The sequence below is a fragment of the Sphingomonas sp. NBWT7 genome (assembly GCF_014217605.1).
Taxonomy (GTDB): Bacteria; Pseudomonadota; Alphaproteobacteria; order Sphingomonadales; family Sphingomonadaceae; genus Sphingomonas.
On the sequence record NZ_CP043639.1, the window covers coordinates 2,910,001 to 2,966,573 of the forward strand.

At 67.5% G+C, this 56,573-nt stretch carries 50 protein-coding genes, 1 tRNA gene and 2 rRNA genes (2 of these 53 only partly in view); 30 read left to right on the forward strand and 23 right to left on the reverse strand.

The window, feature by feature from the left end:
* The 3 genes from F1C10_RS14110 to F1C10_RS14120 all read left to right on the forward strand — a co-directional run.
* Window positions 1–1,147: ribosomal RNA gene (locus F1C10_RS14110) — 23S ribosomal RNA — on the forward strand (it extends 1,631 nt beyond the left edge of the window).
* A gap of 196 nt (window positions 1,148–1,343) precedes the next feature.
* Window positions 1,344–1,458 (forward strand): 5S ribosomal RNA (gene rrf / locus F1C10_RS14115).
* A 114-nt stretch (window positions 1,459–1,572) separates the two neighbouring features.
* Window positions 1,573–1,649 (forward strand) — tRNA-Met (locus F1C10_RS14120).
* A gap of 302 nt (window positions 1,650–1,951) precedes the next feature.
* On the opposite strand, the gene F1C10_RS14125 is transcribed toward F1C10_RS14120, so the two are convergent.
* From F1C10_RS14125 to F1C10_RS14135, 3 genes are all read right to left on the reverse strand, one after another.
* On the reverse strand, window positions 1,952–3,127 hold the full coding sequence (locus F1C10_RS14125; protein ID WP_258042939.1) for a metallophosphoesterase: 1,176 nt from the start codon (window positions 3,125–3,127) through the stop codon (window positions 1,952–1,954).
* 461 nt (window positions 3,128–3,588) lie between these two features.
* Window positions 3,589–4,893, reverse strand: coding sequence for a nicotinate phosphoribosyltransferase (gene pncB / locus F1C10_RS14130; protein ID WP_185207109.1), 1,305 nt, complete (start codon window positions 4,891–4,893; stop codon window positions 3,589–3,591).
* Window positions 4,894–4,986: 93 nt separating this feature from the next.
* Window positions 4,987–5,760 carry an SDR family oxidoreductase gene (locus F1C10_RS14135; RefSeq protein ID WP_185207111.1) on the reverse strand — a complete coding sequence of 258 codons (774 nt, stop codon included), beginning with the start codon at window positions 5,758–5,760 and terminating at the stop codon, window positions 4,987–4,989.
* 139 nt (window positions 5,761–5,899) lie between these two features.
* Between F1C10_RS14135 and F1C10_RS14140 the strand changes: the two genes are divergently transcribed.
* Window positions 5,900–6,691, forward strand: coding sequence for a cyclase family protein (locus F1C10_RS14140; protein ID WP_185207113.1), 792 nt, complete (start codon window positions 5,900–5,902; stop codon window positions 6,689–6,691).
* A 24-nt stretch (window positions 6,692–6,715) separates the two neighbouring features.
* On the opposite strand, the gene uraH is transcribed toward F1C10_RS14140, so the two are convergent.
* Window positions 6,716–7,120 carry a hydroxyisourate hydrolase gene (uraH, locus tag F1C10_RS14145; protein WP_185207115.1) on the reverse strand — a complete coding sequence of 135 codons (405 nt, stop codon included), beginning with the start codon at window positions 7,118–7,120 and terminating at the stop codon, window positions 6,716–6,718.
* Between the two features lie 169 nt (window positions 7,121–7,289).
* On the opposite strand from uraH, the gene F1C10_RS14150 reads away from it, so the two are divergent.
* Both F1C10_RS14150 and F1C10_RS14155 read left to right on the forward strand, forming a co-directional pair.
* Complete coding sequence (locus F1C10_RS14150; protein ID WP_185207117.1) at window positions 7,290–7,808, forward strand: CinA family protein; 519 nt, start codon at window positions 7,290–7,292, stop codon at window positions 7,806–7,808.
* A gap of 165 nt (window positions 7,809–7,973) precedes the next feature.
* Window positions 7,974–9,194: an NAD(P)/FAD-dependent oxidoreductase gene (locus F1C10_RS14155; RefSeq protein ID WP_185207119.1), complete on the forward strand. Its 1,221-nt coding sequence runs from the start codon at window positions 7,974–7,976 to the stop codon at window positions 9,192–9,194.
* 52 nt (window positions 9,195–9,246) lie between these two features.
* Here F1C10_RS14155 and F1C10_RS14160 read toward each other — a convergent pair whose 3' ends face one another.
* Window positions 9,247–11,550, reverse strand: a complete 2,304-nt coding sequence (locus tag F1C10_RS14160) for a bifunctional diguanylate cyclase/phosphodiesterase (RefSeq protein WP_185207121.1) — start codon at window positions 11,548–11,550, stop codon at window positions 9,247–9,249.
* Window positions 11,550–13,196 (reverse strand): ShlB/FhaC/HecB family hemolysin secretion/activation protein, encoded by a 1,647-nt coding sequence (locus tag F1C10_RS14165; protein WP_258042940.1) that lies wholly within the window; start codon window positions 13,194–13,196, stop codon window positions 11,550–11,552. The genes F1C10_RS14160 and F1C10_RS14165 overlap by 1 nt, the downstream gene beginning before the upstream one ends.
* 174 nt (window positions 13,197–13,370) lie before the next feature.
* Between F1C10_RS14165 and F1C10_RS14170 the strand changes: the two genes are divergently transcribed.
* Window positions 13,371–15,536 (forward strand): FecR family protein, encoded by a 2,166-nt coding sequence (locus F1C10_RS14170; RefSeq protein WP_185207123.1) that lies wholly within the window; start codon window positions 13,371–13,373, stop codon window positions 15,534–15,536.
* Between the two features lie 196 nt (window positions 15,537–15,732).
* Here F1C10_RS14170 and F1C10_RS14175 read toward each other — a convergent pair whose 3' ends face one another.
* The 7 genes from F1C10_RS14175 to F1C10_RS14205 all read right to left on the reverse strand — a co-directional run bounded on the left by F1C10_RS14175 (window position 15,733) and on the right by F1C10_RS14205 (window position 22,927).
* On the reverse strand, window positions 15,733–17,544 hold the full coding sequence (locus tag F1C10_RS14175; RefSeq protein ID WP_185207125.1) for an NAD(P)/FAD-dependent oxidoreductase: 1,812 nt from the start codon (window positions 17,542–17,544) through the stop codon (window positions 15,733–15,735).
* A 40-nt stretch (window positions 17,545–17,584) separates the two neighbouring features.
* Entirely contained in the window at window positions 17,585–18,526 is a 942-nt protein-coding gene (locus F1C10_RS14180) for an SDR family oxidoreductase (RefSeq protein ID WP_185207127.1), read from the reverse strand.
* 207 nt (window positions 18,527–18,733) lie between these two features.
* A complete protein-coding gene (locus F1C10_RS14185) occupies window positions 18,734–19,348 on the reverse strand; it encodes a glutathione S-transferase family protein (RefSeq protein ID WP_185207129.1) in 615 nt (204 codons plus the stop codon).
* Window positions 19,345–20,217 (reverse strand): glutathione-dependent disulfide-bond oxidoreductase, encoded by an 873-nt coding sequence (gene yghU / locus F1C10_RS14190; RefSeq protein WP_185207132.1) that lies wholly within the window; start codon window positions 20,215–20,217, stop codon window positions 19,345–19,347. Before yghU ends, F1C10_RS14185 begins: the two co-directional genes overlap by 4 nt.
* Before the next feature lie 250 nt (window positions 20,218–20,467).
* Window positions 20,468–21,781 carry a pilus assembly protein TadG-related protein gene (locus F1C10_RS14195; RefSeq protein WP_185207134.1) on the reverse strand — a complete coding sequence of 438 codons (1,314 nt, stop codon included), beginning with the start codon at window positions 21,779–21,781 and terminating at the stop codon, window positions 20,468–20,470.
* Window position 21,782: 1 nt separating this feature from the next.
* Window positions 21,783–22,322, reverse strand: a complete 540-nt coding sequence (locus F1C10_RS14200) for a TadE/TadG family type IV pilus assembly protein (protein WP_185207136.1) — start codon at window positions 22,320–22,322, stop codon at window positions 21,783–21,785.
* The gene (locus tag F1C10_RS14205) at window positions 22,319–22,927 is read right to left on the reverse strand and encodes a TadE/TadG family type IV pilus assembly protein (protein ID WP_185207138.1); all 609 of its coding nucleotides are present in this window, start codon (window positions 22,925–22,927) and stop codon (window positions 22,319–22,321) included. Before F1C10_RS14205 ends, F1C10_RS14200 begins: the two co-directional genes overlap by 4 nt.
* A 352-nt stretch (window positions 22,928–23,279) precedes the next feature.
* Here F1C10_RS14205 and F1C10_RS14210 point away from each other — a divergent pair, with 352 nt between their 5' ends.
* The 6 genes from F1C10_RS14210 (at window position 23,280) to F1C10_RS14235 (ending at window position 31,181) form a co-directional block, all read left to right on the forward strand.
* Window positions 23,280–24,920, forward strand: a complete 1,641-nt coding sequence (locus F1C10_RS14210) for a histidine kinase famiy protein (protein WP_185207140.1) — start codon at window positions 23,280–23,282, stop codon at window positions 24,918–24,920.
* A 59-nt stretch (window positions 24,921–24,979) separates the two neighbouring features.
* The gene (locus tag F1C10_RS14215; protein WP_185207141.1) at window positions 24,980–26,470 is read left to right on the forward strand and encodes a PAS domain-containing protein; all 1,491 of its coding nucleotides are present in this window, start codon (window positions 24,980–24,982) and stop codon (window positions 26,468–26,470) included.
* Between the two features lie 192 nt (window positions 26,471–26,662).
* Window positions 26,663–28,315 (forward strand): MFS transporter, encoded by a 1,653-nt coding sequence (locus tag F1C10_RS14220; protein WP_185207143.1) that lies wholly within the window; start codon window positions 26,663–26,665, stop codon window positions 28,313–28,315.
* Window positions 28,312–29,466: an HlyD family secretion protein gene (locus tag F1C10_RS14225; protein WP_185207145.1), complete on the forward strand. Its 1,155-nt coding sequence runs from the start codon at window positions 28,312–28,314 to the stop codon at window positions 29,464–29,466. Before F1C10_RS14220 ends, F1C10_RS14225 begins: the two co-directional genes overlap by 4 nt.
* Before the next feature lie 26 nt (window positions 29,467–29,492).
* Entirely contained in the window at window positions 29,493–30,851 is a 1,359-nt protein-coding gene (locus F1C10_RS14230) for an efflux transporter outer membrane subunit (RefSeq protein ID WP_185210269.1), read from the forward strand.
* A 126-nt stretch (window positions 30,852–30,977) separates the two neighbouring features.
* Window positions 30,978–31,181, forward strand: coding sequence for a DUF5818 domain-containing protein (locus F1C10_RS14235; protein ID WP_185207147.1), 204 nt, complete (start codon window positions 30,978–30,980; stop codon window positions 31,179–31,181).
* Between the two features lie 5 nt (window positions 31,182–31,186).
* On the opposite strand, the gene F1C10_RS14240 is transcribed toward F1C10_RS14235, so the two are convergent.
* Both F1C10_RS14240 and F1C10_RS14245 read right to left on the reverse strand, forming a co-directional pair.
* A complete protein-coding gene (locus F1C10_RS14240; protein ID WP_185207149.1) occupies window positions 31,187–31,831 on the reverse strand; it encodes an NAD(P)H-binding protein in 645 nt (214 codons plus the stop codon).
* Between the two features lie 240 nt (window positions 31,832–32,071).
* The gene (locus tag F1C10_RS14245; RefSeq protein WP_185207151.1) at window positions 32,072–33,859 is read right to left on the reverse strand and encodes a YbhB/YbcL family Raf kinase inhibitor-like protein; all 1,788 of its coding nucleotides are present in this window, start codon (window positions 33,857–33,859) and stop codon (window positions 32,072–32,074) included.
* Window positions 33,860–34,126: 267 nt separating this feature from the next.
* Here F1C10_RS14245 and F1C10_RS14250 point away from each other — a divergent pair, with 267 nt between their 5' ends.
* The 13 genes from F1C10_RS14250 to F1C10_RS14310 all read left to right on the forward strand — a co-directional run bounded on the left by F1C10_RS14250 (window position 34,127) and on the right by F1C10_RS14310 (window position 46,937).
* Entirely contained in the window at window positions 34,127–34,948 is an 822-nt protein-coding gene (locus F1C10_RS14250) for an SDR family NAD(P)-dependent oxidoreductase (RefSeq protein ID WP_258042942.1), read from the forward strand.
* Window positions 34,949–35,425: 477 nt separating this feature from the next.
* Window positions 35,426–35,893, forward strand: a complete 468-nt coding sequence (locus tag F1C10_RS14255; RefSeq protein ID WP_185207154.1) for a sterol desaturase family protein — start codon at window positions 35,426–35,428, stop codon at window positions 35,891–35,893.
* Window positions 35,890–36,630, forward strand: a complete 741-nt coding sequence (locus tag F1C10_RS14260) for a fatty acid desaturase (RefSeq protein ID WP_185207156.1) — start codon at window positions 35,890–35,892, stop codon at window positions 36,628–36,630. Before F1C10_RS14255 ends, F1C10_RS14260 begins: the two co-directional genes overlap by 4 nt.
* A 167-nt stretch (window positions 36,631–36,797) precedes the next feature.
* Window positions 36,798–37,580: a Crp/Fnr family transcriptional regulator gene (locus tag F1C10_RS14265; RefSeq protein ID WP_185207158.1), complete on the forward strand. Its 783-nt coding sequence runs from the start codon at window positions 36,798–36,800 to the stop codon at window positions 37,578–37,580.
* Window positions 37,581–37,687: 107 nt separating this feature from the next.
* The gene (locus F1C10_RS14270; protein ID WP_185207160.1) at window positions 37,688–38,866 is read left to right on the forward strand and encodes an inositol-3-phosphate synthase; all 1,179 of its coding nucleotides are present in this window, start codon (window positions 37,688–37,690) and stop codon (window positions 38,864–38,866) included.
* Complete coding sequence (locus F1C10_RS14275) at window positions 38,863–39,804, forward strand: HD domain-containing protein (RefSeq protein ID WP_258042943.1); 942 nt, start codon at window positions 38,863–38,865, stop codon at window positions 39,802–39,804. Before F1C10_RS14270 ends, F1C10_RS14275 begins: the two co-directional genes overlap by 4 nt.
* Before the next feature lie 2 nt (window positions 39,805–39,806).
* Entirely contained in the window at window positions 39,807–40,934 is a 1,128-nt protein-coding gene (locus tag F1C10_RS14280; protein WP_185207162.1) for a bifunctional 2-polyprenyl-6-hydroxyphenol methylase/3-demethylubiquinol 3-O-methyltransferase UbiG, read from the forward strand.
* Entirely contained in the window at window positions 40,934–41,926 is a 993-nt protein-coding gene (locus F1C10_RS14285; RefSeq protein WP_185210271.1) for a Gfo/Idh/MocA family protein, read from the forward strand. Before F1C10_RS14280 ends, F1C10_RS14285 begins: the two co-directional genes overlap by 1 nt.
* The gene (locus tag F1C10_RS14290; RefSeq protein WP_185207163.1) at window positions 41,917–42,732 is read left to right on the forward strand and encodes a hypothetical protein; all 816 of its coding nucleotides are present in this window, start codon (window positions 41,917–41,919) and stop codon (window positions 42,730–42,732) included. The genes F1C10_RS14285 and F1C10_RS14290 overlap by 10 nt, the downstream gene beginning before the upstream one ends.
* A complete protein-coding gene (locus F1C10_RS14295) occupies window positions 42,729–44,219 on the forward strand; it encodes a YcaO-like family protein (RefSeq protein ID WP_185207165.1) in 1,491 nt (496 codons plus the stop codon). The genes F1C10_RS14290 and F1C10_RS14295 overlap by 4 nt, the downstream gene beginning before the upstream one ends.
* Window positions 44,216–45,046 carry a sugar phosphate isomerase/epimerase gene (locus F1C10_RS14300; RefSeq protein ID WP_185207167.1) on the forward strand — a complete coding sequence of 277 codons (831 nt, stop codon included), beginning with the start codon at window positions 44,216–44,218 and terminating at the stop codon, window positions 45,044–45,046. Before F1C10_RS14295 ends, F1C10_RS14300 begins: the two co-directional genes overlap by 4 nt.
* The gene (locus tag F1C10_RS14305) at window positions 45,043–46,251 is read left to right on the forward strand and encodes a glycosyltransferase family 4 protein (protein ID WP_185207169.1); all 1,209 of its coding nucleotides are present in this window, start codon (window positions 45,043–45,045) and stop codon (window positions 46,249–46,251) included. Before F1C10_RS14300 ends, F1C10_RS14305 begins: the two co-directional genes overlap by 4 nt.
* Window positions 46,248–46,937, forward strand: coding sequence for a PIG-L deacetylase family protein (locus F1C10_RS14310; protein ID WP_185207171.1), 690 nt, complete (start codon window positions 46,248–46,250; stop codon window positions 46,935–46,937). The genes F1C10_RS14305 and F1C10_RS14310 overlap by 4 nt, the downstream gene beginning before the upstream one ends.
* Before the next feature lie 55 nt (window positions 46,938–46,992).
* Here F1C10_RS14310 and F1C10_RS16865 read toward each other — a convergent pair whose 3' ends face one another.
* The 4 genes from F1C10_RS16865 to F1C10_RS14325 all read right to left on the reverse strand — a co-directional run bounded on the left by F1C10_RS16865 (window position 46,993) and on the right by F1C10_RS14325 (window position 49,769).
* Window positions 46,993–47,292 carry a hypothetical protein gene (locus F1C10_RS16865; protein ID WP_308458061.1) on the reverse strand — a complete coding sequence of 100 codons (300 nt, stop codon included), beginning with the start codon at window positions 47,290–47,292 and terminating at the stop codon, window positions 46,993–46,995.
* A 39-nt stretch (window positions 47,293–47,331) separates the two neighbouring features.
* Entirely contained in the window at window positions 47,332–47,502 is a 171-nt protein-coding gene (locus tag F1C10_RS16870) for a gluconokinase (protein ID WP_308458062.1), read from the reverse strand.
* A gap of 12 nt (window positions 47,503–47,514) precedes the next feature.
* Complete coding sequence (locus F1C10_RS14320) at window positions 47,515–48,870, reverse strand: dihydrolipoyl dehydrogenase (protein ID WP_219729759.1); 1,356 nt, start codon at window positions 48,868–48,870, stop codon at window positions 47,515–47,517.
* 95 nt (window positions 48,871–48,965) lie between these two features.
* Complete coding sequence (locus F1C10_RS14325) at window positions 48,966–49,769, reverse strand: SDR family NAD(P)-dependent oxidoreductase (RefSeq protein ID WP_185207175.1); 804 nt, start codon at window positions 49,767–49,769, stop codon at window positions 48,966–48,968.
* A gap of 96 nt (window positions 49,770–49,865) precedes the next feature.
* Here F1C10_RS14325 and F1C10_RS14330 point away from each other — a divergent pair, with 96 nt between their 5' ends.
* Genes F1C10_RS14330 through F1C10_RS14340 form a run of 3 tightly spaced genes read left to right on the forward strand, consistent with a single transcriptional unit; the run spans window position 49,866 to window position 53,624 of the window.
* Window positions 49,866–51,713: a glycoside hydrolase family 15 protein gene (locus tag F1C10_RS14330; RefSeq protein ID WP_185207176.1), complete on the forward strand. Its 1,848-nt coding sequence runs from the start codon at window positions 49,866–49,868 to the stop codon at window positions 51,711–51,713.
* Entirely contained in the window at window positions 51,710–52,840 is a 1,131-nt protein-coding gene (locus F1C10_RS14335; protein WP_185207178.1) for a Gfo/Idh/MocA family protein, read from the forward strand. Before F1C10_RS14330 ends, F1C10_RS14335 begins: the two co-directional genes overlap by 4 nt.
* Before the next feature lie 7 nt (window positions 52,841–52,847).
* A complete protein-coding gene (locus tag F1C10_RS14340; protein WP_185207180.1) occupies window positions 52,848–53,624 on the forward strand; it encodes an alpha/beta fold hydrolase in 777 nt (258 codons plus the stop codon).
* Between the two features lie 292 nt (window positions 53,625–53,916).
* Here F1C10_RS14340 and F1C10_RS14345 read toward each other — a convergent pair whose 3' ends face one another.
* The 3 genes from F1C10_RS14345 to F1C10_RS16925 form a co-directional block, all read right to left on the reverse strand.
* Window positions 53,917–55,839 (reverse strand): BCCT family transporter, encoded by a 1,923-nt coding sequence (locus tag F1C10_RS14345; protein ID WP_185207182.1) that lies wholly within the window; start codon window positions 55,837–55,839, stop codon window positions 53,917–53,919.
* A gap of 9 nt (window positions 55,840–55,848) precedes the next feature.
* Window positions 55,849–56,100 (reverse strand): hypothetical protein, encoded by a 252-nt coding sequence (locus tag F1C10_RS14350; RefSeq protein ID WP_185207184.1) that lies wholly within the window; start codon window positions 56,098–56,100, stop codon window positions 55,849–55,851.
* Window positions 56,101–56,202: 102 nt separating this feature from the next.
* Window positions 56,203–56,340, reverse strand: a complete 138-nt coding sequence (locus F1C10_RS16925; RefSeq protein WP_374939385.1) for a diguanylate cyclase domain-containing protein — start codon at window positions 56,338–56,340, stop codon at window positions 56,203–56,205.
* On the opposite strand from F1C10_RS16925, the gene F1C10_RS16755 reads away from it, so the two are divergent.
* On the forward strand, window positions 56,275–56,421 hold the full coding sequence (locus F1C10_RS16755) for a hypothetical protein (RefSeq protein WP_258042944.1): 147 nt from the start codon (window positions 56,275–56,277) through the stop codon (window positions 56,419–56,421). The genes F1C10_RS16925 and F1C10_RS16755 overlap by 66 nt on opposite strands.
* A gap of 81 nt (window positions 56,422–56,502) precedes the next feature.
* Here the strand turns inward: F1C10_RS16755 and F1C10_RS14360 are convergent, their stop codons facing one another.
* On the reverse strand, window positions 56,503–56,573 hold the final stretch of the coding sequence (locus F1C10_RS14360) for an SDR family NAD(P)-dependent oxidoreductase (protein ID WP_185207188.1). Its footprint extends 820 nt past the window's final position; 71 of the gene's 891 nt are visible here — the last part of the coding sequence; its start codon lies off the right edge, out of view; the stop codon is at window positions 56,503–56,505.

Sequence of the window (56,573 nt, forward strand, 5' to 3'; positions counted from 1 at the left end):
AGGCGCAAGCTCTTGTTGGGGGCACAGGCCAGGGGGTAGCGACTGTTTAGCAAAAACACAGGGCTCTGCTAAGTCGGCTTCAAGACGACGTATAGGGCCTGACGCCTGCCCGGTGCCTGAAGGTTAAGAGGAGGAGTGCAAGCTCTGAATTGAAGCCCAGGTAAACGGCGGCCGTAACTATAACGGTCCTAAGGTAGCGAAATTCCTTGTCGGGTAAGTTCCGACCTGCACGAATGGCGTAACGACTTCCCCACTGTCTCCAGGACATGCTCAGCGAAATTGAATTCTCCGTGAAGATGCGGAGTACCCGCGGTTAGACGGAAAGACCCCGTGCACCTTTACTGCAGCTTCAGAGTGGCATTAGGAAAGAACTGTGTAGCATAGGTGGGAGGCTTTGAAGCATTGGCGCCAGCTGATGTGGAGCCATAGGTGAAATACCACCCTGTTGTTTTCTGATGTCTAACCTCGAACCATTAGCTGGTTCAGGGACCCTCTGTGGCGGGTAGTTTGACTGGGGCGGTCGCCTCCTAAAGAGTAACGGAGGCGCGCGAAGGTTGGCTCAGGCCGGTTGGAAACCGGCTGTTAGAGTGCAATGGCATAAGCCAGCCTGACTGCGAGACTGACAAGTCGAGCAGAGACGAAAGTCGGTCATAGTGATCCGGTGGTCCCTCGTGGAAGGGCCATCGCTCAACGGATAAAAGGTACGCCGGGGATAACAGGCTGATAACCCCCAAGAGCTCATATCGACGGGGTTGTTTGGCACCTCGATGTCGGCTCATCACATCCTGGGGCTGGAGCAGGTCCCAAGGGTTTGGCTGTTCGCCAATTAAAGTGGTACGTGAGCTGGGTTCAGAACGTCGCGAGACAGTTTGGTCCCTATCTGCCGTGGGCGTCGAAATTTGAGAGGAGTTGACCCTAGTACGAGAGGACCGGGTTGAACGTACCTCTGGTGTACCTGTCGTCGTGCCAACGGCGCAGCAGGGTAGCTATGTACGGACGGGATAACCGCTGAAAGCATCTAAGCGGGAAGCCTCCCTCGAGATAAGATTTCACAGGACGGTGAGAGACCATCACCTTGATAGATCGGATGTGGAAGTGCGGTAACGCATGGAGCTAACCGATACTAATCGTCCTATTCGCGCTTGAGAGTCCCACCATCAACGACAGCCCTGGCTGTCCAAGACGGTCGGATGATGAAAGCTCGACGCCAGAAACAACAAGCTCTTCAATGTGCACGCATCGATTTTAAACCTAACTCGTAACCCCGTCCGAATGGCATCCGCCATCTCGCCGGGGTCCCCGCGAACCATCATCTCGCGGGGCTGCCGCCGCCGGCTTCATTGCCTGGTGACCATAGCGTCGGTGTCCCACCCGATCCCATCCCGAACTCGGCCGTGAAACCCGACTGCGCCAATGGTACTATCGCTTAAGCGATGGAAGAGTAGGTCGTCGCCAGGCATTGCAGCCGGCGCGCATACGAGAAGAACCCATTCGCAAACTCGTCCCCAAAGGACACCGTCGCCTCCGCCACAAAGCGGAGGCGCTCGTGTCTCAAGGACAAAACTTCAGTGTCGCGGGGTGGAGCAGCCCGGTAGCTCGTCAGGCTCATAACCTGAAGGTCACAGGTTCAAATCCTGTCCCCGCAACCAAAATAAAATAGAACACGATGCGCCGCCCCGAGGGGCGGCGTTATCGTTTGTAGCAAGGCGACCAGACTTTGGCTCCCTGCGGCCTGAACCCTGGTGCCCGGGCCTAGTGTCCAACCGTCTTCACGTGCTTCATGCATGCGTCAGGAAACATTTGGCTGCTTTACCAAGCACGGACGTAGCGGGACGTGTACGCGGCCATGCGACGTATCGACCCACTTCCTTGCGAGCCTGTGATCCTTGACGCCAACGCGCCTATCAGACGCCATTCTAGGTTGCGTTAGTTGAGAGAATGACGCCGCGGCTCAACGTTGTTCGATAGTGGCCGCACGCAGGGTGATACGCGTCATTTCCGATGGGCGACCGAGCCGAAGCGCGAAGCCTGGCCAGAGGCCGGTGCCATTGCTGACGTACAACGTCATTGCTCCAACCGTGTAGCGTCCCGATACGAAGCCGCCATTGGCAGGCCCGAGTGCGCCGGCGAGGCCGGCAATCATGCCACCGTGAGTGTGGCCCGAGAGCTGTAGCGAAATCCCAGCCGCTGCCGCCGTGCGCGCATCGCGCGGCTGATGGTCGAGCAGGATCACGCGTGCGGCGGCGGGGGCGCCGGCCAGCGCCGCCTTTAGATCGGGCGGCGGTTGGCCCACCGATGCCGCGGAAAGATCGGTCACCCCGGCGATGACGATCGCATCATTCCCGCGCTCCAGTGTTACATGCGCGTTAGGTAGCATTCGTACACCCAGAGTGGCGAGATGCCGCATCCAGCCCGCATAGTCGAAAAAATATTCGTGGTTACCCGGCACGGCAACGACGCCATCGGGCGCGCGCAAGCCGGCTAGCGGTGCGACATCGCGGCGGCGCATCGGTACCGACCCATCGATGAAGTCGCCGGTGACAACGATCAGGTCGACGTTGCTGGCGTTGGCGTGCGCTACCACCGCACGAGCCCATCGTTCGGTGAACAGACGGCTGATGTGAAGATCAGTCAGCTGCAGCAAGCGATAACCATCGAAGCGACGCGGCAAGCCGGCGATCGTAACGTCGATATCGCGGATTGGCGGAACCCTGATCGCGTTCGCTACGCCGATGGCCGCCAGGATCGCGGCGAATGCTGCCGCCGTATAGCGGATGCCGTCCGGCACTCCCACCATCCGTAGATGAAGGAGCGACACCAGCAGTACGGTGACGTCGACCAGAAGCTGTAGCAAGGCCAGCAACAGCAAGGCACCGAATGCCCAGTTGAATAGAATGACGAGGGGGCGGGGAAATTCGGGCGCGAAGACGGAGCCAGACGATAGACGGCTCCAATAGTGGAATTGCGATGCGCCCAGGAAGACGATCGCCAGTACCGCCTTGACCCACAACGGGAGGGCCAGGGGTGAGAGCCAGCGAGCGAAAACGTACAGGCACGGTACGGCAAAGATCAGGTGGAAGATCGTCCTTCTCCTCGTCAAATCGTGCAAGCTGCGATTGCCGGCCACGGGGGGCAATTGATCGTGACGTCGCGCCGCATCCTAGCGCGCATCAGCGCTGGATGGGAGCGACGGTTGGTAAAGATGCGTTGATCCCGCCGCTTTTGCGAGAGCGCTCGAGGAACGACGACGCGTGTCTGATTAGGAGTTGCGGGAAGGCGGCTATGGCTGGGATCGGCGAGGTCACAACGTAGGGCGCGAGGTTGCAATCCAATGCGTCGGTAGGAGATCGACGGGGCGTCGCTCGCCGTTATGGCGCGAGCCGCCGTGTCGTCGAGATGAGGCGTATGTCGTGAGCGGGAGACAAGGATTAGGTCTCGGTTGACCGATCGCGCGCCGCGCATCGTAGGGTGCCGATCATGGACGAGATGCCGGATCCTATCCTCGCCTTGTACGCCTGTGGGCGCCGCGACTGTCGATCCGCGAGGTCGAGACTGTATCGCCGGCTTTCCGATGCCGGCGCCCAAACATTAGACGGTAAGTGGTGATATCATCTGGCCCATACTGCCGAAGATGCGGCGGTAGCGCGCAATTTCATGTGGGTCTCCCGTTGCCTTGGCGGGATTGTCCGATAGCTTGACGGCGGGGCGGCCGTTCGCGCTCACGACCTTGGCGACGAGCGAGATCGCGTCGAGCCCGCTCGTGCCGTCGGGCGCGCAGCCGCGGAAATCGTTGGTGAGATTGGTGCCCCAGCCGAAGCTCATCCGCACGCGGCCGTTGAAGTGGCGGTAGGTCTCCTCGATCGACTCGACGTCCATGCCATCGGAAAAGATCAGCAGCTTCTTTGCCGGATCGCGGCCGTGCGCGCGCCACCAAGCGATGATCTGCTCGCCCGCGTCGATCGGCGGCAGGCTGTCGGGGCGGAAGCCGGTCCAGTCGGCGACCCATGGGGGCGCCCCCGCGAGGAAGGCGGCGGTGCCGAACGCGTCAGGCAGCACGATCAAGAGGTTGCCGCCGTAATGCGCGCGCCACGCGTCGAGCACGCGATAGGGCGCGCTGACGACATCGGCGTCGCTGTCCGCCAGCGCGGCGAGCACCATCGGCAGTTCGTGCGCGTTGGTGCCGATCGCCTCTAGATCGTTGTCCATTGCGAGGAGCACGTTCGACGTGCCGATGAAGCGCGGCCCGAGCCCCTCCTTCAGCGCCTCGACGCACCAGCGCTGCCACAGGAAACTGTGCCGGCGACGGGTGCCGAAATCGGACAGCATCAGATCGGGCAGGGTGCGCAGCCGCTCGACCTTTGCCCACAGCTTCGCCTTGGCGCGGGCGTAGAGCACGTCGAGCGCGAACCGCCCCATGTCGCGCATCGCGGCGCGCGAGCGAAGCTCGTTGACGATCGTGAGCGCCGGAATCTCCCACATCGTCGTGTGCGTCCACGGCCCTTCGAAGCGCAGCTCGAACTGACCGTCGTCTCGGCGCAGCGAATAGGGTGGCAACTGGAAGTCGGCGAGCCACGCGAGGAAATCCGGCGCGAACATCCGCTGCTGGCCGTAGAAGCTGTTGCCCGCCAGCCAGATCAGCTCCTTCTTGGTGAAGCGCACGGTGCGCGCGTGATCGAGCTGCGCGCGCAGCTCGCCCTCGTCGATATCGTCGGCGAGGCGGACCGATGTGGTGCGGTTGATCAGCGCAAAGGTCGCCTGCACGTCCGGGTACAGGTGCCGGATCATCTGCAGCATCAGCAGCTTGTAGAAATCGGTGTCGAGCAGGCTGCGGACGATCGGATCGAGCCGGAAACCGTGATCGTAGGTGCGGCTCGCGATATCGGTGACGGCCATCGATGTTCGTCCGGCGGAAGGGGCGGCAATGGGTGGCGGAGTACGACCGCGGCGACACGGCCGGTGCCGCGACGAGGTGCGTCGATAGCGCCGCTATTCGCCGCCGGCGGCGCGCTGCTGGGCGGCGCGCTCGATCAGCGTCTTCAGCGTCTCGTCGAAACGCCCCTCGCGTTCGGCCTGGCGCAGGAACTGTACCTCATCGACCAGGATCTCGCGCGGGGTCGGCTGCTGCGCGAATTGCGTCGCGACCGCATCGGCGAACGCGTCGAGCGGCATGTAGCCCGGCCGGTTGGCCTGCCCCGGCGTGAGATCGGTCTGGACGCCCGGCGGGGCGAGCTCGATCACCTCCACCTTGCCGGCGAGCTGCGTGCGTAGCGAGACGGTGTACGAATGCATCGCCGCCTTGCTGGCCGAATAGGTCGGCGCGGCGACGAGCGGCACGTAGGCGAGCCCCGACGTGACGGTGACGATCGCGGCGTCCGGCTGGCGAACCAGGTGATCGATCAGCGCGTCGGTCAGCCGGATCGGGCCCATGACGTTGATCGCCAGAGTCGCCGCGGCATCGGCGAGATCGCGCGGGGCGGTGAGATCCTCGAATTTCATGATCCCGGCGTTGTTGAACAGGACGTTGAGCGACGGAAAATCGGTGACGATCGATGTGGCGAACGTCGCCACCGCCGCGGCATCCTCGACGTCGAGCGTGCGCGTGTGGATCCGCTCGCGTCCCGCCGCGGCGCGATCGAGCGCCTCCTGGCGGCGACCGACGACGATCACCGTGTCGCCGCGATCGTGGAAGCGGTGCGCCAGCGCTTCGCCGATCCCGCTGCCGCCGCCCGTCATCAGGATGGTATTGCCGCTCGTCTTCATGCTGATTGCTCCGCGGGGGGATGGTGATGCCTGCGATAATGATCAGGCGGGGCGATCGTTCATTGCCAGAAGGCAGGAGCGGCTTGTGGGCGCGGGACGGAGGCAATAGCGTCGCGGGGCTGCACGAGGAGAGAAAGTGATGGCGCGGCGCCTGCTCGATCTGTCGATCACGCTCGACAACGATACAGTCGCCGATCCGCCGGGAACGCAGCCGCGGATCAGCTACAGCGCGCATCACGATACCGTCGCGCAGGTTGCGGCTTCGTTTCCTGGTCTGGCCGCGGCCGATCTGCCCGACGGGCAGGGCTGGGCCGTGGAGCGCGCCGATCTCTCGACGCACAACGGCACGCACATGGATGCGCCGTACCATTATCACGCGACGCAGGATGCGGCGCTTCCGGGCGGCGCCCGGCGGGCGATGACGATCGACGAGATCCCGCTCGACTGGTGCTGGCGGCCGGGCGTGAAGCTGAACTTTCGCCATTTGCCCGACGGCCATGTCGTCGGCAGCGCAGAGATCGCCAACGAACTGGAGCGGATCGGCCATAAGCTGCAGCCGCTCGACATCGTGCTGGTCAATACCGCGGCGGGGGCGGCGTTCGGGCAGCCCGATTATGTCAGCCGCGGCTGCGGCATGGGACGCGAGGCGACGCTGTTCCTCGCCGGGCAGGGCGTCCGCGTCGTCGGCACCGACGGCTGGTCGTGGGACGCGCCATTCGTCCACACGGCGCGGCGCTGGCAGGAGACCGGCGACGCGTCGATCATTTGGGAAGGGCACAAGGCGGGGCGCGAGATCGGCTATTGCCAGCTCGAGAAGCTCGCCAACCTGGACCAGCTGCCGCCTACCGGGTTCGAGGTGATGTGCTTCCCGGTCAAGATCAAGGCGGCGAGTGCCGGCTGGAGCCGCGTCGTCGCGGTGCTGCCCGACTGAGCGCTCGCGGCGTGCCGGATCGGCTCAGTTTCCGCGATAGGTCGAGTAGCCGTAGGGGCTGACGACGACGGGGACGTGATAGTGGCCGCCAGCGTCGGTAATGCGAAAGGTGACGGTAATTTCCGGGAAGAACGGCGTGGCGGCGCGATCGGGATAGGCCGCCATGTCGAAATCGAGCCGGTAGTCCCCGGGCGCGAAGGACGTGGGATCGCCGAAGCTGCGCACCCGGCCGTTCTGGTCGGTGCGGCTGCTGGCGATCTTCTTCCAATCACCCGTCGGCGTGCGCTTCGACAGGACGACGGGAACGTCGCGGCCGCCGACGCCCCGGGCGAGGTCGAGCACATGGGTCGAGATCTCCGCGGCGGATGCCGGCGTCGCGGCGAGGGCAAGGGGGGCAAGTAGGGAGATCGGGGTGATCCGGTGGTTCATGGCGCAGTCTCTTGAAAGGTCGATCGGACGATTGGGCGGCAACCCTGGCCGAACCAGATCGGCGGCGATCAGGCAATACCGGCGTGCCTCACGAATACCGTCGAGCCGAGCAATGAGCGTGCCCTGTGCGCGGTTGCAGACCCGAACGCGCGGGTGCAAGGGTCGCACCATGCTCGACACGCTCGCCCCGATCGCGGCCGAGGCCGGCGCGCTGCTGATCGCCCGCCGCCAGACGATCGCGGTGGCCGACGGCGCCACCGGCGGCCTGATCCTCGCAGGGTTATTGACCGTGCCCGGCGCGACGCGTTTCTGCCGCGGCGGCGGCGTGGTCTACTCGCTACGCGGCCGCGACGTGCTGCTCGGGCTGCCGCGCGACGCTTATGCCGGCATGGAATCGGTGACCGAGGCGTATGCGATGCTTCAGGCAGAGGCGATCCGCGTGCGGTTCGGCGCCGACTGGGCCGTGGCGGAGAGTGGCGCCGCCGGGCCCGACCGGCATCCGCGCGGCGCGCCGATCGGGCGCAGCTGCATCGCCGTCGCCGGGCCGGCCGGTGGCGTCGCGACGACCTTCGAGAGCGGGATCGAGGACCGGATCGCGAACATGGCGGCGTTCGCGCAGGCGGCGCTGCGCTTCGTCGTCGACGTGCTCGACGCCGCGCCTACGCCGGACGGTGACGAGCGAGACTGAGGCGATCGGCTAACGGTCGATCCAATCCGAAGCAGGTCGCGGGACGCGACTCGCCGTCATCCAAAGGTCGACACCGCTTCCGTCGGCCCGCGAAGCCGCAACCCCGCGTGGGACGGGTGGCGCCGCGGCTACCGTCGGCTATAGCCGGCGCGATCGGAGGGCGGGATGCAGGATTACGACGTGGTGATCGTCGGGGCGGGCCATGGCGGCGCGCAGGCGGCGATCGCGCTCCGCCAGGTGAAGTTCGACGGCACGATCGCGGTGATCGGCGACGAGCCCGACCTGCCGTACGAGCGCCCGCCGCTGTCGAAGGAATATCTTGCTGGCGACAAGCCGTTCGACCGCATCCTGATCCGCCCGGCGAGCTTCTGGCAGGAGCGCGGTGTCGAGATGTTGCTCGGCCGTGAAGTGACGGCAGTCGATCCGGCGGCGCATCGCGTCACGACGGCGGGCGGCGAGACATTCGGCTATCGTCATTTGATCTGGGCTACAGGCGGCGCGCCGCGCCGGCTGACGTGCGCTGGCCACGATCTTGCCGGCGTGCACACGGTGCGCACCCGCGCCGATGCCGACCGGATGATGTGGGAACTCGCCCGCGTCGAGCGCGCGGTGGTGATCGGTGGCGGCTATATCGGGCTCGAAGCCGCCGCCGTTCTTGCCAAGTCCGGCAAGCAGGTGGTGCTGCTCGAGGCGCTGTCGCGCGTGCTGGCGCGCGTCGCGGGCGAGCCGCTGAGCCGCTTCTACGAGGCCGAACACCGTGCGCACGGCGTCGACGTGCGGCTCGCCGTGGCGGTCGACTGCATTCTCGGGGAGGGCGGCCGGGCAAGCGGCGTGCGGCTCGCCGACGGGGAGATCGTCCCGGCGGAGATGGTGATCGTCGGGATCGGCATCGTTCCCGCCGTCTCGCCGCTGCTCGCCGCCGGAGCCGCGGGCGGCAATGGGGTCGCGGTCGATGCGCAGTGTCGCACCAGCCTTTCCGACGTGTCCGCGATCGGCGACTGCGCGCTGCACGCCAACGCCTTCGCGGACGACGCGGCGATCCGGCTCGAATCGGTGCAGAACGCCAACGATCAGGCGAATGTCGTCGCCAAAACGATCGCCGGGCAGGACGCCGCCTATCACGCGGTGCCGTGGTTCTGGTCCAACCAATATGATCTGAAACTGCAGACCGTCGGCCTGTCAGCGGGATATGATACGGCAGTCATGCGCGGCGATCCGGCGACGCGCAGCTTCTCGCTGGTCTATCTGAAGCACGGCCGCGTCGTCGCGCTCGACTGCGTCAACGCGGTCAAGGACTATGTCCAGGGGCGCAAGCTGGTCGAGACCGGCGCCGTCGTCGCGCCCGAGCGGCTGGCCGATGCATCGGTGCCGTTAAAGGAAATGTAGGCGGCGGATAGCGGTGAGCGGCGACGACCGCCGCATGCGTTCGCGTCGGCCGCTATGCCGTTCGGCCCGCGACCGCCGCCGGCGTCTCGCCGTTCCATGTGGCGAGCGATGCGAGAAAGGTGTCGGCCGGTACGGGACGGCTGACGTGATAGCCCTGAACGTAGTCGCATCCCAGCGCGCGCAGGAATTCGAGCGTGGCGGCGTCCTCGACGCCTTCCGCGACGACCGTCAGCTGCATCTGGTGCGCCAGATCCAGCGTCGATTTGACGAGCAGCGCGTCCTGCGGCCGGGTGCGCGCATGCTGGACGAAGCTGCGATCGATCTTGAGTTCGTTGAGCGGCAGATTGCGCAGGTAGGTGAGCGTCGAGCGACCGGTGCCGTAATCGTCCATCGACACCGCGATCCCGCGCGCGCGATAGGCGTTGAGTGTCGCGATTGCGCTGTCGGGATCGGACATCGCCGCGCTCTCCGTCACCTCGAAGATCAACGCGGTGGGCGGCACGGAAGCGGCATCAAGCATCCGATCGACCTGCGCGTTGAACGCAGGGTTCGACAGCAGCTTGGCCGAGATGTTGATCGCGGCGGTGAGATTATGGCCATCGCGCTGCCAGCAGGCGACATCGGCAAGCACCGTCTTGAGGACGTGCAGCGTCAGCGGCACGATCCGGTCCGCCTGTTCAGCCAGCGGAATGAAGACATCGGGCGCGATGAAGCCGCGCGTCGGGTGATACCAGCGGACAAGCGCCTCGGCGCTGCGCACCCGCCCGCTCGAAAGGTGCAGCTTCGGCTGATAGTGGACCGATACGTGGCCGGCGGCGATCGCATCGTCGAGTTCGCCCATCAGCGATACCGACCGTTCGAGTGCGTCGCGGCTGGTGATCCCGCCGTGCCAGAATTCGCCCGCCGCCGCGGCCTCGTCCGCCGCGACGGCGGCGGTCGAGAAGCATTCGGCGACCGACGCGCCGATCGCGGTGCCGATCACCGCCGCGACATCGATCTTGCGCCCGGCGACCTCGACCGGCTCGAGCAGAATCGCGCGCAGCCCGGCGACGAGATCCTCCTCTGCCTGTTCGGTCGACAGCGCGAAGGCGAGCCGATCGCTGCGCACGCGGTAGATCAGCCCGTCGGCGGAGGCGAGGCGCAGACGCTCGGTGATCCGCACGATCGCCTGCGCGAGATCGACGGGTGACAGGACCGCCGCGAGGCCGTTGTAATTGATCAGCTGGACAACGCCGATCGCGCCGGTCGGCGGCGCGGCAAGCTCGAGCAAGGCACGCTCGTTGGGCAGCGCCGTGGCGCTGTCGGTCAGCTGCTCCTCGCGGAAACGATGGCTGACGATCTGCGCCAGCGACAGCATCAGCACGACCGTGAGCATTCCGATCCCGATGCCGAGCGGATAGTGGACGAGGAAGCGGTGCTGCGCGATCATCACCGCCGCCGCCAGCAGCGCCGTCGCGCCGGCAAATGCGGCGATCGCGATCGAGGCCCGCCGCGCGCGGGCGATCGGCAGTGCAAGAATGAGCGCGAGCATCAGGACGGCGACGGGGCCGCCGCGCACCGGCACACCCGCAAGCAGCGTTTCCGCGGCGAGCGCCTGGACCACCACACCCGGCAGGACGCCGGCATAGGTTGCCGCGTAGCGATCGCCCATCTCGATCGCCGTCGCACCGATCAGCACGTTGCGATCGCGGATCAGGGCGGGGTTGAAGCGGCCGCTCGCGAGCGCGGCGAAGCTCAGCCGCGGCACGCTGGCGGGGCGGATCGAGAAGTCGATCGGAAAGGTCGCGTCGGCGGTGCCGGATCGACTGGCGATATAGGCTGAAAGCGTCGGGCGCGGCGTCGCTGCCGTCGTCGTCGCGAGCGGCATGTCGCGGACCAGGCCGTCGACATCGGGCTGAATGCTGACGGAGGCGAGCGCGGCGTGGGCGCGGAAGGCGGCAATCGGCAGCGAGTCGATGAAGCGCGTGCCGCCGGTCTGCGCTTGCTGACTAAACGTCGGCAGCGCGACGAGGCCGCCCGAACGGGCTAGCGCGCGCGCGAGCATCGCGTCGTCTTGCGGATCGGAGCGGGCCGAAAGATCGACGTCGAACACGATCGATGCAGCGCCGGCACGGCGCAGCTGATCGATCGCGCGCGCATAATGGCGCCGTGGCCACGGCCAGCGACCGATCGCCGCCATGCTTGCCGCGTCGAGCTCGACCACCACGACCTTCCCGCTCGCATCATGCTCGTTCGCGGCGAAGCGCAGCGGTTCCAGCCCGCGCTCGAAACGGCCGCCGACCTGGCCCGTCATCATCAGCGCGCCGGCGAGCACCGCCGCGAGCATGATGAGCCAGATCCGCAGCCGTGTTCGCATCAGAACGCGCGTGCGAGCCGCAGCGATACGCGCGGATTGCGGTTGCCCGTGTCGAAGCGATCGGCGTTGAGCGGCAGCGCGACCTCGACCAGCCAGTCGAAGCGGCCGGTGCCGACGCGCGCGCCTGCACCCGTAGAGGCGAGCGAGCCGCCGCCGAAGCCCTGGCGCAGATTGTCGACCATCCCGCCATCGACGAAGCCGTAGAGCTGCGCGCGATCGATGACGTTACCGATCAGCCGCCCGGCGTCGTAGCGTAGCTCGAGCGAGCCGAGGACGCCCTGGTCTCCGGTCCGCTCGGCATAATCATAGGCGCGCGCGAACGCCGGGCCGCCGACGCCGAGCTCGACGGCTGCCAGCAGCGGACGCGAGGCGATCTGCCCGGCGGTGGCGACGTTGACGCTGACGCGCGGGGCGAGTGGGCGGACCCAATCGAGTGCGTAGGTGGCGCTGGCAAAGCTCGCGTCCCCATCGAGGCGCGAAGCGAGCGGCGCGCCCTCGCGCGTCGTTCCGTCGAACGGCAGGCCGGCGGTGGCGGTGAGCTCCGCACGCAGTACGCCGCCGCCGACCAGGGAGGTTCCGTTGAACGTGCCGGTGAGCGTCGACAGCCGGTCGCGGCGCAGCGTTTGCCCGGCGATCATCTGGTCGCTCCCCAGCGCGCGCAGCTCGAGCCCAGCCCACCAGCTCTGCTTGCGCGTGCGGACGAGCGGTTGTTGCACGGCGATGGCGGCGTCCGCGCTGCGACCGACGACGTCGAGCGCGGCGAGCGCGCCGCCGGGTTCCGACCGGGCGAGTGATCCGGCGATCGAGACGATCATGCCGGACGCCGTCAGCGGCGCGGTGTAGCGCGCGCGCAGGAAGGCGAACTCCGACAACTGCAGCGGCGTCTGCGAGGCGATCACGGCGAACTCGTCGCCGTCCTGCGCGATGCCGCGCAGGCTGGCGAGCAGCGTGGAGCGGATCGGACCGACTTCCTTGCTGCCGCGATTGTCGATCTGGACATAGGCGCTCGCCGGATCGGCATCGATCGTGACGAGCAGGATGCCGAAGCCGTCCTGTCGGACGAAGCGGGTATCGACGACACGCACGCCGGGTAGATCGCCGACGAGCAGCAGCGCGCGTTCCAGATCACGCTGGCGCACGCCCTGGCCGCGGCGCAGCGCGCGGGCGAGAATGCGATCCGCCGCCGCGTTGCTCTTGCCGATGACGCGCACGGCGTCGATGCGGCCGAGGTCGATCGTCACGCGCAGGACGCCATCGGTCAGCGGTTGCGCGGGGATCGTGGCGGTGGCGAAGGGATAACCACGCGCGCGGGCGACCGCGGCGAGGCTGTCCGCCGCCTGTGCGAGGCCATCGCGCCCGAGCTTCTGCCCGGTGATCGCGGCGATGGCGGCGGCAAAGGCGTCGAGCGGGATCGGGGCCTGGCCGGTTACCGTCACCGCGCGGATCACGCCGGTGATCGGCGGTACGGCGGCCTGATCGACCGGCGGCGCGGCCGGCGCTTGCGACGGCGCGGGTGCCGGCGTCGCGACTTGCGGCAGTGTTCGCTGAATGACGGTCGGATCGGCGCGATCGAGCACGACCTGCGCCGCGGCGCCTGTCGGCAGTGCTACCGACACGACCATCGCCAACAGTTTCGGCGAACCCATTCGAAACGCTCCTCGGTACCAGCGCCGAGCGATCGCAGCGAAAGATTGGAAAAGCGTTAGCGCGGGTCGCGAAGGTGAATGCGGGATTCACCATGCGCACCAAGCCGACCGAAACCTATCCGCGGCATGCCAGCATGGAGAGTGGCGCATTCGGCGCTCCGGGGAGCTGAAGTGATGCGCAGGTTTGTCCTGGCAATATTGTGCGCGACCACGTCGTCCGTCGCGATCGCCGGCCCGGCCGGGTGGACGGTGAGCGAGGCATCGGGCCCGGTTACGATCGCGCGCAGCGGGATCAGCAAGGTCGCGACGCGCGGCGGCAGTGTTAGCGCCGGCGACATCGTGACGACCGGACGCGGGGGCCGCGCGGTGCTGGTGCGGGGTAGCGAGTTCATGATGGTCGCGCCCGCCTCGCAGCTGCGCCTGCCGAGCGAGCCGCAAGCATCGGGCGTGACGAAGCTGTTCCAGGATTTCGGCAACGTCGTCTTCATGATCAAGAAGAAGATGACGCCGCATTTCGAGGTGCAGACGCCATATCTCGCCGCGGTGGTGAAGGGCACGACCTTCTCGGTCGGGGTCGCGGCGGGCGGCACGTCGGTGCAGGTGCTGGAGGGCGCCGTCGACGTGGCGACGATCGACGGGCGGGCGCACGACATGTTGACGCCCGGCGCAATCGCGATGGTTTCGGCCACCAACCGCCTCCGCATGACGATCGAGGATGCGGGGCGCGTGCGCGTGATCGAATCGCCGGCAGCGGCGGAGGTACAGCCGGCGCCGGATGGGGCGGCGACACCGGCCGTCGGCGAGGCGGCCACGGCGGCGCCTGCGGTGGCAACGAGTGATGCTGCCGCCGGTGACGCGCCACCGACGCTCGTCGCGGCGAGCGCGAGCAGCGCGGTGGTGGCGGTCGCGGCTGATGCAGTGGTGGTGCCTGCGGTTGTCTCGGCGCCGATAGTGCCGGCGCTGGCGGAAGCGGTCTATTCGGCGCCGACCTCGCTTGCCGCGACGACGGGCGGGCTCGTGACGGGGTCGATCGGCGGCGACATCACCGTTGCCGCGGCGGCAACCAAGCAGGCGGTCGAGGCGACCGTGACGACGACCAAGGTCGTCGAATCGGCGGCGACCATCATCGCGGCGCAGGCCGTATCAACCGGCGCGAGCGAGGCGGCGCAGAAAGCGGAGGCCAACGCCGGCGCGGCGGCCAAGGCGAAGGCCGAGAGCGAGCGGGTGGCTCAAGTCGCGGCGGCCGAGGCGACGGCCGCGAGCGAGAAAGCTGCAGCCGCGCAGGTTGCGCAGGAGCAGAGCGCGGCGACGAAGCTCGCTGCAGACACGGCGGCGGCGGATGCCGCGCGCGCGGCGGCGGCGGCGAACCAGCAGGCGGCCGCGGCCGACGCCGAGCGTCAGGCCCGCGTTGCTGCAGAAACACAGGCACGCCAGGAGGCTGCGGCAGCGGCGACGGCGGCGGCCGAGGCGAAGCGCGCAGGCGACGCGGCGGCGGCGGCGGAGACGGCACGTGCCGCGGCGGCGAGTGCGGCGGCTGCCGACAGTGTAGCCGCCGCTGAGCGGGCCGCGCGTGAAGCGGAAACGGTCGAGGCCGACCTCGTTCGGCAGCGGGCGCACAAGACCGCGATCGACCAAATCGCGCAGGATGCCGCAGCCGCAGCAGCAAAGGCGGCAGCCGAAGCCGAGCGTACGAACGATCCCGCGACGCGCGCCGCCGCCGACAAGGCAGCGCGCGATGCGGCGAAGGCAGCCGAGGACGCTGCACGGCAAGCGGAGCGGGCCGACAAGGCAGCGCGCGACAAGGGCGCGAAAGATGCGGAGAAGGCGGCTGCGGAAGCGGCAGCGCGCGCGGCCAAGGATGCCGAAAAAGCCGCACGCGATGGGGCCGACAAGGCGGCTGCGGATGCGGCGAGGGAGGCGGACAAGGCCGCGAAGGACGCCGAGAAGGCTGCCGAGAGGGCCGCCAAGGCAGCCGAAGATGCCGCGCGGGCAGACGTCGACAAGTCGGCGAAGGAAGCCGAGAAGGCGGCTCGCGACGCGGCATCGGAGAAGGCGACGAAGGAGGCCGAGAAGGCCGCGAAGGAGACCGACAAGGCAGCGCAGGACAAGGCTGCGCGAGACGCGGAGAAGGCCGTCAAGGATGCCGAGAAGGCGGCGGCGAAAGCAGCCGACGATGCCGCGAAGGAGGCCGAGCGCGTTGCCAGGGATGCGCAGAAGGCCGCCGAGGAAGCGGCAAAGGCCTCGAGCAAGGATGCCGAAAAGGCCGCCAAGGACGCCGGCAAACAGGCCGAGGAAGCGGCCAAGAAGCTCGAGGACGCGCTGAAGGACAAAAAGAAGTGAGAGGCGCCGGCGCGGTGCGTCGGCACCCGCCGCGTGTCATCGCGATCAGGCTCGATCGCTTAGACTGACCCGCACGAACGGTCGGGCGTTGCCCGGCGTGCATCGCCCTGGCTGTCGCCGACAATCGATCGCCCCGCCGCGCCGCCGATCGTGGTAGCGGCGGCGGAACGGGGGATCGGCTATTGCCGCGCTGTCGTCATGGCCTGAGCGACAGGCCGCGCAGCGCGCCCTCGCCGCGCCAGTCGGCGAGCAGCGCGTTGAAGGCGTTGATGCCGGGGGCGTAGGTCTGCCCGGCCTGTCCGCCGCTGACGTCGCCTTCGTTGTTGTAATAGCCCGGCGTGCAGCTTTCCAGATAGGCGCGGTTGACGACCGACAGCTTCTTGATCGTCGATACCCAGCCGTCCTGCGCCTCGGGTGTCGGCTCCACCTCGCTGACGCCGCGCGCCTTCGCCTCGGCGATGATATAGGCGATATGCTGCGCCTGATCGTCGAACATCGCGGTCATGTTCACCGACAGGCCGTTCTGCGACACGCCGATGTAGAACCAGTTGGGAAAGCCGTGGCTGGCGAAGCCGTGCAGCGTCTTATACCCGTCGGCCCAGTAATCGTGCAGCTTCTGCCCGCCGCGACCCTTGATGTCGAAGCCGACGCGCCGCTTGAACGAGGTCGTGATCTCGAAGCCTGAGGCGTAGACGATGCAATCGACCTCATATTCGCGACCGTTGGCGACGAGCCCCTTGGGCGTGATCCGCTCGACGCCCTTGCTCTCGCTGACATCGACGAGCTTGACGTTGGGGCGGTTGAAGGTCGGCAGATATTCGTCGTTGAAGGTCGGCCGCTTGCAGAACTGGCGGTACCACGGCTTGAGCTTTTCCGCAGTCTCCTTGTCGGCGACCGTCTCGTCGACGCGCTGGCGGATCGCGTTCATCTTGCGGAAGTCGGCGAGTTCGGCGTGCGCCATCGCGGCTTCGGGGCCGATCGTCTTGGCGTTGCGGACGACGAAGGACTGCACTTCGCGGAAGATCGACGTCCAATTGTCGTTCACCAGATCGTCGTCGAACGGGCGCCCTTCGATGATGTCGGCGAAATTATGCCGGCGCGCGCGCTGCCAGCCGGGCTGAAGTGTCTTTGCCCATTCGGGATCGGTCGGCTTGTTGCTGCGCGTGTCGACCGATGACGGCGTGCGCTGGAACACGTAGAGCTTCTTGGCGTGGCGGCCGAGCGCCGGGATGCACTGAATCGCGGTCGCGCCGGTGCCGATGATCGCCACCGTCTTGTCTTCGAGCTTCCACAGGTTGCCGGTCGTGTCGCCGCCGGTATAGCCGTAATCCCAGCGGCTGGTGTGGAAGCTGTGCCCTTCGAAGCTGTCGATGCCGGGGATACCGGGCAGCTTCGCGCGGCTCGCCGTGCCCAGCGCCGAGACGACGAAGCGCGCGCGCATCGCATCGCCGCGGTTGGTGCGGATGATCCAGCAGCGCTCCGTATCGTCCCACGCGAGTTCCGACACGCGCGTCTGAAACAGGGTGAGATCGTAGAGGCCGTAATGCTTGCCGATCCGCTGGCAGTGTTCGTAGATCTCGGTGACGTAGGAATATTTCTCCTTCGGCAGATAGCCGAGCTCCTCGAGCAGCGGCAGGTAGCAGTAGCTTTCGATGTCGCACTGCGCGCCAGGATAGCGGTTCCAGTACCAGGTGCCGCCGAAGTCGCCGCCGGCCTCGATGATCCGCAGATCGGTGACGCCCTTTTCCTTGAGCCGCGCCGCTGCGAGCATGCCGCTGAACCCGCCGCCGATCACCGCCACTTCGACGAAATCGGTGAGCGGCGCGCGGGTGAAGCCGGGTTCGACGTAGGGATCCTCCTCCGCATAGCGTGCGAAATCGCCCGACAATTCGTGATACTGGCGGTCGGCATCGGTGCGCAGGCGCTTGTCGCGTTCCGCGCGATAGCGCGCGCGCAGCGCCTCCACGTCGAGGTCGTCGGCCGGGGCCAGGCGGTCGCTGCTCGTCATCGTCACTCTCCGCTCAATCGTGCTGTCGTTCGCCGGCGCATCACTCGGCCGCATAGGCGAGGAAATCGGGATCGTAGGCGCGCTCCGGCTCCGCGCGGACGCGCTTGTCGAGCCGGGTCACGTCCTCACCGACCAGGATGCGCCAGCGATCCGCCTTCACCCCGTCGAGGATGATCGTCGCGGCCTTGGCGGCGCTGGTCGGCGCCATCTCCTCGAAGCGCTTGGCGAGCATCGCCTGCGCCTCGTTCAGCGCCGCATCGTCCATCGTCTCGGCACCTGCGACGCCGATCGCGGCAAGGTGGCGGCGCAGCTTCTGGCGGCCGACGTCGGTGAAGCCGGTATCGCCGAGCACGCGGCGCGAGTTGAGGCCGATCGGGGTGCCGATACCGCCCGGCATGACGATCGACGCCTGGATGTGCGGGGCATAGTTGCGCAGATCGGTGATCAGCGCCTCGGTAAAGCCCTTCACCGCGAACTTCGCCGCGCTGTACGCGGTGTGCGATACGCCGGGCATCAGCGCCGCCCAGAAGCCGTTGGCGCTCGACGTGTTGACGATATGCCCCGCGTCCGCGCGCTGGAGCATGGGGAAGAAGGCGCGGCACGTGTAATAGACGCCGAACCAGCAGATCTGGAACACGCGGTCCCATTCGGCGCGATCGTCGAGGACGAAGCTGCCGCCGCCGCCGATCCCGGCGTTGTTGAACAGCAAGTGGATGCGATCGGTGTCGTGCTCGCGCGCGACCTCGGCCGCGAAGCGGATCACCTGTTCCTCTTCGCCCACGTCAGCGATGTGGCTGGTGATGCGCACGCCTTGCGGCACGCCGTCCGCAACGCACAATCGCGTCGTCTCGGCCATCGAATCGGCGAAGAGATCGCACATCGCGACGCTCGCGCCTTGCGCGACGAGCTGGCGGACGAGTTCGCGCCCCATGCCGGTGCCGCCGCCCGTCACCACCGCCAGCCTGCCGCCGAAGTCCTGCATCATCCCGCTCCTCGATCGCATGTCGCGTCTGACGAGCGGCGCCGCGTGTGCCGCACCGGCGGCGACACCGTCAGCAGGCGATCGCAACCTCACGGCCAAGCGATCGCAGACATCCCCTCATCCCTGCGCCGCAATCTATAACGCGTTTCAACTAAGTCAAATCGCTTATTAGCTCGTGTGCGGCTGTAGGAGGCTGGTTTCGAGGGGTTAGGTTCCGGCGGCGGCGGCCGGGCGCGACCGCATCTCGCCCGCCCAGCGGACGAGGTTCGCGCACTCGTCGGGTAGCGCGAACTTGATCATGCGCGCGAAATCGATCGCGGTGAAGGCGACGATATCGGCCATCGTCACGCGCTCGGCGGCAATGAAGGCGCTTTCGCCCAGCCGCCGATCGAAGAAGCGTAACGCGCGCGTTGCCGCGCCGACATTGGCCTCGGCGATCGCAGGGACCTGAGTATCGAGCGCGGCGAGCGCGGGGTGCGTGTGGCGCACCGCCATCATCAGCGGGTTGGCGAGCAGCAACTCGGTGCGGCGCGTCCACATCTCGATCACCGCGACCTCGCGCGCGTCGCGGCCGAACATATTGGGTTCGGGAAAGACGCTCTCGAGATAGCGGCAGATCGCGATCGATTCGGTGATCGTCGTGCCGTCGTCGAGCTCAAGCGCGGGCACGTTTGCAAGCCCCACGCGCGCGACATAGTCGGGCGTCTTATGTTCGCCCTTGAACACGTCGACCGAGACGATCTCGATCTCGGCCTGCTTCTCCGCCAGGAACCAGCGGACACGGCGCGGATTGGGCGCGCGCGGGCTGTCGAACAGTCTCACTGCGCCGCCCCGATCTTGTCCTGCGTCTTGGTATCGAAGTCGGCTGCGTCGTGGCGCTCGTGGAGCTGGCTCGCGGGGTCGCCCATCACGCGGTTCACCATCCGCCCGCGCTTCACCGCCGGCCGCTCGGCGATCTGATCGGTCCAGCGCTGGACGTTCTTATATTCCTCCACCTGAAGGAAGGTGCCCGCCTCGTAGACCAGCCCCTTAACGAGCGCGCCGTACCACGGCCACACCGCCATGTCGGCGATCGTATAGTCGCTGCCGCCGAGATATTCGCTCTCGCCCAGCCGCCGATCGAGCACGTCGAGCTGCCGCTTCACCTCCATCGCGAAACGATCGATCGCATATTCGATCTTGAACGGGGCATAGGCGTAGAAATGGCCGAACCCGCCGCCGAGATACGGCGCGCTGCCCATCTGCCAGAACAGCCACGACAGGCATTCCGCGCGCGCCGCCGGATCGGTGGGTACGAACGCGCCAAACTTCTCCGCGAGATAGAGCAGGATCGCGCCTGATTCGAACACGCGCACCGGCGCGGGGCCGCTGCGATCGAGCAGCGCGGGGATCTTCGAGTTTGGATTGACGTCGACGAAGCCGCTCGAGAACTGATCGCCCTCATTGATGCGGATCAGCCACGCGTCATATTCGGCGCCGCTGTATCCTGCGGCGAGCAGCTCCTCGAGCAGGACGGTCACCTTCACGCCGTTGGGCGTCGCGAGCGAGTAGAGCTGCAGCGGATGCTTGCCGACGGGCAGATCCTTGTCGTGCGTCGGCCCCGCGATCGGACGGTTGATCGCGGCGAAGCGCCCACCGCTCTCCTTGTTCCAGGACCACACGGTCGGCGGGGTGTAGCTCGGTTCGGTCATGATCTGGCTCTCCTTGGCCGCGGTGATAGACGCGCCGCAGGGAACGACCAAGTCGGATGGCCGGCGGGTGCGGACAAGCTGTCCGCGCGCTCACCTGCGTTGATCGACCAGCATCGGCGATATCTAACGGCCTTGCGGTTGCGCTTGATCATCGCCGGGGCTTTGGCTCGCGTGATCGACGCGATCAGCGGCGCGAGCGACCGGCCGAGCCGACGTTCAGCCCACCGCGCAGATCGGACGATGGCCGCGCCTAGCCGCTGATCCGCGCGGTGGCGACCGCATTATAGAACAGCTTGTCGAGCGCGGCCGAGATGTCCTGGTTGGTCGTCACCTTAGTGTAGAGGCCTTCGGAGGCGCACGCCTGGAGCGCCGGCTCGATCGTGTGGAGATGCGGAGCGACGTTCGTCTGCGACCAGGGATCGTCGGTCAGCGCCTGGGCGAGATATTCGGTGTAGAGGATCGCGATGCGGATGCGGCGGTTCTTGATCGCGGTGCACCGCGTCGCGTCGAAGGCGATTTCGGGCACATTATTTACGCGATATTCGTCCTTCATCCCGTCGGTGATGATGAACAGCACGCCCTGCGGGGCAGCCCCGTTCAGTCCGGTTCCGGGGTTGCTCATCGCGGCGTTGGCGCGATCGGTCGCGTCGTCGCTCGCGCTGTCGCGATCGTTGAAGCCGACTTCGGTCGCCGCGCATGCCTCCGTCGGGCATCCGTTGCGGTAGAATAGCGATGGCGTCATGTTGACCGTCTTGGTCGCCGCCGTGTCGAGATCCGACGTCATCGGCTGCAATGTCGTATAGCCGCCTGCGCCGCGGAAGGTGGCGATCGCCATACGGTAGCGCGCACCATTCTTGCTCGACACCGATTTCGCACTGGTGGCGAGGCGGGAGATCGCCGTGCCCGCCTCGTCGATGCGCAGCTTGAGATTGTACGATTTCGCGACGCCGTAGAGATCGGTCATGTTGCCGTTCGCGTCGCGCCCCTTAGTGCTGTCGTTGACCGAATGGCAGGCGAACTGGCAGTTTTTTGGGTTGCTTTGTCCGACGAGCTGCAGGCCTTCCGACGTTACCGGCAGTGCCATCGAGCCCGAGACGTCGGCGAGCATGTAGAAATCGATGTTCGGCGCGGTCGCGTTGGTGGTGACCGACGTGCCGCCGATGTCGAGCGTGTTGACGCCGAGGATCTTGGCGAAGGTGTTGCGCGACGTGCCGCGATAGGTGACGGTTGCGGTGCGGCGCCCGCTCGCGTCGGTCGGCGCGGTGACGGTGATCGCGGTAATCGTCACGCCGGCCGCGGCGAGGATCGGTGACGACTGCACCTGGAACATCTGCTGCGCATAGCCCGCGGCGGCGGCATCCGGCTGGGTCAGGATCAACTTGCTGACCGCGACGAGCGCTGCCGCATCGGCGACCGCGTTGAGCTTCGTCTGCGATTTCATCGCGCGCGCGTAATCCACGCCCATGCCGATGGTGAAGCACAGCGGGATGACGGTGAAGGCAAAGATCATCAGCGTCGCGCCGCGCCGATCGCGTCGGAGCCGACGCCAGAGCCGAAGGGTCATGTCAGCAATCCCCGCAGTCGATCTTCGCGCTGTTGCGCGGCAGCATGTAGAGGCTGTCCGCCAACCGGACGACGGCGAGGTCACCGAAGAAAACGGGCGGCGTGTACCCGTAGGTGACTTCGGACAGCAGGAAATAGGTGCCGGGAATGCGCATCTGCACCGGGATCGTCATCTGCGTGCCCTTCGCCAACGGCAGGCCGCCGCGCGCACGGCTCCACTGGACGGTGGTCCGGTTGGCCGCATCAGTCATCACTTGCGTGACGCGCATCGTCGCGGGGCCGGCGGGGTAGGGGGCGAGCACCTGCGTGCTCGCGCCAAGCACGCCGTCGACCGCCGCCGCCGTCGTATCGCCTGTCAGGTTCTGCGCGACGAGATCGGCAAGCGCGCGTGTCGCGATCGTCACCTTGCGATTGCAGGCGATCGCATCCTGCAATTGGAGCGTCCCGTAATAAAGAGTGAGCGCGACCGGCAGCACAAGCGCGAATTCGACCAGCGCTGTGCCCGATCGTTCGGCGCGCAGCCGGCACAATGCGGCGATCATTGATACGCCTCCGATTTTCCGACCGACGTTGCCACCAGCAGGCGAGAGCGCTTGCCCCGGTTGGCCAGCAGCACCAGCGGATCCGCCTCGATCGGCCAGGGATACATCAGGCGCACGAGAACAATGGCGCCCCCTGAGCCCAGATCGTAGGCGAAATTGTTCGTGACCTTTCCGGTCGAATCGTACGTCAGCGTCGGCACCGCACTGTCGATCGTCCCCCAAGTCGCGGCGCTCTTCACCTCGACCAGCAGGTTCGCGCATTTGAGGAATGTCGGCAGTGCCGCGCACGCGGCCTTCCGATAGCGCTCGGCGAGTTCGGCGTCGGTCATGCCAAGCGTCCGTCCGGTAGCGTCGGCGAGCTGTGCTTTGCCGGTGATGACGCTTCGCGCCGAAGCCTCCACGCCGGTCTCGAGCGCCTCCGCGGCGAAATAGACGAGGCTGGTCTGCAAGATCGCCAGCATCAGCGCGATGAACGGGATCGCGACGAACGCGAATTCGACGATCACGGCGCCGCGTCGGTCGCGAAACAGGTGCAGCGCGCGCTGGGCGAAAAGGCGATGAAAAAGGTTCATTCCGGCTCGATCGTCGCCACCAATGCCGGTCAACCGTTAAGATTCGGCCAACTGACGATCAAAAGGCGGGAAGCGAGCGGAAAGGAATCAACCAGGTTGGACTGGTATGTTTGACAGCGTCGCATAGTGCAAAGCTATTGCTATGATGGAACGTCGATGCGCTTTTTCCGGTTAGCGCAGAACTTTGCGTACAGATCGATTGAATTGGTGGAGGGCAAACTTCGTTTTTTCTGATCGTGCGTACCAGCATCGCGTTGTCGCGTTGGCATCGTCCTGTGCGGCAAGTAGTTGGCGCGACATCGAGTAGCGGAACATTAATCGGATTGCGACGTTCGGCCGTTAGGCCGGCGCTTCGGGGCATGCCCACCTCTCGCGCGGGACATAGATGACCGATACGACGACCGAAACGCCGCCGGGCGGGCCGCCGCCCCATCTACCCGGCCATGCCAATCACGACATGACCGACGACAGCAACAGCATCTTCTTTGCCGCGGTGAAGACGACGCGGATGCCGATGATCGTCACCGATCCAAACCAGCCGGACAATCCGATCGTCTTCGCCAACCCGGCGTTCGTCAACATGACGGGTTATGACTGGGACGAACTGGTCGGGCGCAATTGCCGGTTGCTCCAGGGCCCCGATACCGATCGCGAGACGGTGGCGGAGGTGCGCCGCGCTGTCCAGCGCCGGCAGGAAACGTCGGTCGAAATCCTCAATTACAAGAAGAACGGCGCGGCGTTCTGGAACGCGCTATTCATCTCGCCGGTATTCGATTCGGACAATCGGCTGATCTATTTCTTCGCCTCCCAGCTCGACGTGACACGGCGTCGCGATGCGGAGGAAGGCCTGCGGCAGGCGCAGAAGATGGAGGCGGTCGGCCAACTGACCGGCGGGGTGGCGCACGACTTCAACAATCTGCTGACGGTGATCCAGGGCTTCGGCGACGTGCTGAAACATCAGATCGAAAGCGACGGCGATTTCGATCGTCGAAGGGCGGCGCGGTCGATCAACGCGGTGCTGCAGGCGGCGGAACGCGGCGCAACGCTGACGCAGCAGCTGCTCGCCTTTTCCCGCCGGCAGAAGCTGCAGGGGCGCGTGATCAATATCGTCGACCTGATCGACGAGCTGCAGCCGCTGATCGAGCGGACCGCGGGCGGGCTCGTCAAGGTGGAGATCACGCATCAGGAGACGACCTGCAACGCGCGGATCGATCCGACGCAGGCGGAACTCGCGATCATCAATATCCTCCTCAACGCGCGCGATGCGATGCCCAACGGCGGCAGGATCCTGATCGACGTGCGCAATCGATCGATCGACGTGGCCGACAAGGGCTTCGGCGAGATCGAGGCGGGCAATTACGTATCGGTGACGATCACCGACGAGGGCGTCGGCATGTCGCCGGACGTGCTGAAGCGCGTGACCGAGCCGTTTTTCACCACCAAAGATCAGGGCAAGGGCACGGGCCTCGGCCTTTCCATGGTGTACGGGTTCGTCAAGCAATCGGGCGGGTCGCTCGAACTCCAGTCGGAAGAAGGTAACGGCACCACGGTACGCATGCTGTTTCCGTGCGAGACGGCACAGGTCGATCCGGTCCACGAGCGCGTCCAGCGCTCGCTGGCCGACAAGCGCGGCAGCGAAACGGTGCTGATCGTCGAGGATCAGATCGATGTCGGAGACTATGCCGAAACCGTGCTTGCCGAATTCGGCTACACCGTGCTGCGCGCGGAGAACGCGAACGAGGCGCTGGCGCTGCTCGACGGCGCAGGCCAGATCGATCTGCTGTTCAGTGATCTGATCATGCCCGGCGGCATGAACGGCGTGATGCTGGCACGCGAGGTGAAGCGGCGTCGCCCCAAGATGCGCGTGCTGCTGACCACCGGTTACGCCGAATCCTCGATCGAGCGGGTGGATGCGCGCGGGGCGGAATTCGAGCTGATCCAGAAGCCCTACAAGCGCAGCGAGCTCGCCACCAAGGTGCGGCAGGTGATCGAAGGCCCGACCGGGATCGGAACGCACGGCGGGTAATGCGGGGCGTTGCACCCCCGATTGCCGCCGCGACCAACATGGATTAGAGTGTTCCCGCTTTGGACCGCCAACCGCTTGCTCCCACGCCCGTAGAGCCGTTCGAACCGTCGCCTGAAACCGGTGCGGCGATTGCGGCATTCGCTGCCGGCCTCGACAGCGGCGATCCGATGCAGATCGGCTTCGTGATGACGCCCGTCGCGATGGTCGTCGTCGATCCGACGCTGCCCGATAGCCCGCTGATCTTCGTCAATCGCGCGTTCGAGCGGTTGACCGGATTTCCCGCCAGTGAGGTTCTCGGGCGCAACTGCCGCTTCATGCAGGGACCGCTGACCAATCCCGACGATGTCGCGCGGCTGAAGGACGCCATTGCGCGGCGCGAGCCGATCGAGCTCGATTTGCTGAACCATCGGCGGGACGGTACGCCGTTCTGGAACCGGCTGATGGTCGCGCCGGTGTTTCGCGACGACGGATCCTTGCGCTATTTCGTCGCCTCGCAGATCGACGTCACGATCGAGCGGCACCGTGTGCACAAGCTCGAGCAGGATCGCGAGGCGCTCGCCGACGAGGTGGCGCAGCGCGACGCCGATCTCGCGGCGCACAACGCCCGGCTGCGGCTGGCACTGAAGGCCGGCGCGCTCGGCACCTGGACGCTCGATCTGCCCGAGCAGGTGCTGACGGCGTCGTCGGGGTGCAAGCGCGTGTTCGGCCGGCCGCTGGCAGCGCCGTTCACCTACGACGACCTGCTGACGGCGATCCACCCCGACGACCTTCCGGCAATGCAGGCGGCGGTGCGTCGGACGATCGAGCATGGCGCGCCGTACGAGATCGAATATCGCATCCTGACACCGGGGGGAGAGCAGCGCTGGGTGCTGGTGCAGGGCGAACTGCAGTATCGCGCCGACGGAACGCCGCTATCGATGGCGGGCTTCTCGACCGACATCTCCCAGCGCAAGTTCGCCGAGGAGCATCGCGCGGTGCTGGCGCGCGAGCTGACGCATCGCGTCAAGAATACGCTCGCCACCGTCAACGCGGTGGTCAGCCAGACCCTGCGCGACGCCGCGTCGATCGAGGATGCGGCGGCGACGATATCCGGGCGTATCGCGAGCCTCGGCGCGGCGCAGGAGCTGCTGATCCAGGACGAGGTGGAGGGGGCGGCGATCGGCGACATCGTCGAGAAGGCGCTGCTGCCGTTTCGCGACCGCGACGGCGCGCGTTTCGCGATCGACGGGCCAGCGGTTCGCCTGTCGCCGGAGATCACGCTCGCGCTCGCGATGGCGCTGCACGAACTGGCGACCAACGCGGTCAAATACGGTGCGCTGTCCGTACCGGAGGGGCGGGTTGCGATCGAATGGTCGATCCGGCGCAAGGAAGGCGGGCGGCGCCTGTTCCTTTGCTGGGGCGAGCACGACGGACCACCGGTTACACCGCCAACCCGCACCGGTTTCGGCACGCGTATGATCGAGCGCGTGCTACGCAAGCACGTGCGGGGCGGCGCGGCGATCCAATATCTCGAAAGCGGCGTGCGCTTCGAGATCGAGGCGCCGGTCTGACTCTATCGGTCCGGTGACGCCGCGTCTGTCAGCAGCCCGGCGTGACGTGCGGTCACTCTACAGGCACTTCGCACCGGATACCGCGTGAATGGATCGCGATCCTATGCGTATCGGCAAGTTGGTAGATTACTGCCCCCCGGCCGGATGATCGCGCCCAGGTGACGATCGATGGGCGCAGGCGTACAGGGCGCCATGCGTTTAGCGACACGAATCCGGGCTTTCCTTGCCGAGGAGGATTGGCAGTTCGCGCCGCACGAGCTGCCGACGATGCCCGGATCGCCGGGTTCGCCCGCGCACCCGTGGCGCCGGCGCATCGCCTACGCGCTGGTTGCCGTACTCGTCGGCCTCACCGGCGGTTTCGGTAACGCGCTGATTGCGGCCAATACGACGACGCTCGGCGGCGCGTTAGGGCTCGATCCCGCGCAGGTCGCGTGGCTGCCCACGGTTTATGTGATGACCAACGTCAGCATTAACCTGCTGCTGATCAAATTCCGCCAGCAATTCGGTTTGCGGCCGTTCGCGATCGTCTTCCTGGTGCTCTACGTCGGCTTCACTTTCGCGCATCTGTTCGTGCGTGATTTCGGCTCGGCGATCCTTGTACGTGCGGCGAGCGGGATGGCGGGGGCGCCGCTATCCAGCCTCGCGCTCTATTACCTTATGCAGGCGTTTCCGGCGGAATGGCGGCTGCGCGCAGTGGTCGTCGGGATCGGCATTCCGCAATGCGCGACGCCGCTTGCCCGGCTGTTTTCGCCCGAGCTTCTGGCGATGAGCCAGTGGCGCACGCTCTACCTGTTCGAACTCGGCCTCGCCGCGCTCAGCCTCGCCGCGGTGCTCGCCTTCCGCCTGCCGCCGACGGTGCGGATCAAGGCGTTCGAAAAGCTCGATTTCGTGACTTTCCCGCTGTTCGCGATCGCAATGGCCCTCTTCGCGGCGGTGCTCGGGCTCGGCCGGATCGTTTGGTGGACCGAAGCACCGTGGATCGGATGGGCATTGCTCGCGGCGATCCCGATGCTCGTCACCGCGCTCGTCATCGAACATGGCCGCACCAACCCGCTGCTCAACACGCGCTGGCTGGCGAGCGCCGACATCGTGCGTTTCGCGATCGTGACGATCATGGCGCGCATCGTCCTGTCGGAGCAGACGTACGGCGCGGTCGGGCTGCTGACCGTGCTGGGGCAGAATAACGACCAGCTCATCGCTTTCTTCCTGATCATCTTCGCCGCGACCGTTGCGGGGGTGGCGGCTAGCGCGGCGACGATCGATCCGCAGCGGTTGACGCAGCCCGTGATGCTGGCGATCGGCCTCGTCGCGGTGGCGGCCTATGCCGATTCGCACGCGACGAGCCTGACGCGCGCGCCGCAGCTCTACGTCACGCAGGCGCTGATCGCCTTTTCGGCCGCCTTCTTCCTTGGCCCTGCGTTGTTGTTCGGCATGACGCGCGCGCTGGCGGCGGGCAGCGGGCACATCATCAGTTTCATCGCGCTGTTCGGCATCGTCAATTCGATCGGCGGGTTGGGCGGGGCGGCACTGCTCGGCACGTATCAGGTGATGCGCGAGAAGGCGCACAGCGCTGCGATCGTCGAGGCGGTGGCGCCGACCGATCCGCTGGTGCAGGCGCGACTGGCGGCAGGGTCCGCAGGGATCGCGCGTGTCGTCGGCGATCCGGCGCTGGCGCGCGCCGAAGGCGGCGTGCTGTTGTCGCAGAGCGCGACGCGCGAGGCGAACATCCTTGCCTATAACGACGTGTTCCGGCTGATCGCATTGCTCGCCGGGCTGACCTTCGCCTATCTCGCCTTTCTTCTGATACGCCGCCGCGTCCGCGCGCGGCGCGAGGCCCTTGCATGACCGACGCCCGTTCACCCGTTCCCGCCACTCCCGCCACCGACGAGAAGATCGCGGAGGATGCCGCCGCGGTGACAGCCCAGCCGGCGGGGTCGGGCTGGTCGCCACCGGTGGTGTCGCGTCGCGCGGCGCTCGTCATCGCGCTGCTGGCGCTCGGCGGGATGCTGGCGGTGCTCGCCGCGTGGCGCATCTGGCCGTTCACCGTCGCGCGCGAATCGACCGACAACGCCTATGTCCGCGGCCGCGTGACCGTGGTCGCGCCGCAAGTGTCGGGTTACGTCACCCAGGTCGCGGTGGCCGATTTCGCCAGCGTCCGGCGCGGCGAGCCGCTGGTGCAGATCGACCAGCGGATCTACGCGCAGCGCGTCGCGCAGGCCGAGGCTGCGCTCGCTGCGCAGCAGGCGACGCTCGCCAACAATCGCCAGCAGGCGGCGAGCCGCGCGGCGAGCGTGCAGGCGCAGGACGCGGCGGTGCAGAACGCCGCGGCGCAGTTGATGCGCGCACGCGCCGACATGAACCGCGTCAACGACCTCGTCACCGACGGGTCGGTATCGCTGCGCGAGCGCGACCAGACGCTTGCCGCGCTGCGCCAGGCCGAGGCGGGCGTCGCGCAGGCGGAGGCGGCACGCGAGATCGCGCGGCAGGAGGTGCGCACCGTGGCGGTCGGGCGCGGCGGGCAGCAGGCCGGCGTGCAGGGCGCCGAGGCGGCACTGCGGCTGGCGCGGATCGACCTTGCCAACACCGTGATCCGCGCGCCGGAGGCGGGGCGGCTGAGCGAGGTGGGCGTGCGCGTCGGGCAATATGTGACGGCGGGATCGCAGCTGATGTTCCTCGTTCCCGCCGACGTGTGGGTGATCGCCAACTTCAAGGAGGCGCAGACCGCGAACGTCGCGGTAGGCCAGCGTGCGAGCTTCACCGTCGACGGGCTCGCCGATGCGCGGCTCACCGGGCGGGTCGAGCGCATCTCGCCCGCCGCGGGCAGCGAGTTCGCGGTACTGAAATCGGACAATGCGACGGGCAATTTCACCAAGGTGCCGCAGCGCATCGCGGTGCGGATCCGGATCGATCCCGGCCAGCCGCTCGCCGCGCGGTTGCGCCCCGGCATGTCGGTGCAGGCGCGCGTCGAGACCGCGGCGGGGGCGGCCATCCGGTGAGGGTGCGCGCGCTCCTCCTCCCCGCAATGCTGGCAGGCTGCACGCTGCCAGGCCCACGCGCGGACGCGCCACCCGGCGCCGCCGTCACGCCGCCGGCGGGATGGCGCACGCCGTTGAACCCCGGCGGCCCGATCCGGGCCGATTGGTGGGAGGCGTTCGGCGATCCCGTGCTCGCCAGCCTCGTCACCCGCGCGCTCGCCGCCAACGTCGACATCCAGATCGCGGCGGCGCGGGTGGAGGAAGCGCGCGCGGCGGAGGCGCTGTCGCGTGCCAACTTGCTGCCGCAGATCGGCGGCACGGTGGCGGAGACGCAGGGGCAGACGCTGAGCCCGTTCGGCACGCCGAGCCGCGCGATCGGTGCGCAGCCGGGGATCACCGCGAGTTACGACCTCGACCTGTTCGGCCGGCTGCGGTTCGCCCGCGCGGCGGCGCGCGCACAGCTGCTGGCCAGCGAGGGGGCGCGTGACACCGTCCGGCTCGCTACCGCCGCCGCGGTTGCCACCGGGTACGTCACGCTACGCGCGCTCGATCAGCGGCTGGCGATCGCCCGCGCGACGCTGGCGGCACGGGCGGAAGCGCAGCGGATCGCGCGTCGGCGCTACGAGACGGGCTATTCCTCGCGGCTCGAATATCGCCAGGCGCAGGCCGAATATGCCGCAACCGCGCAGCTCGTCCCCGCCGCGGCACTGGCCATCGGCCGGCAGGAGAATGCGCTGTCGCTGCTGCTCGGCGACAATCCGGGGCCGGTTCCGCGCGGGCTGTCGCTCGACGCGATCCGGCTGCCGCCGATCCCGGACAGTCTGCCCGCCGATCTGCTGCGGCGGCGCCCCGATCTGTTCCAGGCGGAACAGACGCTGGTCGCCGCCGATCGCAGCCTCGACAGCCAGCGGGCCGCGATGTTGCCCAATCTAGCACTCACCGGTTCCGCCGGGCTTGTCCTGTCGACCGCGCTGGCAAATCCGATCGGCGTCTTCACGCTCGGCGCGAGCGTCCTCGCGCCGCTGTTCGACGGCGGGCGGCTGGCGGCGCAGGAAGATGCCGCGACGGCGCGGCGCGATCAGGCGGCGTTCGGCTATCGCCGCGCCGCGCTACAGGCGTTCCGCGAAGTCGACGATGCGCTCGACGGGGTGCGCCGCACGGGCGAGCAGGCCGAGGACCTCGCGCAGCAGACCGCGGCGGCGCAGGGAGCGCTGCAGAACGCCTCCAACCGCTATCGTGCGGGCTATTCCGCCTATATCGAGCAGCTCGACGCGCAGCGCAGCCTGCTGACCGCGGAACTGTCACTGGTGCAGGCGCGAAGCGATCGGTTGGCGAGCTACGTCGCCTTGTACCAGGCGATGGGGGGCGGCTGGTCCGCAGACGATGTGCGCGGCACCACGCGCTGACGCGCAGATCCCGCGCGGAATAACGCGACGATGCCGGATGCGATGATCGTTCGTTGGATGGCACGATCCCATTTGATGTAGCCCGACCGCACGTCGGCCATTCTGGAATTGCAGGAGCGTTCGACCATGACGTCTAGCGGTGCGCCCATCGACGAGATCGGCACGTTGATCCGGGACGGCGGCGGCTTTTTTCTGCGGCGCGACGGGGGCGGGTGCTACGCGCTCGAGCTGCATCGCACGCCGGTCGATCTGGTGGAAAAGCGTGTGCGGCTGCGCGGCACACTGGTCGGCGCGGATCGCGTCGACGTGGAAGGCGTCGCGCCGGCGTGACGCCGTCACGCGCCTGCCAGCGTCCGTATGGCGGGCACGTCGTGCACGAAGACGCCTGGCGCGGTGTGCGACACGAGTGTCTCGATCGCTGCCGCGACCAGCGGGGCACGAAGCGGCGCGTAACGGCGAAGCGGACCGATCAGCAACGGGTCGATCAGCGTCGCGACGCGTTGCGCGATCGCCTCTGCCGGGCGCCGATCGGCACGTGGCCCGAGCAGCAGGCTCGGGCGTAAGATATCGACGCGATCGTAACCGATCGCCCGGATCGCCGCCTCGGCCTCGCCCTTGACCGACAGGTACAGGCCACGCCCGCCGGCCCCGACCGAGCTTACCAAGATGAAATGGCGCGCGCCGGCGCGGCGGGCTAGCCGCGCGAAGGCGACGACGAAATCATGATCGACGCGTCGGAAGCGTGCCGGCGATCCGGCCGCGCGTAACGTCGTGCCGAGGCACGAGATGCCGACGTCAGCCACGGCGACCGGGATCGTCGCCGGATCGTCAACGAGACGCTCGAAAGCGATCGGACGCTCACACACGCGCGTCGCTGACCGCACCAGACTGTCGAGCCGGACATCGTCGTGGCGCAGCAACCGCGTGGTTACCAATCCACCGACCAACCCGGTGCCGCCGACCATAAGGATATTCGTCATGCAGCGCAGGCTAGCGCCCGGCGACTGCTTGTCGACCTTCACCCGTCGCGCACCCCGCTTGCCAATGCGGCGGCGAACGAGCCGCTACGATACGGGCGGCTTCGGCGGCGAACGCCGGTCCTCCGGTTGGAGTTCCCGGCGTTCCTCACGACTGCCGGGCATCGCGCGATATCCACCTTGCCGGTGCGGACGATCGCGGTGCCTCAACACGTCACGCAGCGCATCGACGCTGCCCGGCCGTCATTGTTGCCTTGGTTCGGCGTAGGTTCCGACTAGGTCGCCAGTCGTCACGACATGGCCGGCGGCGGCGGCGAGCAGCTGGTCGCGGGTCGCGCCGGGTGGCAGGTCGAGCTGCCGGTCGAGTGCGAGCACTTGGAAATGGTAGCGGTGCGGGCGGTCTCCCTTGGGCGGCCGCGGGCCGTACCAGCCGACCGTGCCGCGCGATGTCGCGCCCTGCATCACGCCTTCCAGCGCCCCGCCGTTCAGCCGGTCGCGCTCCTGCAAACCGGCGGGCAGGCTGGTCGTCGTCGCGGGAAGGTTCCACGCGACCCAGTGGATGACCGGTTTTGCCGATCCGTCGGGATCCTCGACGACGATCGCGTAGGAAGCCGCGCCGGGTACCGCGGTCCAGCGCAGCGCGGGAGAAATGCCGAGGCCGTACTCGCTCTGCTCGCGCGGGATGGCGCCATTGGGCCCGAAGCCGTCGGCGCTGACGGTCAGCCGGGCGCTGCCGGTCGCGCGCGCTTCGGGCCGGGCGAGCGCGAGCGGCACGTTGGTGCCGCGCGCCGCCTGCTCGAGCATCGGTCCGGCGGGCGGGTTCATCGCCGCGGCCTGCCCCGTCGCGCCGTCGTAGGTGATGCGGTAGATGATCCCGTTGGCGTCGTCGGACAGCAGGATCGATCCGTCGGCCATCACCGCGACGCCGCACGGGCGGCCATAGTGGCTGTTGCCGTCGCGGCTCATGAAGCCGGTGACGAACGGCTCGATCCGCGTTGCCTGACCGCTGGCATCGAAGCGGACCCGCGCGAGTTCGTAGCCGGAGGCGGGCTTGCGGTTCCAGCTTCCCCGCAGCGCGACGAAGGCGTCGCCGCCCGCATCGGGGCCGAAGCCGCCGCCGGGGTGGAAGGCCATTTGCATGCCGGCGGAATGCGCGACGTGGGTGAGCACCGGATTGGTCGAGGCAGCGGCCCATTTCGCGCCGGTGATGCCGCCGGGCGGCTCGTCCTGCGGGTTGAGCTTTCCGTCCTCGAACACATAGGGCCAGCCGTAGCGCTTGCCCGCTTCGAGCCGGTTGACCTCCTCGCGCTGGAGATCGTTGCCGAGCCAGTCGATCCCCTGATCCCACCCCCACAGCTCGCCGGTGCGCGGGTGCCAGCCGAAGCCGATCGTGTTGCGCAATCCCGACGCCCAGATGCGGCGCGACTTGCCGTCGAGGCTGGCGCGGATCAGCGTCGCATTCTCCTGGCTCGATTCGTCGCACGCGTTGCACGTCGAGCCGGCGCTGATGTACAGCATCTTGTCCGGCCCCACTGCCAGCGTGCGGTTGAGGTGCTGGCCGCCGTCGGGCAGATCGTCGATCAGCGTCTCGACCGCGCCGATGCTGCCGTCGGGGCGCAGTGGGGCGCGGAACACTTCGCGCACCGTCATGAAATAGAGCATGCCGTCGTGGATCGTCAGACCGTGGAGGCCGGGCCGATTGACGATGACGGTGGGTGGGCCGTCGGCGCGCCCGTCGCGGTTCGCGTCGACCAGGCGGATGATGTCCGCTTCCGACCGCCGGCTGACGTAGACCGACCCGTCGGGCGCGACGGCCATGATCCGTGTGTTGCCTAGCCCGCTCCCCCATACGCTGGCGCGATAGCCGCGCGGCAGCTTCAGCGTGGACGCAAAGTCGGGACCGGGCTTCTGCGGGGTAAGCTCGTGGAAGAACGCCTCCACCTTGCGTTTATCGTTATCCTCCGGGCTGCTCTGCGCGAGCGCGGGGGCGGCGCCCAGCAGGAGCGTCGATACGAGCAGGGCAGCCTTCATCTATGGTATCCCGTTGTTCACTACGGGGAATGCACAACCCGTCATCGCGCTCCCGCGATCGGGCTGACCGAAGGAATATTGTTGCGGACCGGCCGGCGGGTGCCGCGTCGTCACCTGACGGCTTGGCTGGCATCCGGCCGGCGAAAGCCGTAGCGTCGCGGCGACAAGCCCGTCCGGCAGGGATCGGCAATGGAGAGCGATGCCGTGGAAAACATGCGGGGAAAGACTGCCTTTATCACCGGCGGCGCGAGCGGACTGGGATTCGCGATGGCCGAGGCCTTTGGCGGCGAAGGCATGAACATCATGATCGCCGATATCGAGGGCGAGGCCGCCCGTACCAAGGTGGAGGAGCTGCGTGCCCGCCAGATCCGCGCCGAATGGGTTGAGGTCGACGTCACCAGCCGCGACTCGGTGCGCAGGGGGGCGCTCGAGACGGTGGCCAAGTTCGGCAAGGTGCATCTCGTCGCCAACAACGCAGGGATCGGCGCGGGCGGTCCGCTGGGCAGCGTGCCGGAAGGCGACTGGGACTGGGTGCTCGACGTCAACCTGAAGGGCGTCGTCTACGGCGTCGAGGTTTTCGCGCCGCTAATGGAAAGCCATGGCGAGGGTGGCCATTTCGTCAACACCGCGTCGATGGCGGGGCTGATCAGCCCGGCGGGGATGGAGCCGTATTGCGCGAGCAAGTTCGCCGTGGTGGCGATGAGCGAGGGGTGGCGCCAGCAATTGGCCCCGCGGAACATCGGCGTCTCGATCCTGTGCCCCGGCCTCGTCAGCACCAACATCTATGCCGGCCGGCGCAACCGCCAGAATGCGGTCTACGGCGAAGGCGGCAAGGATTTCGGCGAGGCGGAGATCGACCAGCGGCGCGCATGGATGGCCGGCGGCATCGATCCGCGCGTCGTCGGGCAACGCGTCGTCGAGGCGGTGCGGGACAACGACCTCTATGTGCTGACGCACGTCGAATACGAGGCGACCGTGCGCGAGCGCTTCGAGCGGATCATGGCCGGGTTCGACAAATCGAAACATAGCCCGGCGCTCGGCGCGCTGCCGGCGGAGCGGCGTCTCGACGTGGTGCAGATCGAAGTCTGACGACTTGCTTGCCGCGCACGGGGCGCCGCTGCGGCAATCCGACGAAGTGCCTGACGGTGAGGGGCGAGCTGAAGCCGCAGCCGCAATGCGCCCCCGGGCACCGGGTCTATTCGATGCCGGGCGCGATGCGGGCCTTAGAGCATTCTTCGCTGGCAGTTGGCCGATGCGCGGCTTGGGGCGACCTGATCCACCAAGCCGCGGTCGGTGATGCCGTACCAGGCGCCTTGCCGATCATCGGGCAGAGCGCTTCAGCAGCGATCATGCGGACTTAGGAACGTCGCATCGCATTTATTCGTACGTGATCGAACCTATATAAGGCGGGCAGCCGCGCCGCTCGCGACCCGGACGCTTCCCCTTACCCGGCGGGCGGCGGCAAAGGCGGCACGTCGCAAGCTGGTGCGGCTGTGCAGCGTCCATGCTAAGGCGCGGGCGCGCACGACGGCGGCAGCGGCCGCACCCAAGGTGCCGAGGACAACGATGAGTTGGTATGAGAAGGTGTTGCTGGTCGTCGCCATGGTGCTGTTCATGGAGGGGTTCGCCTGGGCGACGCACAAATACGTCATGCACGGATGGGGCTGGGGCTGGCACCGCTCACACCATGAGCCGCATGACAGCGCGCTAGAACGCAACGATCTTTATGCGGTGACGTTCGCCGTGATCGTCGTCGCGCTGTTCGCGCTCGGCACATGGTGGGAACCGGTGTGGTGGATGGCGCTGGGGATCACCGTCTACGGCGCGATCTACGCCTTCGTCCACGACATGCTCGTCCACCAGCGCTTCGGGCTGCGCTGGGTGCCGCGGCGCGGCTATCTCAAGCGGCTGCATCAGGCGCATCGGCTGCACCACGCGGTGAAGGGCAAGGACGGCGGCGTCAGCTTCGGCTTCCTGTTCGCCCCCGATCCCGCCCGGCTGAAGCGCCGGCTCGCCGAACGCGCCGGGCGATGAGCCGGGGGCGCGGGATCGGTGACGCCCGGCGCGGCCTGATTCTCGCCGCGGCGATCGGCACGGCGTGGATCGCGGTGCACGTCGGCGGCGTCTTCTTCTGGCGATGGAGCCTAGCTTCCGCGCTGCTGGCGCCGATCGTCGTCGTCGCACAGGCGTGGCTCAGCACCGGGCTGTTCATCGTCGCGCACGATTGCATGCACGGATCGCTCGCACCGGGCCGGCCGCGGCTCAACAGGATCGTGGGGACGATCTGCCTCGGCGCCTATGCCGGCCTGTCGTACGGCGCGCTGCTACCCAAGCATCACGCGCATCACGCCGCGCCGGGCACGCCCACCGATCCCGATTTCCACGCTGGTGCGCCGCGTCGCGCGCTGCCGTGGTTCGGCGCCTTCTTCCGCAATTACTACACGCACGGGCAGATCGGGCGGATCACGGTGGCGGCCATCGTCTACATGCTGCTAGGTGCTTCGCTCATAAACATTGTCGTTTTCTGGGCGATACCGGCACTGCTCGCACTGGGGCAATTGTTCGTCTTCGGCACGTATCTGCCGCATCGCCACGACGAGCGGCCCTTCGTCGACGCGCACAATGCGCGCAGCAACACGCTGCCTCCGCTCGTGTCGTTGATGACCTGCTTCCACTTCGGCGCTTATCATCACGAACATCATCTCAGCCCCGGTACGCCATGGTGGCGACTGCCGGCGTTGAGGCGCGAGACGCTGGCACCGCGACGATAGCGGCGGGTCTCCCTTAGGCGTGCGGGATGAGCGGGATACCATCGGTCGTCTCGTCCTTCGCAGTGGCCCGGCGCTCGAAATGACCGCGATCATTGGGCCGAGCAAGTTCGACTGTCGGTGACGTGGCAGGACGGATACGTCGCGCGATCGATACGTTTCGGAACAACATGATCGAAAGCCCGCTCGAAGCCCGATTATCGCAATATGTCGCGCTCACTTTCGCCGAGCGCGACGCGCTGCGGTGGCTGGAACGACGTGAACGCAGCGTCGCATCGGGTGAGGTGCTGATCGAAGAAGGGGCGGCGACCGATCAATTGTTCATCGTTGCGAGTGGGTGGCTACACGGATCTGTGCGGCTGAAGGATGGTGGGCGGCAAATCCTGCGCTTCTATTTCGTCGGCGACGTGACGACGACCTTCTCGATCGCCTGGGGGCGCAGCGCCGCGACGTTGCAGGCGGTCAGCCCCGCTACGCTCTACCAGATCCCCAAGGACGTCTTCGGACGGCTGTTCCGATCGCAGCCGCGGCTCGGCGCCTTGCTATATGCCGTCGCCGCCTCGGAGCAGGTAGCGATGGCGGATCGGCTGACCTCGATCGGGCGAACCGACGGCTTCACGCGCATCGCGACCCTTCTGCTCGATATCCGTTCACGGCTGCGCGTGATCGATGGGCTCGAGGGATCGACATTCGAATTGCCGCTGACGCAGCAGGATCTCGGCGATGCCGTTGGGCTGACCAAGACGCACGTCAACAGGTCGCTCAAGGCGCTCGAGGAAACCGGGCTGGTCGAGCGCACCGGGCGGCTTATCAGGATCAACGATGTCAGCCGGCTGGCGAAGCTCGTCGATTTCAAGGATCGCCACGGCGAGATCGCGACCGACTGGTTGCCGCCGGTAGGGTCGAAAGGTGACATGGATCACTCGATCGTTCGGATAGAGGAACATATGTAACGACACCGCAACGAAATCGCATTCTTCCGATATTTGTCCGCAACCTCCGTCGTTTTTCCCCGCTTCAGCGTTGGTGGCCCCTTTCCGGGCCGAGCGGGGAAATATTTATGGCCGAACGTCTGGGTGTTGCGATCGTTGGCGTCGGCGGCGCCGTCGCGACTACCGCCATCGCCGGGATTGAGATGATCAAGGCGGGTTCCAACAGCCTCGCCGGGCTGCCGCTCGCGGGGCGCGACGTTGCCGGCATGGCATCCTATCGCGACCTCGAGTTCGGCGGTTGGGACCTCGCCGACGACACGCTCGGCAACCTCGCGCTGCGCCACGGCGTGATCGGCGAGAAGGAACTGGCCGACGGCGCGGCCGTCCTGAACGACATGCGTCCGTGGAAGGCGGCGGGCAGCACGGGCTATTGCGCCAATATCGACGGCGGCAACAAGCTGACCGGCGGGCACCGCGCGGCGATCGCGCAGATCCAGGGCGACCTCGATCGCTTTCGCCGCGACAAGGGGCTCGACCGCGTCGTCGTCATCAACCTCGCCTCGACCGAGCGTGTGCCGGGCGCCGACGATCCCGCGCTGCAATCGCGCGACGCGTTCGAACGCGGGCTCGATAGCGACGATGCGGCGATCAGCCCGGCGATGCTCTACGCCTATGCCGCGATCGACGCCGGCACGCCGTATGCGAACTTCACCCCCTCGGTCGCCGCCGACATCGCGCCGCTCGCCGCCTTCGCCGCCGAGCGCAATGTGCCGGTCGCCGGCAAGGACGGCAAGACCGGGCAGACGTTCATGAAGACCGTGATCGCACCCGCGCTGCGCGATCGCGCGCTGCACGTCGACGGTTGGTTCTCGACCAATATTCTGGGCAACTCGGACGGGCTGGCGCTCGACGATCCCAAGTCGCTCGCCTCCAAGCTTGGGACCAAGGGCAGCGTGCTCGATCAGATCCTTGGCTATCCGGTTGAGGATCACATCATCATGATCCATTATTATCGCCCGCGCGGCGACGATAAGGAAGCGTGGGACAATGTCGATCTGACCGGCTTCCTCGGCCAGAAGATGCAGCTCAAGCTCAATTTCCTGTGCAAGGACTCGATCCTCGCGGCACCGCTCGCGATCGAGATCGCGCGGTGCCTCGATCTGGCGCACCAGCGCGGCGAGGGCGGGGTGCAGGAGCAGCTCGGCCTGTTCTTCAAGCTGCCGCAGACGCGCGGCGGCGCGCCGGAACATGCGGTGCCCGAGCAGCAGTTGATTCTCGACCGCTGGCTCGATCGCCGCGACGCGTGATCGGCGCCCCCGTGGCGGCGAATACCTTGACCGAAGCCAATGCGGCGAAGGGGCTGACCCCAGCCGCACTGCCGCTGTTTCGCGAATTGGGTGACCTGAAGCGCATCCGCTCGGCAGCTGCCCCCGGATCGATCGCCGAGCGGCTGTTCGTCGCCGCATGGGCGGCGCTGGTCCGCGGCGAGGCGGCGGATAGCGTGATGGCGCGCACGGTGGCGGCGGCGCTGGTATCGGCGCGGCTCGGCGATATTGATGCCGCCGCGCTCGCCTTGCTCGGGATCAGCGATGAGGCGCCGGCGATCCTCCATCGCGCGTTCGACGAGATCGCGCCCGAGCTCCCCGCCGCGCTAAGCGCACAGTTGCGTGAGGCGCTGATCACGGGGCGGCCGGAAGCGGGGCCGGTGCCCGCCTTCGTCGGGAAGCTCGCCCGCCAGCCGCGTGCGGGCGTCACATGCCCCGGGCGGCCGCGCATCCTGCTCCAGCCGCCCGAGAACCACGCCGAGCACTGCCTGATGGTCGCGGTATACGGCGTACTCGCGAGCGGCTGGCACGCTGCTGATCCGATCGCGGTTTTCGTCGCCGGACTGGCGCATCACCTGCACAATGCGGACATGCCCGACAGCGGTTATTCGGGCGAGATGCTGCTCGGTGGCGCGCTCGATGCCACGATTGCCAACGCCCGCGCCTCTGCGCTCGCCGAGCTCGACGATCGCCTGCGCCCGATCGTCGAGGCGGCGATCGAACCGATCGCCGGCGATCGCACGCCCGAGGCGCGCGCCTTCCACGTCGCGGACGTGCTCGACCGCGTGCTGGAGATCGAGCAATTCACGCGCGCCGCGCGGCTGACGATGGACCTGGTGCTCGGCGACTACGGCCTTGTCCATGACGGCCCGGTCAAGGCGTTCCACGACCGCATCCTCGCAGACGCGGGGCTGGCGTGAGCATGGCGGCGGCACTGCGGTCACCCATCACCGGCCGGCCGCTCGTCGCCGATACGCCGCACTCGCTCGCCGCGCCGGGCGAGCGCTGGCCGGTGGTCGACGGCATCCCTTATCTCCGCATCGAGAGCGAGGGGCTGGTCGCGGTCGCGCTCGACCATCTCGACGCCGGCTGCCCCGACGATGCGCTGGTCGCCTTGCTAACCGATCAGGACGCCTGGTGGACCGGACCTGCCACGGATCTGTCCGAGCTCAAGCACTTGGTGCGTGAGCGCGACACGCTGTCGCTGCGCGAGGCGATGGCGCTGTTGCGGATGGGGCCGGTCGCCGACTATTTCGCCTATCGCTGGGTCGATCCGACCTACCTCGCCGGGCTGGCGCTGATCGAGGCGCACTGGACCGCACCCGCCACTGCGTTCGAGCTGGCGTGCGGCATCGGCCACTATCTGCGCGATCTGAGCCGCGCGGGCGTCGCCTGCGTCGGCGGCGACGTGGTGTTCGCCAAATGCTGGCTGGCCAAGCATTGGGTCGCCCCCGCGGCGGACTATGTCGTGTTCGACGCGAGCGCGCCGTGGCCGATTGCGGATCGGCGCTTCGATCTCGTGCTGTGCAACGACGCCTTCTACTTCCTGCCCGATCAGCTGACGATCGCGCAGCGGTTGCGCGCGGCGCTCGTGCCCGATGGCGTGCTCGCGGTCAGCCATCTGCACAACGCCGACTATCACGGTGGCAGCAAGGGCCCGGCGCGCGGCTGGGCCGAGTGGGCTGCGTTGTTCCCCGATGCCGCGGTCTATGACGAGCGCGCATTGCTCGGCGCGCTGCTAGACGCCCGGGAACCCCAGGCGCAGGGCTGGCGCGCCGATCCCGACGTAGAGGCATGGTCGATCGTCGAGCCGGCCACTCCCACGCGCGCGCTGACCGGCGGCCTGACGTTGCCCGCGGCCGACACGGTGCTGCGGCCGAACCCGCTGATCGGCGACGCGTCTGGCGAGGAGCACGTCAGCTGGCCGTCGCCGCGCTGGCGCGACGAGTACGGGACGGGCTGCTTCTGGGCGAAGCGCGACGACGAACTCATCTATCCCGCCGACCCGGTGCGGCTGCGCCGCCTGGTCGACCTGCCGGAGCGCTGGTGATGCGCTGGGGCATCGCCGGCTACGGCTGGGTCGCACGCGACCATATGGCGCCGGGCATCGCCGCTGCAGGGGGAACGATCGCCGCAGTCGCCGATCCGTCGCCCGCCGCGCGGGATCGGGCAAGCGCCGCGGGGATCGCAGCGTATGACAGTGTCGAGGCGATGATCGCGGCGGGCGGGTGCGACATCGTCTACGTCGCCGCGCCCAACGACGCGCATCTTGCCCCGGTGCGCACGGCGGCCGCGGCGGGGATGCCGGTGTTGTGCGAAAAGCCGATCGCCGCATCGCTCGCCGACGCGGAGGCGATGGCGGCGGCGGTCGGCAGCACGCTCTACGGCACCGCGTTCGACCAGCGTCACCATCCCGCGCATCGCGCGATCGCCGAGGCGATCGCCGCAGGCGAGATCGGGCGCCCCGTCGCGGTGCGCATCGTCTACGCCTGCTGGGTCGATCCCCTGTGGTCGCCCGACGGCGCGGCGCACGACAATTGGCGCGTCGACCCGGCACGCGCCGGCGGCGGCGCGGTGATCGACCTCGCGCTCCACGGCCTCGACCTTGCCGAGCGGCTGCTGCACGAGCCGATCACCGCGCTCTTGATCCAGCTTCAGCGGCGCATCCACGCCTATTCTGCCGACGACGGCGGCGTGCTGGCGGGGCGGACCGCATCGGGCGTGCTGTTCCAGAGCCACGTCGCCTACAATTGCGCCGAGGTGCTGCCGCGCCGGCGGCTGGAGGTGCTCGGCGAGCACGGGCTGATCGTCGCTACCGACACGATGGGGCAGACCGCGGGCGGCAGCGTCGTGCGCCGCTGCGCGCGCTCGGGCGCGGAGACGCCGATCGCCTTCGACACCGGCCGCAGCCCCTTCGCCGCGCAGGCCGCGGCGTTCATGGCGGCAGTGCGCGGCGGTGCGCACGATTTCTCAATGCCGCGCGACATTGCGCTGATGCGCGTCTTCGATGCTGCCTATCAGGAGGCGATCTTATGCCTTTGAGCTGGTTCGCCTGCGCCAATTGCGGCTTCTGGCAGCACCATTTCGCGCCGCCGGACTGCCCCGTCTGCAGCGACGTGCGCAACGATCTGCCCGCCGACGGCTGGCGCTTCCTGCCCGAGCACGAGGTCGCCGCGACGCATGAGGGCGACGCGCGTGAGGTAGCACCCGGCCTGTGGGCGTTCACCACGCGCCCAGCGCTCGGCCTTGCCGGCACCGGCTGGCTGACCGTGCGCGAAGGCGGCAACATCGCGTTCGAGGCGGCGCCCTATTACTCCGACGCGATGCTCGAGCGGATCGCGGCGCTCGGCGGCATCGCCTTCCTCTCGGCAAGCCACGCGCACGGTTATGGCGCGCTGTTCCAGCTCCAGCGCCGCTTCGATCCGGCGATCGTCGCGATCCAGCGCGACGATCTGGCGATGACCAAGGCGTTCCGCGTCACCGCGCCGTTCGACGACGTGCTCGAACTTGCCCCCGGCTACACGCTGCATCACGTCGGCGGCCATTATGCCGGGCAAGCCTGCCTGCACGATGCGCCTGGCGGACGGCTGTTCTGCGGCGACATGTTCAAGATCGATCAGGACACCGATGGCCGCAGCCAGTCGATTTCCAGCCACAAGGCCTTTCACAAGGACATTCCGCTGACCCATGCCGAACTGCGTCGCTACCGCGACACCATCGCCCCGCTGTCGTTCGACGCGCTGCTGACGCCGTTCGAATATGCGCCTGATATCGGCCGCGATACGGCACTCGCCGCGCTCGACGAAGGCCTCGCGCGCGCGCCGGGCGTGAAGCGGTTGCCGCTGTGAGGTCCGGGCTGCCCGAGGGGCTCGGCGCCGCCGCGCACGCCTATCTCGACGCGTTTCCGCGCGGTGACGTCGTGGCATTCCCGATCCATCCGCTCGACCGGCTGGGGCTGCCGGTGTGGGTCGTCGCGCTGTTTCCGGAGGATCCGGCGCTGGCGGGGATCATGCCCTATGGCGTCGGCTATGGCGCGACCGATGAGGCGGCGGTGCTCGGTGGGCTGGGCGAGATCGCCGAGATGGTGTGGCCCACGCTGACGCTGGGCGCGCGGCAGAAGACCAGCGGTAGCTACCGCGACCTCGCTGCGTCGCTAGGTACGCGCGCGATCGCCGACCCGTTGACGCTGTGCCTCCCCGCCGGATCGTCGGTCGATCACGACACGATGCTCGACTGGGTCGAGGCGAAGCGCTGGGCGGACGGCTCGACCGTGCTCGTCCCGATCGATCTCGCCGCCTATTCGTCGAAGGAACTGGCGCCGGGTTACCGCCCGTTCACCACGATCATCTCGAACGGGATGGGCGCCGGCCCCGATCTCGATTGGGCGATCGGGCATGGCCTGTGCGAGATCCTGCAGCGCGACGGCAACGGCCTCGTCTTTCGCGCGCTTGATCGCGGCACGACGCTGTCGCTGGACAGTGATCTGCCGGCATCGACGCGCGCGATCCTCGATCGGTTCGACGCAGCCGGCATTCGCGCGATCCCCAAGTTCGCGACCGACCAGTTCGGCCTCCCCAACCTCTACTGTGTCGGCATCGACGAGCGCGCTGCGCCCGCCGCGCCGATCATGGTCACCGCGTGCGGCGAGGCATGCCACGCCGATCGCGCCACGGCGCTCGACAAGTGCCTGACCGAATTCGCCGCCAGCCGCGCGCGCAAGGCGTTCGCGCACGGCCCCGCCGATCTCGTCGCCAGCGTCGCGCCCGCGGGCTATGTCGAGCGCTTCATGGCGCAGGCCGGCGGTGCAGCGAAGTCGAGCGACCGGCGCGCCTTCGCCGCGATGCAGGACTGGACGCGGCGCAGCGCCGAGGAACTGCGCGACTGGCTGTCCGACAGCATGCTCGCCGAACGATCGACGCATACCTTCTCGGCGCTGCCCACGCAGCCCGCGCCCGACGGCCACGCCCGCGCGCGCTCCGCACGCGCAGCAGTCGAGGCGGCGGGGTTCGACATCCTCTACGTCGATATGTCGCCGCCCGATCGCGCGGTCACCGTCGTCAAGGTCATCGTGCCGGGCATGGAGGTCGAGACGATGAGCTATTACCGCATCGGCGCGCGCAACACCGAGAAGCTTATGGCGCTCGGGTCGCCGCTGGTGCAGTTCGGCGAAGAAGGGGCGGCACTGCGCCGCATTCGCCTGCCCGAGGCCGACGCCGAGCGGCTCGGCCACCCGCTGTTCGACACCGCGATGGCCGATCGCCTCGTTGGCCCGCTCTACCCGCTCTATCGCGAGCCCGAGGCGCATCACGTGGCGTTCGAGGCGGGCGGCGAATGAGCCTGCGCTTCGCGTACAATACCAACGGCGCGGCCAATCACCGGCTCGACGACGCGCTGATGCTGATCGCCGAGGCGGGCTATGACGGCGTCGCGCTGACGCTCGACCACCATCACCTCGATCCGTTCGCCGACGAATGGAAGCGCGAGACCGAGCGCGTCGGGCGGCTGCTGGACACGTTGCGGCTCGGCAGCGTGATCGAGACGGGGGCGCGCTACCTGCTCGACCCGCGCGTCAAGCACGAACCGACGTTGATCGCGCCCGAGGCGGAAGGGCGCGCGCGCCGCGTCGCCTTTCTGTGCCGCGCGCTCGACATCGCCGCGCTGCTGGGCAGCGAGACGGTGTCGTTCTGGGCGGGCGTGCCGCAGGCGGGGATCGATCACGCGACGGCGCGTGGGTGGCTCGACGACGGGCTGGCGCGCGTGCTCGACCACGCCGAGGCGGTAGGCATCGACGCGAGCTTCGAGCCCGAGCCGGGAATGCTGGTCGAGACGGTGGGCGACTATGCGGCGCTCGCCACGCGGCACCCGCGCCTGCGCCTCGCGCTCGACACGGGGCACTGCCTCGTCACGCAGGATATCGCGCCCGAAACGGCGATCCGCGACTACGCCGCGGCGATCGGCACCGTCGCGGTCGAGGACATGCGGCGCGGCGATCACACGCATCTGCCGTTCGGACAGGGCGACATGGACATGTCCGCGGTGCTCGCCGCGCTGGAGGAGATCGGATACCGGCGGCTGGTCTGCGTCGAGCTGTCGCGCGAGAGCCCGCGCGCGCACCAGGCGATCCCCGAGGCGATTGATTACCTGAAGGGCATTGCGGCGTGAGGATCTGCTTCGTCTCGCGGCGCTTCTTTCCCGCGATCTCGGGCATGTCGATCTACGCGATCAACCTGCTGCGCCAATTGGTGGCGGCCGAGCACGACGTGACGATGGTCAGCCAGTATTATGGCGATCCCGAGCGCGCGCGCGTCTACGGCGGCGGCCCGCCGCCCGCGGTGACCGGCGTCAAGGTGATCGGGCTCGAGGCGCTGGGCGAGCAAGCGGGCGGTGATTTCGAGGGCGATATCGACACCATCGTCGCGACGATCGTGGCCGAACATGCCGCGGCGCCGTTCGACGTGCTGCACGCGCAATACGGCTATCCCACCGGCTGGGCGACACTGCTTGCCGCGCAGCGGCTCGGGCTGCCGTGCATCGTGTCGATCCAGGGCGGCGACGGGCATTGGGTGGGATCGTGCTGCGACACGCATCGCATCGCGATGGAGCGTGTGCTCGCATATGCCAACGCGCTGCTGATCGGCGGACGCAGCTTCGCAGGCGAGGTGCACGAGCGGCTCGGCACGCCGATCGAGCGCTTCACCATCGTGCCCGGGGCGGTCGATACCGATCGCTTCACCCCCGGCGTCGCGGCGGAAAAAGGCCCCGTCCGGCTGTTCTATCACGGGCGTGTCGATCGGCGGAAGGGCGTGCTCGACATGCTTCACGCGCTGCCGCAGGTCGCCGGCGACTGGCACTGCACGATCTCGGGCATCGGCCCCGATTACGTGCTGGCGCAGGCGCTCGCCGCCGAACTGGGACTCGGTGATCGCGTGACCTTCACCGGCTACGCCGACTATGCCGACGTGCCCGCATTGTACCGCGACCACGACGTATTTGTGTCGCCGACCTATGCCGAAGGCTTCTCGAACACGATCCTCGAGGCGATGGCGAGCCGCCACGCGGTGCTGTCGTGCCGCTCGGTCGGCGTGGTCGACTGCATCCGCGACGGGGAGAACGGCCTGCTGGTCGAGGCGGGCGACGTCGCCGCGCAGGCGCAGGCGCTGTCGCGGCTGGTCACCGACGACGGCCTGCGCCGCCGGCTTGCCAACGCGGCGCTCGACGAATGTCGCCGGGTCTATAGCTGGCACGCGGTGGGCGCGCAGATCATCGGCATCTATGCGGCGCTGCACACGGCCGCGCCGCCCAGCGGCGTCGATCCGGACATTGCGATCACGCCGTGCCGTTTCCGCGCGGAGCCGCATCTGCTGTGACGCATGTCGTGGCCATCTCGCCGCATCTCGACGACGCGGCCTTCTCGATCGGCGGGCTGCTCGCCGCGCATCGGCGGCGCGGGGACCGGGTGACGATCGTCACCTGCTTCACCGGCAACGTCGCGCGGCCGCAGGGCTTCGCGCTCGCCTGTCAGCTCGACAAGGGGTTGGCGCCCGACGTTGATTATATGGCGCTGCGGCGCGAGGAGGACCGTGCGGCGGCGGCGGTGATCGGCGCGGAAGTCGTTCACCTGCCGCATCTCGAGGCGCCGCACCGCGGCTATGCGAGCGCGCCCGCGCTGTTCAGCGCGCGCCGCGAGGACGATGATATCCTGCCCGCCTTGACGCGTTCGATCGCCGATCAGGTCGCCTCGCTCGCCCCCGACATGTTGCTTGGCCCGATGGCGATCGGCGACCACGTCGACCACTGGCTCGTCCGCGATGCGATCGCCGCGACGGGCGCGGCCGCGCTGCTGTGGGAGGACTGGCCCTATCTGACGCGTGCCTCCCCCGCCGGCCTGCCGCCCGCGGTGCACGTCCACGCGCTCGACGATGCCGACCGCGCGAACCGGCTTGCCATGTGCGCCGCCTACACGACGCAGATCGGCTTCCAGTTCGGGTCCGCCGACCGGCTCACCGCCGCAATCGCCGCGATCGACGAGGAGCGGTTGCACGTGCCAGAGTGAGAGCAATTGGGTGGACGGATGGCAACGAGGGTTTGATGACGCGCCGAGGTTGGTTTCAATCGTCCGACGCGAGCCACGCCATCGCGGCAGAGCAGAGTGCTTCAATTGGCTCGCCCGCCTGCAGCGTGATCGCGCGCTCGTCTTCGCCCGGTGGCTCCAGCGTCGCGATCTGGCTGTCGAGCAAGGCCGGCGGCATCCAATGATCGCGGCGGTCGCGCAGGCGGCGTGCGAGCAGCGCCGGATCGCCGTCGAGAAGGACGAAGCGGATCGTGCCGCCGATTACCGTGGTTAGGCGCTGGCGGTAGCGACGGCGCAGCGCCGAGCAGGCGGCGACGGCAGTGCCCTCGCGATGCACCGCCGCCGCGATCGCGCCACCCAGCCGGTCGAGCCACGGCTAGCGATCGGCATCGTCGAGCGGGTGGCCTGCGCGCATCTTCGCGATCGCGGCAGGGGCGTGGAAGGAATCGCCCTCCAGGAACGGGCAGCCGAGCGTCTTGGCGAGCGCGACGCCGAGCGTGGACTTGCCGCTGCCGCTCACCCCCATGATGACAATCGCGCCGAGCATGATGCGGCGCTGCTAATCCTCGATCCCGGCGAGATCGCGGGCGGCGCTCTGCAGCATTTCCTCGAGCGTCGGATGATACCACGCTTGATCGGCAAAGGTCGCGACGTCGATGTCGCGGTCGATGCCGAGCGCGACGAGATGGCCGAGATGTTCTGCGTCGGGTGCGACGATCGACGCGCCGATCAGCTTGCCCGCGCGGTCGCCGTAGAGTTTGACGAGCCCGTGCGTGTGGCCATCGACCGTCGCGCGGCCGTTGTCGGCGACGGTGGTGCTGCCGATCCTCGCGTCAGGCGGAAGGTCGACGAACGCCATACCGACCTGCGCGATACCCGGCTCGGTGAAGGCAACGCTGAACGCGGGCAGGCAGCGCGGCGGCTCGCCGCCGGCGGCGACCTCGCCGGCGATCCGACCACCGCGCGCGGCCTCGTGCAGCACCGGGCGCCATGCGTCGGCGTCACCCGCGACGAAGATGCGGCTGTCGCCGCAGCGATGGCTGCGCCGGTCAAAGACGGGGACGCCATCGTCGTCGAGCGCGATGCCTGTGTCTTCGAGCCCGAGATCCTGCATCGCGGGTGCGCGCCCGGTCGCCGCCAGAATGCAGTCGACTACCAGCTCGCCTCCGTCCCAGCTGAGCGTTGCCCGGTCGCCGCCCGCCGCGCTCGCCTGTGCCTTGGTTTCGAGATGCAGATGCACCTCGCTGCCGATCGCGTCGATCGCGGCCCCATTGCAGTCCGGATCCTTCAGCCCGGCGATGGTAGATCCCGGATCGAACACCGCGACGTCGACGCCGAGGCGCGCGAACGCCTGCGCCAGCTCGAGGCCAAGCGGCCCAGCGCCGAGCACCGCCAGCGACCGCGGGAGGCCACCGCGTTCGAAAATTGTCTCGTGCGTCTGGACGAGGTGGCGGACGTCGTCGAACCCGTCGGGGATGATCGGCCGCGCCCCGGTGGCAATCACGATGCCGCGCCGTGCCTCGATCCGCCGGCCACCCACCACGACGCTGTTTGCACCATCGAAGCGCGCGCTGCCGTGCAGCCGTCGATCGTCCGGGATGGCATGATATTCCTCCAGCACCGAGGCGACGAACCGGTCACGCTCACGACGTACGCGTTGCCACACCGCCGCGGCATCGACCCTGACCGCGCCCACCTCGATGCCGAATTGGCCCGCCTGCCGCGCCTGATGCGCGGCGCGCGCGGCGGCGATGAGCAATTTGGACGGCATGCAGCCGCAGCGCGTACAGGTCGAGCCACCCGGCCCGCGCTCGATGATGAGCGTGTCCGCGCCGCGCGCCGTTGCTGCCTTATATGCCTTGAGCCCCGCCGTCCCCGCGCCGATCACGATGACGTCCACCACTTTGCCTGTCATCGCTGTCGGTCCCGTCCTTTTCGTCGACCTATGGCAAGGTTCGGAAGCCCCCGATGTTCCGGTGCGCTAGCGTACGATCGTCGTTGGTGGCACGGTCACATCGCCATCGTCTGGACCGAGCCGGAATCGACGCGCAGCGCCGCGCCGTTGATGAAGCTCGCGCGTTCCGAGCAGAGGAACGCGACCGCCGCGGCGACCTCGTCCGCGCGGCCGCGGCGCTTGAGCGTCATGCCCGGCCGTTCCTCTTCGAGGAAGCTTTCGATCGCCTCGTCGAAGCCGACGCCCTTCTCGTCAGCGCGCTTCTCCATCATCTTGTCGGTCATCGGCGTGGCAATGAAGGCGGGCATGACGACGTTCACCAGGACATTGTCGCAGCCATAGGCTTTCGACAGGCCCTTGGTGAGGTTCTGGATCGCCGCCTTGGACGCGCAATAAGCGAGTTCGTCGACATAGGGCTGTACCGCGTCCTCCGACGAGAACAGGACGATCCGTCCCCATTTGTTGGCGCGCATCGCGGGGATGGCGGCGCGGCACATGCGGACGGCACCCATCAGGTTGATGTCGAGCGTTTCCAACCAACCCGCGTCGTCGACCTCGAGAAAGTCGCCCGTCGCGCCGGTAACGCCCGCCGCATTGACCAGAATGTCCGGTGCGCCGAGCTGCGTTTTTACGGCGTCGAACAGCGCGGTAATGCTATCCGTGCTGGTAACGTCGGCTTCGACGGCGATCACCTCGCCAGCAGACTTCAAATCATCAAGGCTATCCGACAGCGTCCCGCCCGCGCGATCGGTAATCGCGACGCGCGCCCCCGCCTCGAGCAGCAGCCGCGCGCTCTCACGTCCCATGCCGCTGTCGCCCCCGCTGACGAGCGCGATCCGTCCCTTGATGCCGAGATCCATGACTTATTCCTCAGGAGAAAATCTAAGCGGCATAATGGTCGGTAGCGGCGCGCGTTCCGCGAGGGAGCCGCAGCGAGAGGGCAGCGTTGAGCGTCGATGCATGCCAACTTCGATCATGAACATCGATCAATCGCGTCGCGTGTCGACGGGTATCTCGCGCTAGAGGGCTATGGCGTTCTCGGCGACGGGCGGGCGATCGCGCTGAGCGGTGCCGACGGATCGATCGACTGGTGGTGCGTTCCCAATCTCGATTCTCCGGCGTTGTTCGATCGGCTGCTCGATGCCGACGCGGGCGGCCGCTTCAGCATTACGCCAGTTGAGCCTTTCACCGTCAGCCGGCGCTATCGCGACGACAGCAATGTGCTGGAAACGATTTTCACCACCGCGCAAGGGCGGGCGATGCTGACCGAGTCGCTCAACAGCGGCACCGCTGGCCGGCTGCCGTGGGCGGAGCTCGCACGGCGCATCGACGGGATCGAGGGCGAGATCGACTTCCGGATCGAGATGCGGCCGGGACGCCGCGGCGATACCGCGAGCCCGTACCGGTCGCGCGTGGGGACGCATGACGTGTTCCACGTCGCCGACGTGTTGGGGCTGCTGCTCCACAGCGAGGGCGTGGTGCTCGAGCGCAGCGACGACGGCGCGACCGGGCAGATCGTCGTACGCGCCGGGGAGCGGCACACGCTGGCGATCGTGGCGGGCGCGGACGAGCCGCTGGTGGTGCCGCCGATCGCCGAGATCGACGCGCGCATCGACCTGTCCGATCGCGAGTGGCGGGACTGGGCGAAGCGGGTGACCTGTCCCGGCAAGCAGCGCGAGGGCTTCGTACGCAGCGCGCTGGCACTCAAGCTGTTGTTATACTCGCCGTCCGGCGCGATTGCCGCCGCGGGAACGACGTCGCTGCCCGAGCGCATCGGCGGCGACAAGAACTACGACTATCGCTACGCCTGGGTTCGCGACGCCGGCTATGTCATCCGCGCTTTTCTTGCCGCGGGACTACAGGCGGAGGCGAAGGCGGCGCTCGCATGGCTGCTCAATCGCCTGGAAGCGCATGGCGCCTGCGTCTGTTTCACCCTCGGCGGCGATCGCGTGCCCGAGGTGGCCGAGATCGACGCCCCCGGGTGGCGGAACTCCCGTCCCGTCGTCAAAGGCAATCTTGCGACCGATCAGGTTCAGCACGGCGTCTATGGCGATATCTTCGAGACCGCGGCGCAGTTCGTCGCGTGCGGCAACATCCTCGACCCTCGGTCAGCGGAGACGCTGTCGCATCTGGCGGACCGCTGCGCCGATGCGTGGCGGCGCAAGGATGCCGGGATTTGGGAATTGCCCGAAGAAGAGCATTACACCATGTCCAAGATCAGCTGCTGGCAGGCACTGGCACGCGCGGTCGAGCTCGCCGATCAAGGACAATTGCCGACCACCTGCCGCGATCGCTGGGCGCGCGAGCGTGATCGCATCGAAGCGTGGATCGGCGACAATTGCTGGTCGGAGGAGAAACGCGCCTACACCTTCTATCCCGGCACCGACCGCCTCGACGCCAGCCTCGCGCTGGCTGTCCGCTTCGGGTTCGACGGCGCCGACCGCCTGCGCGACACGCTGGCCGCGATCGATCGCGAGCTTGGGCGCGGCCCCTATCACTACCGCTATTCGGGCGCCGCGGCGGAGGAAGGATGCTTCCTCGCCTGTACCTTCTGGATGGCCGAGGCGCGTGCTGCGCTCGGCGAAGTCGACGCCGCCGAGACGATCGTCGGCGATCTCGTCGCGGCGCTCGACCGCGGTGTCGGCGTGTGGACCGAAATGGCCGACCCGCACACCGGCGCGTTTCTCGGCAACATGCCGCAGGGGCTGACGCATCTCGCGCACGTCCTCGCGCTCGACGCGATCGGAACCGCGCGCGACGCCGGACCTTTAGCCAAGCAACCTCTTCCCGGAGACGTTATATGAGCCTCGCATCCGCCCTCGGCTTCGGAGCCAAGGTCCGTTACGCCATCGTCGGCCTCGGCGACATTGCGCAGGAGGCGCTGATGCCCGGCGTCGCGCACACGGGCAATTCGAAGATCACCGCGCTCGTCTCCGACGATCCCGAAAAGCTCCGTGCGCTCGGCAAGCGCTACGACGTCGAGCATCTTTATTCCTATGACCGGTTCGACGAACTGATCGCATCGGGGGAGATCGACGCGATATACCTCGCGACGCCCAATTGGCGCCACGCCGAGTTCGCGGTGCCGGCACTGCGCGCCGGTATCCACGTGCTGTGCGAAAAGCCGCTCGAGATCTCGTCCGCCAAATGCCGCGAGATCATCGCCGCGTCCGAGGCGTCGGGCGCCAAGCTTATGACCGCCTATCGACTGCATTTCGAGCCCGCGACGCTGGATGCCATCACGCGTATCCGCGACGGGGAACTGGGCGAGCTGATCGCCTTCACGTCGTGCTTCGCGCAGATGGTCGATCCGGCGAACCACCGTGCGTCGAGCGGGATCGAGGCGGGGCCGCTGTTCGACATGGGGCCCTATCCGATCAACGCGATCCGCTATCTGTTCGGCGCGGAGCCGATCGAGGTCGTCTCCGCAATTGGCACCCGGCATCCGGGATCGGGCGTCGGCGACTTCGACGATACCGTGGCGGTGACGCTGCGGCTGCCGGGCGAGCGGATCGCGCAATTCACCGTCAGCTATTATGCCAACGACATCGACACCCTGGTGATCGCCGGTACGAAGGGATCGATCCAGATGAGCCCGTGCTACGGGTTCCAAAGCGGGCTCGAACAGCAGCGGCAGATCGGCAGTGACAAGACGCACGAGGCGTTCAAGGCGACCGATCAGTTCGGCGGCGAGCTGCGCTACTTCTCCGACTGCATCCTCAACGACCAGATGGTCGAGCCCGATGGCGAGGAGGGGCTCGCCGATCTCGTGGTGATCGAGGCGATCGTCGAGGCGCTGAAGACGAAGGGCCCGGTCGCGATCGAGCGCGTCGATCGCCGGCAGCGGATCGACACCGGCGCGCAGGAGTTGACGCTGCGGCCGGTTTCCGCACCCGAGCCGGTCAACGCCTCCAGCCCGTCCCGGAGCTGACGCGGCGATGAGTCGCGGGACGGTGGTGATGCTCCACGCGCTCGGGGCGAGCGGGCGATCCTGGCAGGACGTCGTGCGGCATCTCGGTTCCGATGTGATATGCCTCGCGCCGGACCTGCCGGGTTTCGGCAACAACGCGGCCGGGGCGCGGGCCGGCGTCCAGGCGACGCTCGACTGGCTTATCGATTACCTCGGCAGCCAGCCAGAAGCGCCGACGATCCTTGTCGGGCACAGCATGGGCGGGAAGTTCGCGACGCTTCTTGCCGCCCGCGCGGCTACCGGCGCGCGCGTTCTCCGCGATTTGCGGGCGCTCGTCCTGCTTGCCGCCTCACCGCCGGCGCCCGAACCGATGGATGAGGCGCGGCGCGCCGAGATGATCCGATGGTTCGCGTGCGGCAAGGCGAGTCCGCGTGACGCCGCCGCCTTCGTCACAGACAACATCGCCGGACCTTTGGCCGACGACCGACGAGCACAAGCGATCGAGGATGTCGAGCGGACCACGCCCGTCGCGTGGATCGACTGGCTCGAGAACGGATCCCGCGAGGATTGGCGCGATCGCGTGGGCGTACTCGACGTCCCCACCACGATTGTCGCCGGGGCGGAAGATGGCGACCTGGGTGAACCGAACCAGCGGCGGTTGAACCTGCCGCACTTTGCGCACGGATCGATCGAAGTCATCCCTGGCGCAGCGCATCTGTTACCCTATGAAAAGCCGGCCGAGGTGGCCGATGTGATCCGGCAGGCATTCCAGCGCGGGCGGGGTGACACGCGCGCAGACGCATGAGGCGGGCGGCGTTACGGAAGCATCGCGACGACGCCGCCCGATCGCGCAGGCCGTAGCTGCGGGTCGCTATCGAGGTAATGCGCGCGCTTCCGGCAAAGCGCGCGGGCAGCCCCAGTCGCACAGCGTTCCGTGGTCTGCATAACGGGGCACGACCGTATGAGCGCCGGTATCGACCGCTTTGCGCCGTGTGATATGGCCGCGGTCGAACCTGATGTTTGCTCCATCAAAACTGGGTATCGGCCAAACCCGACTGCTTCCACGCCCGACCCGCAGCGTCGACATCGCGATCTTCTTAACCGTCGACCCTCGTGTCGGAAACGCGCCATCGCTCTAGCTGCTTGAGTATGTCGTTGGCGATTTGCGCAATCGTGAAGCCGGTCAGATCGCGAAAGCCCCGCTCCCCGTCCACCTCGGCGGCGAGCAGCCAGGCTAGCCGGCGGCGGCCTTCCGGTGCTTCCAGCGCGGTATAGGCCGCCAACGGCCGCGACCGCGGCGTCAGGCGGTAGACGAAGGGGCGATAGCCGGTCGCGGAGATGGTGAGTGACACCGATCCCTCGCCGCTGAGCACTTTGCTTGCGATCCAGCCTTCCTTTTCCATCGCTTCCTGCACCGATTGCAGCGCCGGTTCCCCGTTGCGGGCGATCTGCTGCTCGATCTCGGTACGGCTTGCCGGGACCAGCAGCCGTTTGATCCGTTCGCCGACGGACGCCATGTCGCCGGACAAGGTAACGCCGGCAAGATCGGCGTTGGTCTGGCGGATGAGGCCGACTGCCAGGAGCAGCATGATGAAGCAGAACGGCAGCGCCGCGAGCAGCGTTGCCGATTGCAGCGCGCCCAGTCCGCCCGCGACGAGCAGAAGGGTCGCAGTTACGCCGAGCAGCACGCACCAATACATGCGCTGCCAGCGCGGCGTATCGTCCGCGCCGCCCGATGCCAGCGTGTCGATCACCAGCGCGCCGGAATCGGCCGAAGTGATGAAGAAGATGCCCACCAGCACGATCGCAAGCGTCGAGGTGGCCCCCGCCGCCGGCAGATATTCCAGAAATTTGAACAAGGCCGTTGACAGGTTCGCCTGTACCGCATTGGCGATCCCGCCGTTCGCCACGCCGAGATCGAGCGAAATAGCGGTATTGCCGAAGATGGTCATCCACAGGAAGGTGAAGGCCGTCGGCACGAACAATACGCCGACCACGAATTCCCGGATCGTCCGCCCGCGCGAGATCCGCGCGATGAACATCCCCACGAACGGCGACCACGCGATCCACCACGCCCAGTAGAACAGCGTCCAGTCCGCCATCCACGCGCGCGGTTCGTAGGCGTACAGGGTAAAGGTCCGCATCACGAAGTGATCGAGATACAGACCGAAATTCTGCACCAGCGCGCGCAACAGGAAGAGCGTCGGACCCACCGCCATGACGAACAGCATCAGCAGTATGGCCACCGTCAGGTTCAGCTCCGACAGTCGCCGGATACCACGATCGGCACCGCTCAGCACCGACAGTGTCGCCGCGCCCATCACGAGCACGATCACGACGATCTTGACCACGATCGTATCAGGCACGCCATATTCGTAGGCGAGCCCCGCCGTCATCTGCGACACCCCGAAGCCTAGCGAGGTCGATACGCCGAATACGGTGCCGCACACGGCGAAGATGTCGATCGCGTCGCCCAGCGGTCCATCGATCCGTTTGCCCAGGATAGGCGAAAGCCCGGAACGCAGCGTCAGCGGCATGCCCCTGCGATAGGTGAAATATGCCAGGCTCAAGCCGACCAGCGCGTAGATCGCCCAAGCGTGGACGCCGTAATGGTGAAAGGTGATCGCCATCGCCTCGCGCGCGGCGAGGATCGTGCCGCTTTGTGCTTCCGGGGGTGAGATATAATGCTGGATGGGCTCGGCCACCGCGAAATACATAAGGCCAATGCCCATTCCCGCGGCGAACAGCATCGCCAGCCAGGATAGATAGGGGAAGTCCGGCTCGGCATCGTCCGGCCCGAGTTTCAGCTTTCCCGCCGGGCCGAAGCCGAGCACCAGTACGACGACCAGGAATATCGCCACCGCAGAAATGTAGAACCAGCCGAACGTATCTATCGCCCAGTCCTGCGCCGCCTTGAGGGCCGCGTCGGCGGTCCCCGGCATCGCGAGCGTCGTCGTCAGTAGCAGCGCGATGACGCCGGATGCGCCCCAGAATACCCGGGGATTGATCTCACTCTTCATAAGCAGGGGTTAGCACCGGTCAGACGCGATGGCGATCAGGCGGGCGGTTGTCGCTTTCGCGGCTATCAACCCGGCGGATCGCCCGTCCGTCGCCACCTTTCTGGACGATCGTCGAGTTGCTTTGGTTGAGACCCATGCCGCGCGAAAGGTATTCCTGCCGCCGTTCTTCGCCTCGTACAGCGCCCGGACGGCGCGTTCGGCGATGTCCTCGAACCGTTCACCGGCGAGGTTGGGTGCTATGTCGCAGCTGACGGTGAGCATCAGTTTTTCGTATCTGCCGGTGAAATTGGCGTCTGGCGCAATGCGCTTTGAAGACGCGCCCAGAAGCTTCCGCGGTGTCGTTTATTCCGACGCGCGGGATGATCACGAACTCGTCCCCGCCCAATCGTGCCAGCAAAGCACCGGGCGCGTATGGGCGCGCAGCACGTCCGCTAGGTGCTGAAGGACCGTATCGCCGAATTGATGACTCCACCGATCATCGATACCTTTGAACCGGCCAATATCGACGGCGATGCAGCACAGGGGTTCGCCCAATTGCGCGACCAACTAGGTGAGCGCGCGGTTGAATTCACGACGGTTTAACGCGCCGGTCAACGTTTCCGTCGCTGCCCTAAGGTCGGTTCCGGTTCCCTTACAGGTTGAGGCGCGAATGCCTTCCCATCGTCAAGCGAGACTGCGCTGCCGTTCGGCGCTGGCGACTTCTCGTTCCGCCTGCATGAACCCATAAGTCGGGA

What these genes read in the sequence shown, in the direction of transcription:
- F1C10_RS14350 (WP_185207184.1), bottom strand. Translation starts at nt 56,100, where the DNA reads ATGCTCACCGTCAGCTGCGACATAGCACCCAACCTCGCCGGTGAACGG.
- F1C10_RS14155 (WP_185207119.1), top strand. Translation starts at nt 7,974, where the DNA reads ATGCAGGATTACGACGTGGTGATCGTCGGGGCGGGCCATGGCGGCGCG.
- F1C10_RS14225 (WP_185207145.1), top strand. Translation starts at nt 28,312, where the DNA reads ATGACCGACGCCCGTTCACCCGTTCCCGCCACTCCCGCCACCGACGAG.
- F1C10_RS14335 (WP_185207178.1), top strand. Translation starts at nt 51,710, where the DNA reads ATGAGCCTCGCATCCGCCCTCGGCTTCGGAGCCAAGGTCCGTTACGCC.
- F1C10_RS14270 (WP_185207160.1), top strand. Translation starts at nt 37,688, where the DNA reads ATGGCCGAACGTCTGGGTGTTGCGATCGTTGGCGTCGGCGGCGCCGTC.
- F1C10_RS14330 (WP_185207176.1), top strand. Translation starts at nt 49,866, where the DNA reads ATGCATGCCAACTTCGATCATGAACATCGATCAATCGCGTCGCGTGTC.
- F1C10_RS14150 (WP_185207117.1), top strand. Translation starts at nt 7,290, where the DNA reads ATGCTCGACACGCTCGCCCCGATCGCGGCCGAGGCCGGCGCGCTGCTG.
- F1C10_RS14290 (WP_185207163.1), top strand. Translation starts at nt 41,917, where the DNA reads ATGCCTTTGAGCTGGTTCGCCTGCGCCAATTGCGGCTTCTGGCAGCAC.
- F1C10_RS14195 (WP_185207134.1), bottom strand. Translation starts at nt 21,781, where the DNA reads ATGACCCTTCGGCTCTGGCGTCGGCTCCGACGCGATCGGCGCGGCGCG.
- F1C10_RS14320 (WP_219729759.1), bottom strand. Translation starts at nt 48,870, where the DNA reads ATGACAGGCAAAGTGGTGGACGTCATCGTGATCGGCGCGGGGACGGCG.
- F1C10_RS14325 (WP_185207175.1), bottom strand. Translation starts at nt 49,769, where the DNA reads ATGGATCTCGGCATCAAGGGACGGATCGCGCTCGTCAGCGGGGGCGAC.
- F1C10_RS14175 (WP_185207125.1), bottom strand. Translation starts at nt 17,544, where the DNA reads ATGACGAGCAGCGACCGCCTGGCCCCGGCCGACGACCTCGACGTGGAG.
- F1C10_RS14255 (WP_185207154.1), top strand. Translation starts at nt 35,426, where the DNA reads ATGAGTTGGTATGAGAAGGTGTTGCTGGTCGTCGCCATGGTGCTGTTC.
- F1C10_RS14210 (WP_185207140.1), top strand. Translation starts at nt 23,280, where the DNA reads ATGACCGATACGACGACCGAAACGCCGCCGGGCGGGCCGCCGCCCCAT.
- uraH (WP_185207115.1), bottom strand. Translation starts at nt 7,120, where the DNA reads ATGAACCACCGGATCACCCCGATCTCCCTACTTGCCCCCCTTGCCCTC.
- F1C10_RS16870 (WP_308458062.1), bottom strand. Translation starts at nt 47,502, where the DNA reads ATGCTCGGCGCGATTGTCATCATGGGGGTGAGCGGCAGCGGCAAGTCC.
- F1C10_RS14340 (WP_185207180.1), top strand. Translation starts at nt 52,848, where the DNA reads ATGAGTCGCGGGACGGTGGTGATGCTCCACGCGCTCGGGGCGAGCGGG.
- F1C10_RS14260 (WP_185207156.1), top strand. Translation starts at nt 35,890, where the DNA reads ATGAGCCGGGGGCGCGGGATCGGTGACGCCCGGCGCGGCCTGATTCTC.
- F1C10_RS14230 (WP_185210269.1), top strand. Translation starts at nt 29,493, where the DNA reads ATGCTGGCAGGCTGCACGCTGCCAGGCCCACGCGCGGACGCGCCACCC.
- F1C10_RS14300 (WP_185207167.1), top strand. Translation starts at nt 44,216, where the DNA reads ATGAGCCTGCGCTTCGCGTACAATACCAACGGCGCGGCCAATCACCGG.
- pncB (WP_185207109.1), bottom strand. Translation starts at nt 4,893, where the DNA reads ATGGCCGTCACCGATATCGCGAGCCGCACCTACGATCACGGTTTCCGG.
- F1C10_RS14245 (WP_185207151.1), bottom strand. Translation starts at nt 33,859, where the DNA reads ATGAAGGCTGCCCTGCTCGTATCGACGCTCCTGCTGGGCGCCGCCCCC.
- F1C10_RS14160 (WP_185207121.1), bottom strand. Translation starts at nt 11,550, where the DNA reads ATGCGAACACGGCTGCGGATCTGGCTCATCATGCTCGCGGCGGTGCTC.
- F1C10_RS14345 (WP_185207182.1), bottom strand. Translation starts at nt 55,839, where the DNA reads ATGAAGAGTGAGATCAATCCCCGGGTATTCTGGGGCGCATCCGGCGTC.
- F1C10_RS14140 (WP_185207113.1), top strand. Translation starts at nt 5,900, where the DNA reads ATGGCGCGGCGCCTGCTCGATCTGTCGATCACGCTCGACAACGATACA.
- F1C10_RS14285 (WP_185210271.1), top strand. Translation starts at nt 40,934, where the DNA reads ATGCGCTGGGGCATCGCCGGCTACGGCTGGGTCGCACGCGACCATATG.
- yghU (WP_185207132.1), bottom strand. Translation starts at nt 20,217, where the DNA reads ATGACCGAACCGAGCTACACCCCGCCGACCGTGTGGTCCTGGAACAAG.
- F1C10_RS14180 (WP_185207127.1), bottom strand. Translation starts at nt 18,526, where the DNA reads ATGCAGGACTTCGGCGGCAGGCTGGCGGTGGTGACGGGCGGCGGCACC.
- F1C10_RS14235 (WP_185207147.1), top strand. Translation starts at nt 30,978, where the DNA reads ATGACGTCTAGCGGTGCGCCCATCGACGAGATCGGCACGTTGATCCGG.
- F1C10_RS14200 (WP_185207136.1), bottom strand. Translation starts at nt 22,322, where the DNA reads ATGATCGCCGCATTGTGCCGGCTGCGCGCCGAACGATCGGGCACAGCG.
- F1C10_RS14265 (WP_185207158.1), top strand. Translation starts at nt 36,798, where the DNA reads ATGATCGAAAGCCCGCTCGAAGCCCGATTATCGCAATATGTCGCGCTC.
- F1C10_RS14165 (WP_258042940.1), bottom strand. Translation starts at nt 13,196, where the DNA reads ATGGGTTCGCCGAAACTGTTGGCGATGGTCGTGTCGGTAGCACTGCCG.
- F1C10_RS14240 (WP_185207149.1), bottom strand. Translation starts at nt 31,831, where the DNA reads ATGACGAATATCCTTATGGTCGGCGGCACCGGGTTGGTCGGTGGATTG.
- F1C10_RS14280 (WP_185207162.1), top strand. Translation starts at nt 39,807, where the DNA reads ATGGCGGCGGCACTGCGGTCACCCATCACCGGCCGGCCGCTCGTCGCC.
- F1C10_RS14135 (WP_185207111.1), bottom strand. Translation starts at nt 5,760, where the DNA reads ATGAAGACGAGCGGCAATACCATCCTGATGACGGGCGGCGGCAGCGGG.
- F1C10_RS14220 (WP_185207143.1), top strand. Translation starts at nt 26,663, where the DNA reads ATGCGTTTAGCGACACGAATCCGGGCTTTCCTTGCCGAGGAGGATTGG.
- F1C10_RS14250 (WP_258042942.1), top strand. Translation starts at nt 34,127, where the DNA reads ATGGCCGAGGCCTTTGGCGGCGAAGGCATGAACATCATGATCGCCGAT.
- F1C10_RS14170 (WP_185207123.1), top strand. Translation starts at nt 13,371, where the DNA reads ATGCGCAGGTTTGTCCTGGCAATATTGTGCGCGACCACGTCGTCCGTC.